This window comes from Desulfovibrio intestinivivus (genome assembly GCF_053570665.1).
Map to the genome: position 1 here is coordinate 3,199,778 of NZ_JBRBQT010000001.1, position 57,671 is coordinate 3,257,448.

At 52.8% G+C, this 57,671-nt stretch carries 47 protein-coding genes, 1 tRNA gene and 1 pseudogene (1 of these 49 cut by a window edge); 22 read left to right on the plus strand and 27 right to left on the minus strand.

Annotation, left to right across the window (positions count from 1 at the left end):
* From lysA to ACUZ9P_RS13630, 6 genes are all read left to right on the plus strand, one after another.
* Window positions 1–451: the end of a diaminopimelate decarboxylase gene (gene lysA, locus ACUZ9P_RS13605; RefSeq protein ID WP_449250105.1), read on the plus strand. Its footprint begins 818 nt before the window's first position; only the last 451 of its 1,269 coding nucleotides appear in the window; the start codon falls outside the window, past its left edge; its stop codon occupies window positions 449–451.
* A gap of 1 nt (window position 452) precedes the next feature.
* Entirely contained in the window at window positions 453–1,865 is a 1,413-nt protein-coding gene (locus ACUZ9P_RS13610; protein ID WP_449250106.1) for an MATE family efflux transporter, read from the plus strand.
* Window positions 1,866–1,954: 89 nt separating this feature from the next.
* Window positions 1,955–2,848 carry a DUF2156 domain-containing protein gene (locus tag ACUZ9P_RS13615; RefSeq protein WP_449250107.1) on the plus strand — a complete coding sequence of 298 codons (894 nt, stop codon included), beginning with the start codon at window positions 1,955–1,957 and terminating at the stop codon, window positions 2,846–2,848.
* 868 nt (window positions 2,849–3,716) lie between these two features.
* The gene (dsrA, locus tag ACUZ9P_RS13620; RefSeq protein ID WP_449250108.1) at window positions 3,717–5,030 is read left to right on the plus strand and encodes a dissimilatory-type sulfite reductase subunit alpha; all 1,314 of its coding nucleotides are present in this window, start codon (window positions 3,717–3,719) and stop codon (window positions 5,028–5,030) included.
* A gap of 18 nt (window positions 5,031–5,048) precedes the next feature.
* Entirely contained in the window at window positions 5,049–6,194 is a 1,146-nt protein-coding gene (gene dsrB / locus ACUZ9P_RS13625) for a dissimilatory-type sulfite reductase subunit beta (RefSeq protein WP_449247707.1), read from the plus strand.
* A gap of 55 nt (window positions 6,195–6,249) precedes the next feature.
* On the plus strand, window positions 6,250–6,480 hold the full coding sequence (locus ACUZ9P_RS13630) for a dissimilatory sulfite reductase D family protein (RefSeq protein WP_298995816.1): 231 nt from the start codon (window positions 6,250–6,252) through the stop codon (window positions 6,478–6,480).
* A 132-nt stretch (window positions 6,481–6,612) separates the two neighbouring features.
* Here ACUZ9P_RS13630 and ACUZ9P_RS13635 read toward each other — a convergent pair whose 3' ends face one another.
* Together ACUZ9P_RS13635 and ACUZ9P_RS13640 are read right to left on the minus strand one after the other, a co-directional pair.
* Complete coding sequence (locus tag ACUZ9P_RS13635; protein WP_449250109.1) at window positions 6,613–8,268, minus strand: sigma 54-interacting transcriptional regulator; 1,656 nt, start codon at window positions 8,266–8,268, stop codon at window positions 6,613–6,615.
* A gap of 213 nt (window positions 8,269–8,481) precedes the next feature.
* Window positions 8,482–10,221, minus strand: a complete 1,740-nt coding sequence (locus ACUZ9P_RS13640) for a methyl-accepting chemotaxis protein (RefSeq protein ID WP_449250110.1) — start codon at window positions 10,219–10,221, stop codon at window positions 8,482–8,484.
* Between the two features lie 701 nt (window positions 10,222–10,922).
* On the opposite strand from ACUZ9P_RS13640, the pseudogene ACUZ9P_RS13645 reads away from it, so the two are divergent.
* A pseudogene (locus tag ACUZ9P_RS13645) lies at window positions 10,923–11,577 on the plus strand (DDE-type integrase/transposase/recombinase); the annotation flags it as partial.
* A 178-nt stretch (window positions 11,578–11,755) separates the two neighbouring features.
* Here ACUZ9P_RS13645 and ACUZ9P_RS13650 read toward each other — a convergent pair.
* The 11 genes from ACUZ9P_RS13650 to ACUZ9P_RS13700 form a co-directional block, all read right to left on the minus strand.
* Window positions 11,756–13,777: a glycosyltransferase family 2 protein gene (locus ACUZ9P_RS13650; protein ID WP_449250111.1), complete on the minus strand. Its 2,022-nt coding sequence runs from the start codon at window positions 13,775–13,777 to the stop codon at window positions 11,756–11,758.
* A gap of 83 nt (window positions 13,778–13,860) precedes the next feature.
* Window positions 13,861–14,580 (minus strand): class I SAM-dependent methyltransferase, encoded by a 720-nt coding sequence (locus tag ACUZ9P_RS13655; protein ID WP_209819145.1) that lies wholly within the window; start codon window positions 14,578–14,580, stop codon window positions 13,861–13,863.
* A 111-nt stretch (window positions 14,581–14,691) separates the two neighbouring features.
* A complete protein-coding gene (locus tag ACUZ9P_RS13660; protein WP_209819144.1) occupies window positions 14,692–15,648 on the minus strand; it encodes a hypothetical protein in 957 nt (318 codons plus the stop codon).
* Window positions 15,635–16,333 carry a WbqC family protein gene (locus ACUZ9P_RS13665; RefSeq protein WP_209819143.1) on the minus strand — a complete coding sequence of 233 codons (699 nt, stop codon included), beginning with the start codon at window positions 16,331–16,333 and terminating at the stop codon, window positions 15,635–15,637. Before ACUZ9P_RS13665 ends, ACUZ9P_RS13660 begins: the two co-directional genes overlap by 14 nt.
* Before the next feature lie 5 nt (window positions 16,334–16,338).
* Window positions 16,339–17,622: an ATP-grasp domain-containing protein gene (locus tag ACUZ9P_RS13670; RefSeq protein ID WP_449250112.1), complete on the minus strand. Its 1,284-nt coding sequence runs from the start codon at window positions 17,620–17,622 to the stop codon at window positions 16,339–16,341.
* Window positions 17,623–17,625: 3 nt separating this feature from the next.
* Window positions 17,626–18,657, minus strand: a complete 1,032-nt coding sequence (locus ACUZ9P_RS13675; RefSeq protein WP_209819141.1) for a radical SAM/SPASM domain-containing protein — start codon at window positions 18,655–18,657, stop codon at window positions 17,626–17,628.
* Complete coding sequence (locus ACUZ9P_RS13680; protein WP_449250113.1) at window positions 18,654–20,762, minus strand: glycosyltransferase; 2,109 nt, start codon at window positions 20,760–20,762, stop codon at window positions 18,654–18,656. The genes ACUZ9P_RS13675 and ACUZ9P_RS13680 overlap by 4 nt, the downstream gene beginning before the upstream one ends.
* A gap of 73 nt (window positions 20,763–20,835) precedes the next feature.
* Entirely contained in the window at window positions 20,836–21,930 is a 1,095-nt protein-coding gene (locus tag ACUZ9P_RS13685) for a DegT/DnrJ/EryC1/StrS family aminotransferase (protein WP_209819138.1), read from the minus strand.
* Window positions 21,931–22,613: 683 nt separating this feature from the next.
* The gene (locus ACUZ9P_RS13690) at window positions 22,614–23,546 is read right to left on the minus strand and encodes an IS3 family transposase (RefSeq protein ID WP_449250260.1); all 933 of its coding nucleotides are present in this window, start codon (window positions 23,544–23,546) and stop codon (window positions 22,614–22,616) included.
* Entirely contained in the window at window positions 23,429–23,776 is a 348-nt protein-coding gene (locus ACUZ9P_RS13695) for a transposase (protein WP_449250114.1), read from the minus strand. The genes ACUZ9P_RS13690 and ACUZ9P_RS13695 overlap by 118 nt, the downstream gene beginning before the upstream one ends.
* Before the next feature lie 180 nt (window positions 23,777–23,956).
* Window positions 23,957–24,032, minus strand: a tRNA-Glu gene (locus tag ACUZ9P_RS13700).
* 150 nt (window positions 24,033–24,182) lie between these two features.
* Here ACUZ9P_RS13700 and ACUZ9P_RS13705 point away from each other — a divergent pair.
* From ACUZ9P_RS13705 to ACUZ9P_RS13725, 5 genes are all read left to right on the plus strand, one after another.
* Window positions 24,183–25,568: an NlpC/P60 family N-terminal domain-containing protein gene (locus ACUZ9P_RS13705; RefSeq protein ID WP_449250115.1), complete on the plus strand. Its 1,386-nt coding sequence runs from the start codon at window positions 24,183–24,185 to the stop codon at window positions 25,566–25,568.
* Window positions 25,565–27,139, plus strand: a complete 1,575-nt coding sequence (locus tag ACUZ9P_RS13710) for a dephospho-CoA kinase (protein ID WP_449250116.1) — start codon at window positions 25,565–25,567, stop codon at window positions 27,137–27,139. The genes ACUZ9P_RS13705 and ACUZ9P_RS13710 overlap by 4 nt, the downstream gene beginning before the upstream one ends.
* A 139-nt stretch (window positions 27,140–27,278) precedes the next feature.
* Window positions 27,279–29,336: an ATP-binding protein gene (locus tag ACUZ9P_RS13715; protein ID WP_449250117.1), complete on the plus strand. Its 2,058-nt coding sequence runs from the start codon at window positions 27,279–27,281 to the stop codon at window positions 29,334–29,336.
* Between the two features lie 15 nt (window positions 29,337–29,351).
* The gene (gene ybaK / locus ACUZ9P_RS13720; protein ID WP_449250118.1) at window positions 29,352–29,840 is read left to right on the plus strand and encodes a Cys-tRNA(Pro) deacylase; all 489 of its coding nucleotides are present in this window, start codon (window positions 29,352–29,354) and stop codon (window positions 29,838–29,840) included.
* A gap of 131 nt (window positions 29,841–29,971) precedes the next feature.
* Complete coding sequence (locus ACUZ9P_RS13725) at window positions 29,972–30,823, plus strand: PhzF family phenazine biosynthesis protein (protein WP_449250119.1); 852 nt, start codon at window positions 29,972–29,974, stop codon at window positions 30,821–30,823.
* A 129-nt stretch (window positions 30,824–30,952) separates the two neighbouring features.
* Here the strand turns inward: ACUZ9P_RS13725 and ACUZ9P_RS13730 are convergent, their stop codons facing one another.
* The 10 genes from ACUZ9P_RS13730 to ACUZ9P_RS13775 all read right to left on the minus strand — a co-directional run bounded on the left by ACUZ9P_RS13730 (window position 30,953) and on the right by ACUZ9P_RS13775 (window position 41,589).
* Complete coding sequence (locus tag ACUZ9P_RS13730) at window positions 30,953–31,141, minus strand: rubredoxin (RefSeq protein ID WP_298993699.1); 189 nt, start codon at window positions 31,139–31,141, stop codon at window positions 30,953–30,955.
* Between the two features lie 15 nt (window positions 31,142–31,156).
* Window positions 31,157–31,696: a bacterioferritin gene (locus tag ACUZ9P_RS13735; protein WP_449250120.1), complete on the minus strand. Its 540-nt coding sequence runs from the start codon at window positions 31,694–31,696 to the stop codon at window positions 31,157–31,159.
* A gap of 104 nt (window positions 31,697–31,800) precedes the next feature.
* Entirely contained in the window at window positions 31,801–32,208 is a 408-nt protein-coding gene (locus ACUZ9P_RS13740; RefSeq protein ID WP_449250121.1) for a Fur family transcriptional regulator, read from the minus strand.
* A gap of 289 nt (window positions 32,209–32,497) precedes the next feature.
* Entirely contained in the window at window positions 32,498–33,499 is a 1,002-nt protein-coding gene (locus ACUZ9P_RS13745; RefSeq protein ID WP_449250122.1) for a glucokinase, read from the minus strand.
* A gap of 25 nt (window positions 33,500–33,524) precedes the next feature.
* Window positions 33,525–34,982, minus strand: coding sequence for a D-glycero-beta-D-manno-heptose 1-phosphate adenylyltransferase (rfaE2, locus tag ACUZ9P_RS13750; RefSeq protein WP_449250123.1), 1,458 nt, complete (start codon window positions 34,980–34,982; stop codon window positions 33,525–33,527).
* A gap of 19 nt (window positions 34,983–35,001) precedes the next feature.
* Entirely contained in the window at window positions 35,002–36,987 is a 1,986-nt protein-coding gene (locus tag ACUZ9P_RS13755) for a glycosyltransferase (RefSeq protein ID WP_449250124.1), read from the minus strand.
* A 61-nt stretch (window positions 36,988–37,048) separates the two neighbouring features.
* Window positions 37,049–38,239, minus strand: a complete 1,191-nt coding sequence (locus ACUZ9P_RS13760) for an ABC transporter permease (RefSeq protein WP_449250125.1) — start codon at window positions 38,237–38,239, stop codon at window positions 37,049–37,051.
* 260 nt (window positions 38,240–38,499) lie between these two features.
* Window positions 38,500–39,687, minus strand: coding sequence for a glycosyltransferase family 2 protein (locus ACUZ9P_RS13765; protein ID WP_449250126.1), 1,188 nt, complete (start codon window positions 39,685–39,687; stop codon window positions 38,500–38,502).
* 139 nt (window positions 39,688–39,826) lie between these two features.
* Window positions 39,827–40,312, minus strand: a complete 486-nt coding sequence (locus tag ACUZ9P_RS13770; protein WP_449250127.1) for a hypothetical protein — start codon at window positions 40,310–40,312, stop codon at window positions 39,827–39,829.
* 185 nt (window positions 40,313–40,497) lie between these two features.
* Entirely contained in the window at window positions 40,498–41,589 is a 1,092-nt protein-coding gene (locus tag ACUZ9P_RS13775; RefSeq protein ID WP_449250128.1) for a glycosyltransferase, read from the minus strand.
* A 219-nt stretch (window positions 41,590–41,808) separates the two neighbouring features.
* Here ACUZ9P_RS13775 and ACUZ9P_RS13780 point away from each other — a divergent pair, with 219 nt between their 5' ends.
* The 3 genes from ACUZ9P_RS13780 to ACUZ9P_RS13790 are packed head-to-tail and all read left to right on the plus strand — an operon-like array spanning window position 41,809 to window position 44,493.
* Complete coding sequence (locus ACUZ9P_RS13780) at window positions 41,809–42,834, plus strand: hypothetical protein (protein ID WP_449250129.1); 1,026 nt, start codon at window positions 41,809–41,811, stop codon at window positions 42,832–42,834.
* Complete coding sequence (locus ACUZ9P_RS13785; RefSeq protein ID WP_449250130.1) at window positions 42,834–43,601, plus strand: alkaline phosphatase family protein; 768 nt, start codon at window positions 42,834–42,836, stop codon at window positions 43,599–43,601. Before ACUZ9P_RS13780 ends, ACUZ9P_RS13785 begins: the two co-directional genes overlap by 1 nt.
* Before the next feature lie 34 nt (window positions 43,602–43,635).
* Window positions 43,636–44,493, plus strand: coding sequence for a DMT family transporter (locus tag ACUZ9P_RS13790; RefSeq protein WP_449250131.1), 858 nt, complete (start codon window positions 43,636–43,638; stop codon window positions 44,491–44,493).
* A gap of 173 nt (window positions 44,494–44,666) precedes the next feature.
* On the opposite strand, the gene ACUZ9P_RS13795 is transcribed toward ACUZ9P_RS13790, so the two are convergent.
* Window positions 44,667–45,095, minus strand: coding sequence for a cupin domain-containing protein (locus ACUZ9P_RS13795; RefSeq protein ID WP_022659158.1), 429 nt, complete (start codon window positions 45,093–45,095; stop codon window positions 44,667–44,669).
* Between the two features lie 361 nt (window positions 45,096–45,456).
* Here ACUZ9P_RS13795 and trpS point away from each other — a divergent pair, with 361 nt between their 5' ends.
* The 7 genes from trpS (at window position 45,457) to ACUZ9P_RS13830 (ending at window position 52,783) form a co-directional block, all read left to right on the plus strand.
* Window positions 45,457–46,524 carry a tryptophan--tRNA ligase gene (gene trpS / locus ACUZ9P_RS13800; RefSeq protein WP_298993669.1) on the plus strand — a complete coding sequence of 356 codons (1,068 nt, stop codon included), beginning with the start codon at window positions 45,457–45,459 and terminating at the stop codon, window positions 46,522–46,524.
* Window positions 46,525–46,687: 163 nt separating this feature from the next.
* Window positions 46,688–47,128, plus strand: a complete 441-nt coding sequence (locus ACUZ9P_RS13805) for a MarR family winged helix-turn-helix transcriptional regulator (RefSeq protein ID WP_449250132.1) — start codon at window positions 46,688–46,690, stop codon at window positions 47,126–47,128.
* 85 nt (window positions 47,129–47,213) lie between these two features.
* Window positions 47,214–47,615 (plus strand): pyridoxamine 5'-phosphate oxidase family protein, encoded by a 402-nt coding sequence (locus ACUZ9P_RS13810; RefSeq protein ID WP_449250133.1) that lies wholly within the window; start codon window positions 47,214–47,216, stop codon window positions 47,613–47,615.
* A gap of 199 nt (window positions 47,616–47,814) precedes the next feature.
* A complete protein-coding gene (locus tag ACUZ9P_RS13815; RefSeq protein ID WP_449250134.1) occupies window positions 47,815–48,453 on the plus strand; it encodes a DUF599 domain-containing protein in 639 nt (212 codons plus the stop codon).
* Between the two features lie 454 nt (window positions 48,454–48,907).
* Window positions 48,908–49,516, plus strand: coding sequence for a hypothetical protein (locus ACUZ9P_RS13820; RefSeq protein WP_449250135.1), 609 nt, complete (start codon window positions 48,908–48,910; stop codon window positions 49,514–49,516).
* A 49-nt stretch (window positions 49,517–49,565) separates the two neighbouring features.
* On the plus strand, window positions 49,566–50,132 hold the full coding sequence (locus ACUZ9P_RS13825; protein WP_449250136.1) for a lipid-binding SYLF domain-containing protein: 567 nt from the start codon (window positions 49,566–49,568) through the stop codon (window positions 50,130–50,132).
* A gap of 479 nt (window positions 50,133–50,611) precedes the next feature.
* Complete coding sequence (locus ACUZ9P_RS13830) at window positions 50,612–52,783, plus strand: EAL domain-containing protein (protein WP_449250137.1); 2,172 nt, start codon at window positions 50,612–50,614, stop codon at window positions 52,781–52,783.
* Window positions 52,784–52,942: 159 nt separating this feature from the next.
* Here the strand turns inward: ACUZ9P_RS13830 and ACUZ9P_RS13835 are convergent, their stop codons facing one another.
* The 3 genes from ACUZ9P_RS13835 to ACUZ9P_RS13845 form a co-directional block, all read right to left on the minus strand.
* The gene (locus ACUZ9P_RS13835; RefSeq protein WP_449250138.1) at window positions 52,943–53,746 is read right to left on the minus strand and encodes an ATP-binding protein; all 804 of its coding nucleotides are present in this window, start codon (window positions 53,744–53,746) and stop codon (window positions 52,943–52,945) included.
* Between the two features lie 87 nt (window positions 53,747–53,833).
* Window positions 53,834–55,729: an anaerobic carbon-monoxide dehydrogenase catalytic subunit gene (cooS, locus tag ACUZ9P_RS13840; RefSeq protein ID WP_449250139.1), complete on the minus strand. Its 1,896-nt coding sequence runs from the start codon at window positions 55,727–55,729 to the stop codon at window positions 53,834–53,836.
* A gap of 243 nt (window positions 55,730–55,972) precedes the next feature.
* Window positions 55,973–56,677: a Crp/Fnr family transcriptional regulator gene (locus ACUZ9P_RS13845; protein WP_449250140.1), complete on the minus strand. Its 705-nt coding sequence runs from the start codon at window positions 56,675–56,677 to the stop codon at window positions 55,973–55,975.
* Between the last annotated feature and the right edge of the window lie 994 nt (window positions 56,678–57,671).

Consider the following 57,671-nt stretch of genomic DNA (forward strand, 5'->3'; position numbering starts at 1 on the left):
GGGCCGTTTTCTTGTGGAACCGGGCCGCTATGTGGCCGCCGAATGCTGCGTTCTGCTGGGCACCGTGTTTGCCGTCAAAAACAATGGCGACAAGCGCTACGTGGGCACCAACCTGGGCTTCAACGTGCTTGTGCGCCCCGCCATGTACGACTCCTTCCACGATGTGGAAATCTACGGGGCCGACACTCAGGCCCGCAAAAACATGGTGCAGACCATTGTGGGCAATATTTGTGAAAGCGGCGATATCCTTGCCAAGGAACGCGAACTGCCCGTTATGTGCGAGGGAGATGTGCTTGGGGTACTTGACGCCGGAGCTTATGGATTTACTATGGGTTCCAACTACAACCAGCGTCGTCGCCCTGCTGAAGTTCTCATTCAAAGCGACGGCACTGCCAAACTTATCCGCCGCCGCGAAACCCTTGAGGATCTAGCGCGCTGCCTGATGGATTAATGTGACACAATTACGCGGCGCATCCGCGCAGCAGGCCCGGCCCGCGCCCGACCTGAGCACTTCCCCCCGCGCGGTCTGGCGGTTGACCTGGCCCCAGATGCTCATGATGTACCTTATGTTCTTCATGGGCTTTGTGGCTGTGTGGGTTGCCGGACAGATCAGCGCGGATGTTCAGGCGGCGCTGGGCATGGTGAACCAGTGCAGCATCCTGCTGATGGTGGTCGCCATGGCTGTTTCAAGCGGCGCTACGGCGGCTGTGAGCCAGTCGTTGGGCGCGCTTAAAGTCATGCGCGCCCAACGCTATATTGGCACAACTGTTATCGGCTGCATGGGGCTTGGTCTTCTTGTGGCCCTGGGTGCCGCCCTTTTCAGCGATGGCATACTGCGCATGCTCATGGTGCCTGACAGCATCATGCCGCAAGCCCGCGAAATGTGGGCCGCCAGCATGCTTGGCCTGCCCGCGCAGTATCTGTACGCCTCAACCGGGGTCATGTTCCGCGCCACGCGCCAGGTTTTGCCGCCCCTGTGGGTTGCTTCCGGCGTGTGCCTGTGCAACCTGCTGGCCTGCCTTGGCCTTGGGCTTGGCTGGTTTGGCATGCCCAACATGGGTTATATGGGCCTGATCTGGGCAAACGTGGGCGCGCAGTATCTTGGCGCTGTATGCAACTGCGTACTTTTGGCCCATTCCGGCTATCTGAACCGCAAATCCCTGCCCTCCCTGCGCTGGCTCCGCGCTGGCCTGCCCTACCTGCTCAAGGTGGCCCTGCCCGCAGGCGCGGCGCAGATCGTATGGCAGTCCGGCTACATGATGCTGTTTGTTCTGGTGGCGTCATTGCCCGCCGACAGCGTCAACGCGCTGGCTGGTCTCAATGCCGGTCTGCGGGTGGAAGCCCTGCTGTTTCTGCCGGGCATGGCCTTCAACATGAGCGTGGCCGTGCTGGTGGGCAACAGCCTTGGTGCGGGCAAATCCGCCGAAGCCCGGCGCGTGGCCCTCAATATGGTGACGCTTGCGGCTGTGGCCATGAGCTTTATGGCCGCCCTGCTCTGGCCCTTCCGGCAGGAGGTGGCCCACCTGCTCTCGCAGGAGCCGGGCACGCAAGCTCAGATTGTAAGCTACCTTACCTACAACCTGCTCTCCACACCCTTTTCCATCGCAAGCACTGTCATGGGCGGCGTGATGACGGGAGCCGGTGCCACCAAGTACAACCTCATGATTTTTGGCGGCAGTTTCTGGCTGGTGCGCCTGCCCTTGGGCTGGCTGCTTGGTCACATGCTCTGGGGCACGGCCTCGGGCGTATTTGTGGCCATGCTCGTATCCCAGATTCTGCAAACCAGCATCATGCTTTATGTGGTGCTCTTCAGCGACTGGACGCGCTTTGCCATGAGCCGCTGCCGTCAGCCGCAAACCCCGTAAATACCGCCCCGGAGGCCGCAATTGCGGCACCTCGGCATGCGCCCGCGCACTGTTTATGCATCTGCGCATTGAGACGCGAGGAGACGATTGTGAACAAGACCTTTACCCCTGTCAGTCTGGACGGACGCCAGCAGTATTACGAACTGTGGGGCCGCACCCCTCAGCGTTCACTGGACTATACCCTGGCAAACCTGTGGGGCTGGCAGGATTACTACGGGCTTGAATGGTGCTTTGAGGACAACCTTTGCTGGATCCGCCAAACCCGGCCCTATGCCGTGTGCTGGGCCCCTGTGGGCGACTGGAACGCGGTTTCGTGGAAGGATCTGCTGCCCTGCGGCTTCAACCCCGAAGCCCACAACATCGCCCGCGTGCCGGAAAAACTGCTGGAAATCTGGCAGCGCGAACTGCCCGGACTTGTGGATGCGGATGAAGACCGCGGCCAGTGGGAATACCTGTACAAACAGGAAGAACTGGCGGAACTGCCGGGCAACCGCTTTCATAAAAAGAAAAATCATCTCAACAGCTATGTGAAGACATACGGCCAGCCGGACTACCACACGCTGGACGACGCCATGGTTGAAGACGTGCTGGCAGTGCAGGACGACTGGTGCCAGTGGCACGAATGCGAGGAATCGCCTTCGCTCAGGGCCGAGAACGAGGCCATCAACCGTGTGCTCAGCCACTGGAACTGTTTTACCGGGCTCGTGGGCGGTTCGCTCTATGTGGACGGCAAGATGGTGGCCTTCAGCGTTGGCGAAAACCTGGACGGCGCAAACCTTGGCGTGCATTACGAAAAAGGCCTGAATGGCTTCAAGGGCGTGTACCAGACCATCAACTGCCTGTTCTCGCGCAACGCTGGCGCAGGATTTACCTACATCAACCGGGCGCAGGATCTGGACGAAGAAGGTCTGCGCCAGGCCAAGATGACCTACCTGCCTGCCGACTTTCTGCGCAAGTACAAGGTGCGCATCCGCAAGAGCTGACATTTAGCTGCTGCGCCGCAGCGTGGGGGCAATCTCTGTTCACCGCGCTTCGGAGCTGAAATGCAGAAAAACCGCGCAACCGTCCTTTATCAGGGCGGTATGCGCGGTTTTCATGTGTGCGGCCTAACTTTTGCTGCTCTCGCCCGGTGCACAACCAGTTGAGGGAACTCCTTTGGCAGGCAACCCAAACAAATGCAAAACCCCGACGGAAGCCGGGGAATTGCACGAAAAAACAGTTGAGGTGGCTGAATCATGCCATAATTGGTATTCCTGTCAACATGAGATACCAGTCAACAAAAAATAACATTTCCTCCACATTCATCTACGTGGGACACCCTGCCTTGAAATTTTTTAATCTGCAATATTAATCTGATACGTGGCATGCGCAGATCTGCCCTTCTGGCCCTGACAGAAAAAATATCGCCGCCCACCCTCCTCTAGAAAAAATATTTTTTAGCCCGCCTGCCTCTTCACCATATCCCAAGGCAGATCAAGCAAATGCCTTAGCCCACATAGAGCGACACCACTCAAGCACAGCATTATTTGCGTAAAAACAACGAAATTTCGTTTTAATTTATGAAATATCATTTCGCTGCAAGTATCGAATGACGCACAAAATTCCACAATACACCGTAATTAAAGGAATAATATATAACGGCTTGGTTCTTGAATACTACGACCCAATGATGCTGCTCCCCCACACAATGGGGAAAGCATATTGGGCTGAAGCTGGCAAAAGGAAACCACGGAGACTGAGCGGGCAACTTGCCGTGCTTTGCACAGCTTCCGGTGGCATATGATTTTGCTCGATCAATGTCTGGCTTTGTGCTCTGGGCTGGACAGAACAATGAACTTTTGAGGTGTGATGATGTCAAAATTCGCAACGCCGCAGTTGGATCAGCTTGAATCCGGTCCATGGCCGAGCTTTGTATCCGATATCAAGCAGGAAGCTGCGCATCGCGCGGCCAATGCCAACAATGTCGAGTATCAGATCCCTGTGGACTGCCCTGAAGACCTTCTGGGTGTGCTTGAGCTTTCCTACAACGAAATGGAAACGCACTGGAAGCACGGCGGCATCGTGGGTGTGTTTGGTTACGGCGGCGGCGTTATCGGCCGTTACTGCGACCAGCCCGAAATGTTCCCCGGCGTGGCGCACTTCCACACCATGCGTGTGGCCCAGCCTTCCGGCAAGTACTATCACAGCAAGTTCCTGCGCGACCTGTGCGATATCTGGGACATGCGCGGCTCTGGCCTGACCAACATGCACGGCTCCACCGGCGACATCGTGCTGCTCGGTACCCAGACTGCCCAGCTGGAAGAAATCTTCCACGAACTGACCCACAAGATGAACGTCGACCTGGGTGGTTCCGGTTCCAACCTGCGTACGCCTGAAGCCTGCCTTGGCCAGTCGCGCTGCGAATATGCCTGCTACAACACGCAGGACATGTGCTACCAGCTGACCATGGACTATCAGGACGAACTGCACCGTCCCGCCTTCCCCTACAAGTTCAAGTTCAAGTTCGACGGTTGCCCCAACGGCTGCGTGTGCGCCATGGCGCGTTCCGACTTTGCCGTTGTCGGTACCTGGAAGGACGACATCAAGATCGACCAGGACGCCGTGAAGGGCTACGTGGGCGGCGAATTCGCCCCCAACGCCGGCGCTCACTCCGGTCGCGACTGGGGCAAGTTCGACATCCAGAAGGAAGTCGTGGACCTGTGCCCCTCCAAGTGCATGAAGTGGGACGGCTCCAAGCTTTCCATCAAGACCGCCGACTGCGTGCGCTGCATGCACTGCATCAACACCATGCCCCGCGCTCTGCACATCGGTGACGAACGCGGTGCGAGCATCCTCGTGGGCGCCAAGGCCCCCGTGGTGGACGGCGCCCAGATGGGTTCGCTGCTCGTGCCTTTCGTTTCCTGTGAAGCCCCTTACGATGACGTGAAAGAAGTCATCGAAAAGATTTGGGACTGGTGGATGGAAGAAGGCAAGAACCGCGAGCGCGTGGGTGAAACCATGAAGCGCCTGTCGTTCCAGAAGCTGCTGGAAGTCACCGACACTCCCGCCGCTGCCTACCATGTGAAGGAACCGCGTTCCAACCCGTACATCTTCTTCAAGGAAGAAGAAGTGCCCGGCGGCTGGAACCGTGACCTCGCTGCATACCGCAAACGCCATCAACGCTAGTCAAAGGGGGAAAAGAACATGGCTTTTATTTCTTCCGGGTACAATCCCGCAAAACCGATGGAAGGCCGTATCAGCGATATTGGCCCCCGCAAATATAATGAATTCTTTCCGCCGGTAATTGCCAGAAACTTTGGCAAATGGCTCTATCACGAGATTCTGGAGCCCGGCGTGCTCGTACACGTGGCCGAAAGCGGCGAAACATGCTACACGGTGCGCATTGGCGGCACCCGTACCATGTCCATCACCCACATCCGCGAGCTGTGCGATATTGCCGACAAGTATTGCGGCGGCCATTTGCGCTGGACAACGCGCAGCAACATCGAATTCATGGTGGAAGACAAAGCCACCATGGAGGCTCTGCGCGACGACCTGAACAGCCGCAAGTTTGACGGTGGCTCGTTCAAGTTCCCCGTGGGCGGCACCGGCGCTGGCATCAGCAACATGGTGCACACCCAGGGCTGGCTGCACTGCCACACCCCCGCCACCGACGCCTCCGGCCCGGTCAAGGCCGTGATGGACGCCCTGTTTGAAGAGTTTAAAGACATGCGCATGCCCGCCCCGGTGCGCATCGCGCTGGCCTGCTGCATCAATATGTGCGGCGCTGTGCACTGCTCGGACATCGGCCTTGTGGGTATTCACCGCAAGCCCCCCATGGTCGACCACGAATGGGCTGATCAGCTCTGCGAAATTCCCTTGGCCGTGTCTGCTTGCCCCACCGCCGCTGTGCGCCCCACCAAGGTGGAACATAACGGCAAAAAGGTGAACTCCATCGCCATCAAGGAAGACCGCTGCATGTACTGCGGCAACTGCTACACCATGTGCCCCGCCCTGCCCATTTCGGATGCCGAGGGCGACGGCGTTGCCATCATGGTTGGCGGCAAGGTTTCCAACCGCATCAGCATGCCCAAGTTCTCCAAGGTCGTTGTGGGCTACATCCCCAACGAGCCGCCCCGCTGGCCCACACTGACCAAGACCATCAAACATATTGTGGATGTGTACGCGGCCAACGCCAACAAGTATGAACGTCTGGGCGACTGGGCTGAACGCATCGGCTGGGAAACCTTCTTCAAGATGACCGGCCTTGAATTCACCCACCACCTTATCGACGACTTCCGCGACCCCGCCTACTACACCTGGCGGCAGAGCACGCAGTTCAAGTTCTAACAGCCTTTGGCCACCCCGCGTCCCTCTGCGGGGTGGCCAGGACAATGAGGTTACCATGACGCCGGATCAACAAAAAATCGTTGATTTCATCAGCGAGAAAAATAAGACCAAATTTTACTTCAAAGATTTTCTGGATATTTTTCCTGAAAAAGGCCCCAGAGAAGTAAAAAAAATACTGACTTCAATGGTGCAATGCGAAGTGATGGAATTTTGGTCCTCAGGCAGTACAACCATGTACGGCCTCAAGGGGGCTGGAAAGCAAAGCCAGGCCGAGGGCGAGGGATAGGAAATGCCGTTCCTCCACAATCCCGCACCTCGCTGAGCTGATCTGCACTGCAGGCAGATGACATGAAAGGCGAAGTTTCGGAGCACGCCATTGCCGCCGGAACTTCGCCTTTTTTATAGGGAACTGCGTAAATTACTCGGCCCCGGAAAAATCCTCTGGCTCGTCAAAAGATATGGATGCCGGGCGGAGTTTATACAGATCAAACCGTTTGAGCCGGGAAATAAGGGTTGTTGGTTTTATCCCTAACAAGGCCGCAGCGCCCCGGTTGCCGTATATGAGCCAGTTTGTGCGCTCCAGCGCGGCTTTCAGATTGGCTTTTTCCATGTGCCGCATCTGCTTTTCCGTCAAAATCTTTTGCGGGCCGCCAGCAGGTTCGCCGCAGGCTTTCTCCGCCTGATCCGCTGGCCCGCAAAGGGCAAGATAGGCCAGGGCCTGCTCAGGCCGCCCGGTGATGACCATTCGTTCAACGAAATTCTGTAATTCCCGGATGTTGCCCGGCCAGCTATAGTGCCGCAACCTGAGCATCTGTTCTTCCGTCAGGTCAAAAGCGCAGCGACCATTTTTTTTACAAAAAACGCCGATGAAATGCCGCACCAGCAGGGGGATGTCTTCTTCCCGCTCATTAAGATTTGGCATGATGATGGGGAAGACTTGCAGGCGGTAATAAAGATCGTCCCTGAACGTTTTGTTCTGGATGGCCTGTTTCAGATTTTTATTGGTGGCGGCGATGATCCGCACATCAGTGTGGCGGCTTTTACCTTCGCCGACTCTCCGAAATTCTCCGTCCTGTATGACCCGCAACAGCTTGCCTTGAAGCTCCAGCGGGATCTCGGCAATTTCATCAAGAAAAAGGGTTCCACCGTCAGCGAGCTGAAAAAATCCCATATGGTCATTGATCGCGCCAGTGAAAGCCCCCTTGGCATGGCCAAAGAATTCGCTTTCAAAAAGATGCTGCGGGATTGCGGCGCAGTTTATCTTGATAAACGGGCTGTTTTTTCTTTTGCTGTGCTTGTGCAGTTCATGGGCGACTAGTTCTTTGCCCGTGCCGGAATCGCCTTGAATGAGTACAGTTGCTTCCGTATCGCCGACAATCTGAATCTGTTCGCGGATTTCCTTGATTGCGGCGCTTTCGCCGATGATGCCTGTAAACTTGCGCGCTTCGCAGAGTTCTTCGCGCAGGTGAGCGTTTTCCAGCTCTTTTTTCTGGTTGCTGGCATCGGCTATTTCAAAAAGACGCGCATTGGCAATGGCGTAGGCGATATGATCGGCAACCATGCGCAAGAGTTCAAGGGTGCCCGCTTCAAGCATGCCGCGCGAAAAAACTGCTATGACACCAAGGGTTTCCCCCCGGCACACAAGGGGCTGCCCGGCAAAACTGACAATGCCCTCCTGCTCGATCCATTGGCGATCGGCAATCCAGGGTTCCGTGCCGTCAATGCGGGCAACCTCAAGCGGTTTGTTGGTCAGGGCTATGGCCCCGACCTTTCTGCTGCCTAGGGGAAAACGATAAAATCCAGACAGCTCCGTTTCTGTCCACAGCCTGCCATTGATGCGGGATTTGCCGTAGCTGGCCTTGAGGTGCAGGCATCGCCCCCGGCCCGCGCAGATTGACTTGTCCGCGCATGCGGGGCAGGCAGTGTCCGGTTCCACAAGCCATATGCGCACCAGCGCCGAATCGCGCGCGGTTCCGAGGCTTTTAACAGCCAGCGAAAGCACGTCTTCCACTGCGCGCTGCTGCGCCAGATCCAGAAGGAGCGTTTTGATGTCTCTGTCGCCAAGAATAATCATAGAGCGGGAGTATATAGCACAGGCCTGTACTCCGCAATTCCGCATGCCTGAGGCAAAGTAAAGGCGGGCAAGGCACCGTCCCCAGGAACGCGCTCAATCGTTGTTTACAAACGATTGGCGTTCTGGAGGCGAATATGCTTTGCCCGCCCAAGCTTATCCATGCAAATAAAAAAACAGTTGCCAACGCGGCCTTTCCGCGCTGTTTGCACACCGCTAATCAAGCTTTGCCGTAATCTGCTTTGCACCATTCCGCAGCTTGGTAATAAGAGACTCAAGAATCTGACTCTGCTGCGAAAGATCAATCAGTGCCGTTGATATCTCCTGAAGCGCCGCCGAAGTCTCAGACGTATTCTGGTCTGCCGCGGAGATGGATTGCGTTATTTCAGCAGAGGCGTGCGTCTGCTCATCCACAGCGCGGGCAATGGCCTGAATCTGATCGGCCATTTCGTTCACATGGAGTGTGATCTGGCTGATGGCTTCCCCTGTTCCCTCGGCCATGTCATTAACCTTGGAAATAGCTTCAACCGCAACATCCACACCGCTGACGTTGTTTCGTGTGCCCTGCTGCACGGCCTTGATGGCATCGCCCACTTCCGTTACGGCCAACATGGTTTTTTCTGCAAGTTTGCGCACCTCGTCCGCAACAACGGCAAAGCCTCTGCCGGCATCTCCGGCCCTGGCGGCTTCAATGGCTGCATTAAGGGCAAGCAGGTTGGTCTGGTCTGCAATATCGTTAATGACATTCATAATTTTGCCGATGTCTTCGGCCTTTTGCCCCAACTCACTCATTCCTGTTTTCAATCCGTCTGCAATGGTTTGCACGGACTTGATGGCTTCAACCATATTACGAACTTCGCCAAGCTCCTTATTCGCATTGGCTTTTACCAGTTCAGAAGAAGATGAAGCTTGCGCCGCATTGGTTGATACCTCCTGCACAGAGGTATTCATCTGCTCCATGGCAGCGGCAACAGAATTCATGCTGTTTGAGAGGCTCAAGGCGAAATTGCTGGATTGCTCAACCTGGGCTGAAATTTCCTGAGATGCCGAGGTAACGGAACCGACAACACCATCAAGCATGTTGGCAGCTTCAACCATGCCCGCAGCACGCGATTTAAGGACATCGTCCCTGGCATCAGACGCTTCCTGGGCATGCTGCTGCGCGCGGGCTTCAGACTCTTCGGCCTCTGCCGTTTTTTGCTCGGAAAAGAGTATCTTTTCTTTCAGGCGGGACACCATGGCAGTCAGAGAGCGCTCCAGAGCCTGCAATTCCGCCTTAAAGGAACCCTTGGGCTGCGTATCCAGTTCCCCTTCAGAAATCTGGTGGGCGAATATCTGAAGCCGCAAAAGAGGATTCACAAGGCTATTGCGCATGATAACCCATACAGCACACACAATTAAAACCAATATGATAATAGTTGCTGCTCCAATAGCAACGGCAGCGCCTTGGGTTCTTTTAACGGCATCATCCAGAGAATAGATTATTTCAAACGCCCCATGGATTTCGCCTTCCTTCCAGCCCTCCTTGATGCCGCCAATGGGGTCTGGCGCACCCTTTGGGTCGCCATGACAGTACATGCACTCTGCCGTCAGAGCTATTGGTTTAAAATAATGGATGGCGTCGGGCTGTCGCACCACAAGTTCAGTAAGACCCTGCGACTTGATTTTGTCCAGGGCGGCTTTTTCAAGCTCGTTGGGCGTATTTTCCGGATTGCGCGGGGAATATTTGGGCACACGAAACCGGTAACCAAGCTTGCTCGCATTTTGCCGCGCCATTTTTATGGCCGTGATGATCGGCACAGCATCAATCAGTTTATCGCGCGAAATTTCATCAAGCGGCTTGATAACACCATTGAACTTAAGGGCCATTTCCTGGCGTGCCGATTCCGCCATGCTGACAATGCCGCGTGCTGATTGAAGGACAGCCTCTTCTTCAGACTTCCATATGCTCTGCATTGCGTATGCAAATACCAGGATGGCAAGAAGCGTTGGCCCGAGTATTGATAGAAGTAAAACTTTCAGCTTGATACTCATAAGTCCCCCACAATTGCGGATCACAAAACATTAGGGCATCAAACCTGCATCACTAAAGATGCGCCTCAAAATAATTGAAAAACAGACACAGGATCAAACATATTGCTAGAACCAGCACTTTTACTATCGATCAAGGTAAAAATTTATATAAATACAAACAACAAACTACTCTTGAAGTCAATATAAACTACATAATATGAAGCATATCGGCATAAGCCATGATAACATTAGAAGTTAAATGAATTTTTTTATTATGCAATAACAATATTTTACAACAACATCTTAACATAATATATCCAGATAACAACCACCATATTAAATACATATGTTACATTATAAAGAATAGCTAGCTATCAATCTTCAGTTCACCACCAAAAGGATCAATTTTGCATAACCAAAAATTCAATACATGCGGCTAATGCACAGAATATACAACTACCCACAAAAAGCCTCTTCCATGCGATAACACGCTTAAATGTCGCATAAAACATTCCAACTAAACCAAACAAAAGGCGCCCCAAGATTGCTCTCAGCGCGCCGCAGGCAAAGATTTCACGGGCGTGCCGCCCGTGAAAAAATTTTAAAAACAATAATCCCGCTCTCCGTTTTCAATGGAGGCAGATAATCGGCAACTGATTGCCAGTGGGCGCACTCCGCTCAACCATAAACGTGTATACAGGATAATGAGGCAGAACAACCTGTTGCTGGCACGGTTTACTGGCAGCCGACCTGACGCCACACGGCAAGGTTTCCACACTACAAAGAAATCAGCGTTGGTGCTCTGACGGGTTTGAAATTGCCTGCGACAACGGTCAGCGGGTGCGCGATATTTTTGCCTTGGATACCTGCGACCGGGAAGTGATGGCCTATTCCGCCACTACTGGCGGGTACAGTGCTGACATGGCACAAAGCGCCATGCTGGCATGCGTTGAAAAACGGTTTGTGGATGTCAAAACATTGCAGCCAGTTGAATGGCTCTCCGACAACGGCTCCTGCTACACAGCAAGAGACACAATAACTTTTGCCGCTGTGCTGGGAATCGTCAGCAACTTTACTCTGGCTCGCAGCCCCCAAAGCTATGGCATGGCTGAAGCTCTCGTCAAAACATTCAAACGAGATTACGTCTTCTGCAATGATCGACCAAATGCCGAAACCGTGATGGCGCAGCTTTCTGGCTGATTTGAAGACTATAATGAAAATACCCCACACAAGGCCCTGCGGATGCTCTCGCCTCATAAGTTTATCCGTTCATTGCAAAATTTGGAGTGTCCGGTTTAGCGGGGCAACTCCAATACGAAACCATGCCTCACCGACTGGCTGCTGCAAAATGTGCGAAAAATTCTGGACACGACCTATACTTTCAAGTGGCACAGGTAGACCCGATTGAAGCGAATTAACAAGCTGTAACGACAACAGGTCAGAGTCATTTTAATTCAGCTAGATTTAAAAAATATAGTTATTTATTTTTACTAACCATCTTCAATGAATTTAAAAAATAGCGAGCAAAATCAGGATATAAATCTACAAGTTTAGGCAATACGGGCTCGACTTTTTCCTCTTCACTCCTCAGTGAATCGTATAAAAGACAATCCGCAAATACCCCATTGCTTAAATCTTTAAGGATGTGTTCGTATCTTCCTTCAAAATGTTTGTTTATAACATCATAGGCTTCGATTTCTTTCATACCGAAAAGAGATCTATGTTTAAGGCGATCTACCTCGGCAACAAAATATATCCCTTGCTTGTGTCGTCGATATACACTCATTACTTTATTTATGAAGCCAATTTTCCCAATCTCCGCATGTAACAGGTGCAAATACCAATCACCAGGACATAAATCGGATCGAAACCAATCCGGCAATCCTCCACGAAAACGCCACCGATACATAACAGAATTGGTTTGAATAAGATTACATTTGAGTAAATCACTCAAATAATAGAATTGACAAACTCCTCGAGGAAGTTCACCTACTGGAGGATATAAGCGTTCACGTTCTGGCTCATCCTCATACAAAACACGAACTACATGAAAACATAGTGATGCAGTTTTATTTTTTTCCAAAAAGTCATACTGCTGTTGCAATTTATAAGGATCAGTAAAATAATCGTCACCATCACACAAGGCTACATACTTACTTTCAGCACTTTCATAAAGTGCTGCATAATTCTCCCCTCCACCAACATGATGTGCATGTAGAATTGGAGTGATAGATTTATACCTGTTGGCGTATTCACGGATAATTTCTTGAGTGCCATCTGTAGAACCATCGTCGGCAATAATATGCTCCACAGGAAAACTAGCTTGCTGTAAAAGCACGCTCTCTATAGCGTCAGCAATAAAAGCTTTATGATTATAAGTTGCCGTAAGCACAGAAACTTTTGGCATATCAACAACACAGATCTTATGATACCCGTGTACATGCTCAACTGCCTGTAAACAGCGCCGCGCCACTTTAGGAAGGTGATGGGCAGACGTGCTCGCGCCTTTCAAAATACGCTGAGCAAAATCTGAAGATAAAGATTTAGCCAATTCCATGGCCATAGCTTCATCTAACAGTTCAAAAGGCTGCCAATTTTTGTAGGCAATATCTCTTTGTTCCAAAGCTTCCTTGAAAAAAGCATTTGGATCTATATGTTCGTACAAACTTTTATCTTTTTTTAAGTACGTTTGCCACAAATCACTTCTTAACTGCGGAGATAATAACGGACTTGTGTTCGCCCCTCTTTCTAAAAAAGCACTTTGATCATGCCAAAATAGTCCTGTCTCAGAAACCTCCTTGCATTGAGTGAGATTAATACTTTCAATAAACTTAAGCACTTCTTTTGAAACAAAAGGTAAGATCGGATTATTATTAGAGATTAAGCCGACACTATCGATAGATAAAATATTAAATATTTGAAGCAAGTCAGAATGCACATCACTATTATAACTCATGCCCTTAGCATTATGAAAATGCAATGAACACCCTTCTATCACACTCAATTTTTTAAAAAATTCATTCAGAGTTATAACTTTTGATACCTGCTCTTTAATATAATTCCTAATTGAAATATTCCACGAACGACTTAAACTTAAATAGCAGGCGCTTTCAATTTCGACATCAGGCAAGGGAGGATATACAAAGATACGATACTCTGAATCAATGAAGTATTCTTTGAAAAGTTCAACCCAAACTGCGATTTTCAGCAGATCATGAGAGCAATATGACAGATTAATCCCAACAGTATGGATTGTTGTATTTGCATTGCAAATCGCCAAAACGTCTTCTATTGCTTGTCGAGCAGGACTCGCAACTCTATGATCTCTTAAGAAATTAATATGATTTTCATATGTCAAACTTAATGGCAGATCAAAATAAGGCGCTGAACAGCCAACAATGCCGTTCTCATTTAACAACCGAACATTCTGAAGAAAAAAATTACTCATGGATTGCGCAACAGCATACCCTCCAACAAATAAATTAATAAATTTGACCATAGAATGTATCCCAAGGCATCAAAGCCGCATCAAAGTTGAGGAGTTGCATGATGTTTTGTTAGGCTCGATATAAAAGGTATTGCCTAAACATCAGAAGCAAATTCATGGCGTTTACCGTAAATGCCCATCCAGCTCGCTTTTGTCCCTAATCTTCCTCCAGTTCCCAAGTACAAACCAACAAAGAATAAATTAATACTAGCCACAAGCAATTGGGCAATAACATTTTGTCGCTTTTGCGGATAGAAATGGCGAGAGCCACGAAGACGCCAACAATCATTAAAAAACCAAATATCTTCTAGGTACATAACCCATTTGGAGCGCTGCTGGGCAGGCGCAAGCAAGTTCCCCATAAGCATCCGTAAACTTTGCGGATAGTATGGACGAACATGAGTTGGATCATAATAAAACCGCTCACCAAGGACAGGGCTTATAATTATCAACTTACCATCAGGATTTAATAATTCAAGGTAGCTATTTATACATGCGGTAAGTGATGCCAAATCCATATGTTCAATAAGATGAGACATAAGGATCACATCATACAATTCTGTCCGGGGGAATTTATCTGGCGTAAAAACATTGTACCCCTGTTCCACGAGTTGTGAAACTTGCCGGGGGTTACTGTCAACACCAGTAACTTTGCAGCCCATACGGCCCAATATCGACAAATATTTTCCCAACCCGCAACCAACGTCCAACACGGATGCAGATGAAAACCGTTCAGCAAATATGTTCACAAGCTGCTTTTCTTCAAAGCGCTGATAATGAGCAAGACTCATGAGCCGTTGCGAATAAGTAGACATAGCCACTCCAATTTATGTAACATACCTAAATATATAGACATTGAGAATATACCCCAGAGTGTCTTTGCACACTCAATGTCTACAGATTTCAGAGTACTTCAAATTTTATGTTTACAAACTTGCAATCACACATTTCGCAACATTCGCAACATCCTCTCGTGAATAGCGGTGGTCTAGGGGAAGCGGCAGAAGATTAGATTCCAGAGATCGCTCAAAAGCTTGCATATTTTCAGTTTCAAGCATACCGGACCAAAACGTCGGAATGAATATTTTCATGTGTAATAGCTTTTCTTTGGCCCTGCTACTATCACATGGTAAGAGTAAAGGGTAGACCAAAGGGACATCGTCAACTTCCAATTTGAGAGAAAGCATATTCAACGACCCTAATAAATCATGTAAAACAGCAAAATTTTCACGCCTTTTCTGTGCGCACTGCATATAATTTATCATGCTTAACAATCGTTTAGTCACAACTGACATCGTCTGTAACGGCAGAGACTCGATAAGAACCTCATTTAGCAGAAAGTTGGAATAACCTTGCTCCAAGTCGCCCTCTGCGCGTTGCAGCAAGTGACAACAGCGCCCATTGGAACAATCTTGCTCAAGAGTGACTGACAAACTTTTATCGTTAACAATTGCATACCCCCCATCCGGAACTCCAAAAAATTTTCGCGGGGAGTACAGCGCATCAATTCCCGCAGAGTTGAAAAAGAAAGATTGGGAATTGTCTAAGATCAGCCGAGAACGAGTAAGTGACAAATGGCGTGCAACTTTGCTCTTTAGGCCAAAGTAATTGACATAAAGAAGTGGTATAGGCTCCTGTGGCACATCTAATGGACAAAGATTTTCATCTATCGAATAATATACTATTCGACAACCTTCATTTTTCAATGCTTGTGGAACGGCTGGGCATATATAGCGGGGTATGGCCAAAGACGAATAGGAGTTAACGCGAATGATATAGCGAAGTGCATTGCGGCCAGAGTTTAACTCAACGGCATCAGGATAAAAAGAATAAGGATTTCCTTCTAATTCAAGAAATCCCCCTATCCCACTATTCAAGTTCATAGCACTTTAGCATGTTTGAAATTTCAAGAGGACTATTAAACATCAAAACGTCCATTATTGATAGATTCGGAACAAAAAAATTGTTAAATTGTTTATAGTATATTGGCATCGTCTTTATAAAAGAAAGTGAAATTCCTTTTTTCAAAAACGCCTCTTTGTCGTAGAGGGATTTACCACCAATGGCATTATAATAAAAATCCCCACCAAGTGATTTGACAAGGCTAATTATTGTCTCTTGTGCCGTTGTTTCTTTTTTCTTGTCAAAAAAAGATGATAAAACAATTTTGGTCGTAATACCAAGATAGGAACAAACTTCATTTATCGAATTAACGACAATGTTTGATAAATTATTCCCTTGTTTACAAACAGTTGACTCGATCATAGGCATTATTTGTTCAAAATATTTAGCTTTTCTATAATTCTGTTTGATCGTTTTTAATAATTTATTTTTTGCAAAAATGTTATCCGTCACATAAATTTCATTAATTTTTTTAAAAGGAGACATATTTTGTAGCGGCAGAGTTACATAGTGTTCACTCCCGTTTACTAATATTTTATTCCTATTAATCCATCCATTTTTTATATAATTAACATCATCATACACTACAAAAATATCAACAGCATCAACAAGCTGCCAGTAACCAATATACGGGAAAAAATATGGCTGCATTATTCCTATTTTCATGACTATCAATAATCCAGTAAGCATTCGAGAGCGTCAACATCAAAAACATAAATACCTTTTTTCTCATAGGCATCTTTGCGCTCGGAAAAAAGATTATCGACAAGAATTGCATTTTTATAAATGATTTTATCAACTTTAGTTTCACGGGGCGTAAGATGGATAATTTCATCAAAAAGCCCACTGCACAAGTTAAGATTTTTAAGGCTTTCATTAAGATCGCCTTCATGCTTTGTGAGCAAAATGATTTTTTTCGAGGAATTTTTGCATTGATATAAAAATTGTATAGCGAGAATATTTATTTTATCATTGCAAACTAAAGTATCATCGTAATCCATATATACGACGTCGTAATGAATCTGAAGTTTATAAATACTTTGAAGACAGCGACTCAAAGTAACGTTCAAAGGTTGAACTAAGACAGAAACATCCATATTCAACGCATCATATGCAGATAATTGTGCAAAATTTACACCTAGTTGCCTGTAGAGCCCCATAGTTCCCGCTATTCGGGTAGAAACTTCAAGCAGCTTCAGCCTTCCATGTGTATCCTGCTTCACCTGAAAAAACCAGAGCCCGCGAAAATCCAACTCAGTATTGAGAGTTTCAGCTATTAACCGGCATTCCTCAGTCATTGGCACAGATCGAGAAACAAATGATATCCCCATCTTCACAACATCTCGACTGCGCATACCAGCAAAAAGCAAGGCTCCATTTTTACTTGTAAAACAATCAACTGTGTATTCATTACCTGGCAGGTATTCACAAAGGAGCATGGCTGGATCTTGCAAAACAGCACTGACTTCTTGATCAGAATTAACTATTGAACAGCCTTGCCCCCCCTGCCCTCTAGCGGGCTTAGCGAAGAGTGGGAAAATTGACTCTTCTTTTTGTTCAAAACAAATAGGACAAAAAGAGAAATTCTTGAACCTATTGTAAAGCAACCTTTTATCTCTGCAGATAAGAGCAGTAGAGACAGAAGAACCAACCACAAGCGCGTCTATCGACTCTTTGTTCTCCAATAAAAATAATGAAACGTCATCATGGGTTGGAAAAACCATATGAATATTATGCTCATGCAGGACTGTGTTGAACGCCTCTAAAAAGTCTGGTGATTGAATGTATGGCAAACCATATATACAGTTTTCAGGCTCATACACAAACGCACTGTGATCTTCAACACTAGATGCACCAAAGACTTTAAACCGCGGCGCGTATCGTAAAGAACGATAGAGCTCAAGCGCATTTTCTGCACCCGCTGGAAAAATTAGAATGTTCACAGAATGCTTCATACCCTATGCTCCAGCATCTGCTGATGGAAATCGAGTAGCAGGATGTAGAGTACCACCTGCAAAATTAAAAACGCGCTTATCCTGCAGCTGAGGATGAGCCATAATTTCAAGATACTCCGCGTGGTAAGGATGACAAGGATTCAAAACATCTTTAAACCAAAACACATCGGCAGGCATTGTCCCCCACTGATAGCAAGGCCTAAGGATCACTTGATCGCATTCCAATTCTTCAAAACTTCGATCAATAAATTCTGGTATCTCTCTGAAATTTCTATCTTGTATCACTAAGGTATTGGTAAAGTGTTTTATATATCCATCTTTGCGCAAGCTGCGCAAAAACATGAGATTATGCATGAGTTTTTTATAGTCACCACCCCTTGATATGTGATTATAAGTCCATTCATGAAAACTGTTTATGGTAACAATAACCCTAAGATCAACACTTTTTAAATGTTCTATCCTTGCCCAGTGGGCCTCATCAAAATAGACACCGTTGGTTTCCAACAGGATGCATAACTCTGGGTCAACGGGATGGATATTGCTCAAGATATCCATCATATAGGCGCTCGCAAAGGGGTCACCGTGCCCACTTGTTGAAATCGACTTTGCAGTATTTAAATATGGGGCAATTCGGTCTCGAATAGCGCGCATAAGGACATGATAATTCTTAGGCGGCCGAAATTTGTCAGGCCGGCATGTTTCACAGTACTGATTGCATACAAAATCATAAGCAAGATTTATGTGCGTCGGATAGGGCTTGAGTTGAGTTTCGATTGTTCTCTCTGAATCGTCAACATCTGGAAGATTATCATTCTGCAAAAAAGGGCAGCCTTCTATGCGACAATGCTCAAAAGAATTGTTCAGAATAGACTCACGCAACATAGTTGCCTGATCATTTGTCCAAAGTTCATCCACACTTTTTTCAAAAATATTGCCAATACATCCTTGTGGATTACGCATCCAAGGACATAACATTGCGCGGCCATCAAAATAATCGAGGTAGAAATATTTAAAGGGAAAATCACAAAATCTCATAACTCACTCCGTTGTGATCGATTAAATTGTGCACCATTCCCAGAAATAATTGCCGACACAAGCCCAGCAATATACTCCATGTCCTGAGCAGAATAGCGATGATCGCAAGGCAATACAATGAGGCTGTCTCTCATTTTTCGCGCATTCGGATCCAGCTCTGAAGGAAACTTTGAAAGCCACATACGGCTAACGCGTACACCATTATTGGCAAGAGTTGTAACAACGGCTGCGGCCAGAAAAGTCGTTGGCAAAATTAAAGGGAATCCATTGGGTGCAAAGTCCGGACTAGGCAACGGCCAAAGAGCAAGTGGGTGCAGTGTGTTATAAAGAGTTTCCCAGTTTGTCCGCCTGGCCGAAACGACATATTTCCACGGTAAACGGCGCAACAAATTTTGTGTCAGGCGACTTGCAGCGCCTTGAGGCAGTACACTCTGAAATTCTTCAGCAAGGGCGCATCGCTGTGTAGACGGGCTTATCGCAACTTTTTCAAACTCCTTACATTTGGCCACAAGTGCCTGAATATGCAGTCCCTCAGAGTTTTCCGCATGAACAGGCTGCATCCTTGCAACGCCTGGCCCCACCATAATACCACCATCAGGAACCCCCACCACCTTACGAGGACTATATATAACTGCACTGGCCTTGCTGGGTGGGCAGGACAGACACTGCGCGCGATCTTCGACCCACAATAGATTTGGGTAGCTAGTTATTTCGGCAGAAGCCACTGCCGACAGCGGCTTTCCAAACCAACATATCGTTAAAATCATGTCACCAGGACTAGCCGAAGACAAAAATTCTAAGGAAGGTTCCAAATCACTTTGCAAGGCGTAGTATCTGCAAGTCAACTGTAATTCTGTAAGTGCAGCTACCACATCAGACGGACAACAGGAGGGCACCCAAACGCAACGAACTCCATGAGCATAACAAAAAGCGGCTAATGCAGCTCGCGCATTACCAAATGTTGCGTATTCTTGCCCCTGTGTCCAATAGTTCCAAATACTGTCTGCAATTTGCGGCACAACTTCAAAATCTAGGCCGTGCCCCCCCCCTAAAATTGGTCTATGCTCTTGTTCTTTGTTCTGGTTATCAAGCGTGCGTTGGTTGCTACTCGTGCATGTCCAAGGCGGGAAAAAATCCCTATTTTCAGGATAAAGAAGCCGAATTGCATCTAATAATGAAGCATTTTCGAGAACTGGTTTTTTTATATAATCCCAGTTTTTGTGGAGCAACTCTCGCAGCTGATCTAGTTGTCCTGTCTTTATGCAATTATCTGTTATAGCACGCAAAGCAAGTAAAATTCTTTCTCTAATTTGTAAATGAAAACGACCATGAAAAAATTTATCCATTAAGCGGTAACACGTTATCCAATCACCACCCTCCTTTTGAAAAAATACCCCTTTATCAAGCATTTGACTGAAGGAATAACCGCCGTCATGCCGCCGCCACTTACTCATTGATTCATCAAAATACTTAATCTTTCCATTTGAGGCGATGAGTAAAAAAAGAAAATGATCAAGCAACATCCGTGGCCTAAACCACGTAGGCAATCCCTTTGAATACTGCCAACGAAAAAGCATAGAACTTGTATGAAGATAATAGTTGTCAACAACTTCATCCGCAAAAAAAATGCCTTGCCTTATACGCTCATCATCGGCGGAGCAGTCTTTGTAAATATACTGCGGTGACGATGGCAAAGGCTTGTCCATATACAACAACTCAACTTTGTGACAACAAACTGTAAAATCTGAATGCTCTTCTAAAAAAGTAACTTGTCGCTGCAATTTATCATCAGAACTCCACAGATCATCACCTTCGCAGATAGCCAAATACTTGCTACGTGCCAATGCGAGCCCATCTAGCATGTTCCGAACGCCTCGGGTATTATGATCTTGTAGAGAAAGGGTTATATTACTGTATTTTTTTGCCCACTTGCTAACAATCTCTCGTGTTCCATCTGTAGAAAAATCATCGCAAATGATTAGTTCAAAAGGAAACGTGGTTTTTTGTGATAAACATCCGCTCATAGCTTCTTCAATAAAAGAAGCATGATTGTAAGTAGGCATAAATATACTAACAAGAGAGGACGATTGTGAACGATTATTCACAGCAACAAATCCTATTTAATTATTGTTTCAGCAACCCCAAAAAATCGTTTCCTGCTTGCACCAAACCAATAATCTAAGCGACTGTTCTGCTACAGCAGAAACGAATATCTTGCGAAATACTATCCACAATTGATTCTTCCAGCCCCTCATAAAGTGGTAGGCTTAGAACTCTTCGAGAGACACTTTCCGCAACAGGGCAACTTTGCCGTGTCTTCAAATACGGCAATGAGGTTAGCACGGGATAAAAGTATCGGCGTGGGAAAATATTTTGAGCATTCAAGCGCTCTTGCACCTTCAGAAGAGTTTTTTCATCATCAAATATTACTGGATAGTAAGCATAATTGTATTCAAGGCCGTCTTGTAGTTTAGGACGCCCAACTAAATGGGATGGCAACAAGGCATCATACATCTGACTAAGTTGCCTACGAGCTGCAATGCTACTTTTAGTTTTCTCCAAAAGACACAAGCCCATGGCTGCGTGCACTTCAGAAAGCTTGGCATTAACTCCTAAATGAATATGAGTATCTCCGCTGTGACCACAGGCTCTCATGAGTTTGAGAGACTCCAAAGCTTTTTCTGAGTGTGCAACTATGCAACCACCTTCCACAGTATGAAAAACTTTAGTAGCGTGAAAACTGCATGTAGAATAATCTCCATAATCCAGCACGCTTTTTCCTCGAAATGCACTACCAAAACACTGTGCGGCATCATAAATTATCGGAATATTCTCTGCAACTTTTGCCATAGCGTCCACATCACAAATTGCCCCATAGACATGAACAGGCACAATACCAGCGACGTCAGTAGACATATGCTCTGCAACGCTAGCAGGTGAAAGACAGAGAGTTTCTTCGTCAATATCAGCAAAAACAACTTCACATCCAACCCAAAGTGGAGCAGAAACCGTTGCAACATAAGAAAAAGGAGTTGTAATTACTTTTTTCCCTGACAATCCAGCAACGTGTAATGCCAATTGCAAAGCCAGAGTACCGTTGGAACAAACAGCGAGGTGCTCAATATTCAGCCATTTTGCAAGATTTTTCTCCAAACACTGGCAAAAGGGACCATTATTCGTTAGAAAACGGGTAGAAAAGAGTTGGCTCATATATTGAACATACTCTGAAAATTCTGGCATCTTTGATCTGGTTACAAAAACTGGATTGTCCATGATTATCTGCTTTCCTAATTGAAAAACAACATCACCCAAAGGGCACCAGAAGCTCTAACGAAAATACACCGCTCACTGATAGTGCTTGTATTTTTTAAGCAATTGTGCCTCTAACTGTCAACAAGCGTTGAAAATTGAGCAAGAAAAGATTTCATTTTTTGAACACAATAAGTTTATAGCAAGAAAAATACGACTTTTACTACAAGAATATTCGATCAAAGCGACCTTTCCCGTGACCCACTTATTTTCGGGATCTGTTTGCAAAATCCACAGATATATGCAGCCAGACTTCTTCTGTGCCAGCTCAGTAATCTTTGCGATAAAGCCAAACAGATCACCCCCGGTAATCTGTACGTTTATTGTGCTGGATAAATTGAGTTTTCGCTATGTAAAAAATTGGCTCTACCTAGGTAGGTCGTCAAATTAGGACGCCATGTTAAGCTGTAATCAGCAGCTTTGGGTTCATCCTCCCATTTCTGACAAACACCGTTGGTGAGAGATAGGCAAGGGCTGCCTAGCGTCTTTGTCGATTATAAAAAACTTCAATATACTTTGTTACATCTGAAATGGCTTCTGCCTGTGAGCTTTAGCCTTTGCGATGGACCAACTCATTTTTCAACAAGCCCCAGAAGGTGGTCTGCCCCCCGTCAAGTAGACAGTTAATAATGCCCCAGTGGCAATGATTAAGCGGCCAGTTTTTCCCGGCATTCTACTGGGGAAAGCTGCCCGAGCCTTTTTTGAAATCGTTCGGTGTTGTAGAAACGTATATATTCTTCAACCTGAGTGCTGGTTTCGTCTTTGCTCTGCACTGACTTCCCGAGAAATACTTCAGCCTTCAAATGTGAGAAAAATGACTCAACGCATGTATTGTCCAAGCAATTGCCTTTGCGCGAATGACTTCCCTGAAGTTGTAATTTTTCAAGCTGGTTATGATACAACTTGTGCGTGTATTGAAATCCTTGATCTGAATTCACAACCGCACCTGGCATTGCCGTAAGTTTGTCTAATGTGGCGAGTACAAGAGCAAGGTCATTTCTGGGTGAGATGGCGTGAGCCACGACTTCGTTGTTGCACAAGTCTTGCACCACAGACAGATAAATAAAGCCGCTAGTTGTGGGCAGATAGGTTATATCTGTCACCAGTTTCTTGTTGGGGAGTTGAACTTTGAAGTTACGCCCAAGCAGATTCGGAAATACTATGCTGCCAGATTTACCAAAGTAACGACGCTTTTTGCGAATGACAGACTGGATACCGAGCTTGTGCATAAGCCTATAAACACGTTTGTGGTTCACAGTAAAGCCTTCAACGGCGTAAGGCCACCGGCTGCGGCGATATCCATAAAATGGCCGCATGGAATGGATAGCTTTAATATGGGTTGTAATTTTGGCTTCACTATCAGCTCTTTGGCTTGCAACCCTCCATTTATAATAACCTGATTTGGGCAGGCCAGAAAAGTGACGTAGCGTTTTCAAAGATGAATAATTGCGCATCTCATCAATTATTTTGAAAATAACTCTTTTGGGTGCGCTCCCCATTCGTGCCAGAATCGGGAACGATACAACTTTTTTAAATAGTCTCGCTCTGCTTTTACATAGGTGAGTTCTTCTTCTACAGATGAGAACTTCATCTTGGGTCGCCCACGATTTTCCGTATGGCTACTTTTACCACGGCCATCTTCCAACGATTCACCAGAGTTAATCTTAGCAACCCATTCTCGAAGACTCTTTTTATCCTTGATCCCCAATTCTTCACAAAGTTGCCGATAGCTACGCCCACCCTTAAGAAAAAGCATTACGGCTTCTACTTTAAATGCAGGTAAATATGTAGTCTTCTTACCGTCGGCCATAAAAGCCCCCCATCATGGTTTCAAAGTTTAAGCCTAGTGGGGCTTTTTTGCTTTGTCTACCTGAAGGGGCTTGCCCCCGTCTTTGGTGTAGAGCCCTCATACCACTCGCAGGTCCGGGGGATTTTCTACATACAACAAAAAAAGGCGCTTACAGCCATAAACTGCAAGCGCCTCTGAATTTGGCGTCACCAACGGGATTTGAACCCGTCTTAACGGCTTGAGAGGCCGCCGTCCTAACCGGATAGACGATGGTGACAACGAGGAGTTAAATAAAGCTCTCAAGCCTTATTTGTCAAGCAGTTCATACACAGGGCATAAAATCAGCCGTTGCCGTACCTGCGTTTAAGGTGCTAGGTATGGAGTTGCCGCTGGCGGCGGCCCAAATTTGATGGAAGGAGCAGCCCTCATGAAATCTCGTCTTCACCTTCCCCTGCTTATCGCCTGTTTTGCCTTGTTGACCGCATGCGGCGGCAAGGTTATTCCCACGCGCGATGGCGACATGCCCACGTGGATGGGAACCCTGGAAGACCTCCGGCGCTATCCGCAGAATCTGGATGTGTACGCCAAGGCTGCCGGAGAAGACAAACTGCTTGTTTCTCCTGCCGAGCAGGCCAATCAGGCGGCCAGGTTTATGCGCATAACTTTTGGCCCGTGGGAAATGACCAAGACCTCAATCCGCAAGCGTGATGTGGCCGTGCTGTTCAACAAGGCGCGCGGCTACAAAATTGGCGATGTGCGCTGGACGCAGCCGGAATGGGATGCCATGAGCGCCAACGCGGCTCTGGGTTCCTACCCTTCGCGCAGCCAGGCAGCCATAACCGTGCGCAACGCGAACCTACGCGAACTGCCCACCAATGAGGCGCGTTTTTCTGAGCCCACGCCAAATCCCAAGGCCAATCCCTTTGATTATTTTCAGTATTCCCTGCTACCCGTGGGCACACCAGTACTTATCGCGCACACAAGCCGCGATGGCCGCTGGCACTATGTGGAATGCCCCGTGGCGGGCGGCTGGGTGGCGGACGAAGATCTGGCCCCTGTCAGCGCAGAATTCAGATACATGTACCGCAACAGCACATTTGCGGCCCTGGTGCGCGATCGGGTGAACCTTGTCACGCCTACAGGTTCCATACTTGCCAACATCGGTGCATTGCTGCCCATGCGCGGCGGATACTCTTCGCCCACAGACGCCGGTTCCGGCGGGCAGGCCGCAATTGAACTGCTTGTGCCCATACGCGGTGCGGACGGCATGGCCCAACTGGCCCCGGTGTCGCTTACCACAGCAGACGCCGTTCCGTGGCCCCTGCGCATGACCCCTGGCAATGTGGCCAAGGTGGGCAATTTCATGATCGGCCAGCCCTACGGCTGGGGCGGCATGTTTGGCGACAGGGATTGCTCTGCCCTCATGCGCGAACTGTTCACGCCCTTTGGCATCTGGCTGCCGCGCAACTCTGTGGCGCAAGCGCGCACAGGCGCGGTCAACATGCTTGAAGGCATGACGACGGCGGAAAAAGAAGAACAGATTCTGCGCAACGGCGTTCCCTTCCTCAGCCTTGTGGGCATGCGCGGGCATATCATGTTGTATGTGGGCAAGTATAATGGCCGCCCCGCCATTTTCCACAATGTATGGGGCGTGCGTACAGTTGAGGGCAGCGACACTGATGGCCGCTTTGTTATCGGCAGGGCCGTTGTCACCTCCATCACCCCCGGCGCTGAGCTGAAAAACCTTTACCGCACAACGACGTTTGCCGACAGGCTCCGCACGTTGAGCACCCCGGCGGATACCCTTCAGTGACAGAACTGCGCCATACAACAACAGCCGAGGATGCGGGCCAGCGACTGGATCGCGTACTGCATCAGGTTGCCCCCGAGATGTCGCGGGCAGCGTTGCAAAAAGCTGTTCAGGCCGGGCACTGTCAGGTGGACGGTCTGCCGGAAACCCGCGTAAATGCTAAAATGCGGGCCGGGCAGACAATCACGTTGCGCCTGCCGGAGACCTCCACGACCTTGCAGGCGGAGGAAGGACACCTCGAGCTGCTCTGGCAGGACGAGCATATGGTTGTGTGCAACAAGCCTGCGGGCCTCACGGTGCACCCCTGCCCTTCCTGCCCGGAGCAAACCCTGGTGCAGCGGCTGCTGGGTCGCTTTCCTCAACTGGGCAGAATCGAAGGCCAGCGTCCCGGCATAGTGCACCGGCTGGACAAGGACACGAGCGGCATCCTGCTGGTGGCCCTGACAGAACAGGATCGCCTTGTACTCAGCGAGGCCTTTGCCCAGAGGGAAGTACACAAGGAATATCTGGCCATTGTGAGCGGCAGGCCGCCCGCAGCGGGTGAATGCCGCGAACCCATTGGCCGCCACCCCACAGCCAAGGTCAAGATGGCCGTTGTGCCGGAATCGCGCGGCGGGCGCACAGCCCATACGGAATGGAAAACCCTGTGGACAGCTCCGGACAAGCGTTTCTCCTTGCTTGCCGTGCGCATCCATACCGGGCGCACGCATCAGATACGCGTACACATGACCCACCTTGGGCATCCCCTGCTTGGCGACAGGCTCTATGCGCCCAAAGCCGTGCAGGCCCTCGCCCCGCGCCAGATGCTGCACGCATGGCGCATCAGCTTTATCCACCCGGCCACGGGTAATCTTATGAATTTTGCCTGCCCGCCTCCGGACGACATGCTCATGGCAGCGCTTCAGGGCTGCCGCCGCATGCGCCGCGTGGTGGTAACGGGCAATCCCGGCAGCGGCAAATCTGCCTTTTCCCAATGCCTGGCCGATATGGCCGTGCCTGTGTTCAGCGCCGATGCAACGGTTGCCGCCCTGTACGCCCCCCGAGGGGAGGCTGCGCAATGGATCGGGCAGATCGGCGGCAGCGCCCTGCTTACTCCAGCAGGTGCCGTGGATAAAACCGCACTGCTTGAGGCCATGCGCGCCAACCCCGTGCTGCGCCGCGAGGTGGAAAACATGGTGCACAGCCTGACGCACAAGGCGCTGGAAGCATTCTGGATACAGCAGGAATCTCTGGGCGTGCCGCTGGCCGTGGCCGAGGTGCCCCTGTATTTTGAAACAGGCTGGCAAAACAGCTTTTCACCTGAACCGCACGTTGTCGGGGTGCGTTGCGCCATGCCCCTGCGCGCACAGCGCATAGAAGCGAACCGTGGCTGGACGCAAGACAAACTGGAAGCTATTGAAGGCTGGCAATGGACACAAGACCGCAAAATGGCCGCCTGCAACACCGTTGTGGATAACGAAGGTTCGCTGGAATCTTTATGCGCCCAAGCCCAGGATTTTTTGACAAGCATGCGCACTCAGGATCAGAAGGATGAACAGGCCCTTGCGCTGCACCTCGCGAGGTTGTGGCAGTAACTACTACAGTCAGATACTGTCTATCCACTCAAGTTCCCTGAGTTTTTCACCTAATTTGCCATTTCTTGACACAATTCGCAGTATTCGCGTATAGGCTATCTTTAAATTTTCAGACCAAAAGCATCAGTTGAAGCAAAACATGTCAGACGCACAACAGCCGCATCAGGGTAATCTAGCCAATCCCCTGGTGCTGGCCCTGGAAATATCAAGTTCAGCCCTTCTGCACGTCAGCAAAGAGCCTTTTCTCAGAGCAGCCATGGCCAGCATTGGCGAATCCTTGCACTGTGAGCAGGTGTCTCTTGTGGAATTTGACGATGATCAGTGGTCTGCCCCTGTAGTCTGGCGGTCGGGCATTCGCAGTGCAACGGCAGATATGCCGGCGGCAACGCTCAACGACATGTCGCCGGTGCTGAGCCTGTTTGAAGAGGGCAAAAGCCTGTGCGTTGCCGATACCTCGGCCATGCCCGAAGGCCCGCAAAAAGCCCTGTTTCTCTCCCGTGGAATCAAATCGGCAATCTGCGTGCCCATCGCCCACGATGGCCAGCTTTTTGGCGGCATCTGCCTTTTGCGGCACCGTTATCGCGGGCAATGGTCTATCGAGGACTCCAGCCTTTGCCATCTTTTGGGCAGCATCCTTGCCATCACGCTAACGCATTTTCGTCTTTACGGGCAGTTGCAGCGCAAGCACAAGCAACTGCACGACATTCTTGATGCCTTCACTGATCCTGTCTGCATTGTGGATATGGAGACGTACAAGATTCTTTTCGTCAACAACAGTGTTGAAGAAACATATCCGCGCAAAGACGGCACGTTGTCCAATATCTGCTATAAAAGACTCATGGGGCGGGATACGCCCTGCCCCTTTTGCACCAATGCCATTATTGCCGCCTCCAGCGAGCCATATCAGTGGACGTATGAAAACAAGACCACCAGGCGCACCTATACGGTGGTGGATAAGGCCATCAAGTGGGACAACGACAAAACGGTTCGCCTCAGCATTTCACGCGATGTGACTGACCTGCTGCAAACCCAGCACGAAAAACAGAATGCCGTGGTGGCCTCGCAGGCCAAAAGCGAATTTCTGGCGCACATGAGCCATGAAATCCGCACGCCCATGAACGGCATCATCGGCCTCACCCATCTGGCCCTGCAATCCGATCCCAGCGACGAGCAGAAAAACTATCTGCAAAAAATCCGCACTTCCGCCACAAACCTGCTGGCTATCATCAATGATATTCTGGATCTTTCCAAAATCGAAGCCAACAAGATGGTGCTGGAAGACGCCAACTATCCGCTGGAAGACGTGCTTGAATTCGTACACACCTCGCTGCGCTTTCCCATTGAACAGAAGGGGCTTGAGTATGAATGCAAACTTGGCGACGATGTGCCGCTGAAGCTCTGGGGCGACAGCCTGCGCCTCAAGCAGGTTTTGCTCAACCTCATGAACAATGCCGTCAAATTCACCGCCGAAGGGCGCATAACACTGCGAATTGACCGCGAGCTTTCTGGCGACAAAGACAGCCTGCACTTCAGGATTGCCGATACGGGCATGGGCATCAGCCGCGAATACCAGCAGCACCTTTTTGATCCCTATACCCAGGCCAATGCGAGCATCAGCCGCCGCTTTGGCGGCACCGGCCTTGGGCTGAGCATCTGCAAGCGCATTGCGGAGCTCATGCACGGCGCACTGTGGTGCGAGAGCGAACTGGGCAAGGGTTCCACCTTCCACCTGAGCATTCCCTGCACAGCTGCCCGCAATATCTATTGCCCCCAGGAGCAGGCCGCCGCCACGGCAGAGCCGCTGGACGGAGCGGCAGAATGCAGCATTCTGGTGGCGGAAGACAACGAAATCAACGTGGAAGTATTGCGCGCCATGCTGCGCCAGCTGGGCTTTGAATGCGATGTTGCGCCCAACGGCAAGGAAGCCCTGCGCATGGCCATGGAAACCCCATATGATATTGTGCTGATGGACGTTAACATGCCCGTCATGGACGGCCTGACCGCCACGCGCGAACTGCGGAACATGCTGCCGGAAAATGACGAGCAAAAAGCCCTGCCCATCATTGCCCTCACCGCCGCGACCCTGCCTGACAATATCGCTGAAATCATCAACGCGGGTATGAACGATCACATAGGCAAACCCTTCAGCATGGCTACCCTGCGCAATAAACTCGCCAAGTGGCTCAAGCTCCACTGAGCATCCTGACAAATCATGTCTGCCGCAAAAGTTTCCAAAACCAATGCCGCCAGAATTCTTGAAGGCCTGGGCATTCCCTACGAACTGCACACTGCTGACGTGGACGAAAATGACCTGTCAGCCGTGACCATGGCGCACAATCTGGGCGTTGACCCTGCCTGCGTTTTTAAAACTCTGGTAGCCAGAGGCGACAAAACAGGCGTGCTCATGGCCTGCATCCCTGCTGCGGCGGAGCTGGACCTCAAGGCGCTGGCCGCCGCATCTGGCAACAAGCATGTGGAAATGGTTCCGCTCAAGGATGTTCGTCCCCTCACCGGATATATGCGCGGCGGATGCTCCCCCCTTGGAGCCAAGAAGGCCTATCCGGTTTTTGTGGACGAAAACGCCATCCTGCTTGAAACCATCTTTGTGAGCGCAGGCCAGCGCGGCGTTCAGCTGCGCCTCAAGCCGGATGACCTGCTGCGCGCCGTTGAAGGGCAATACGCCCCAGTGGCGCGCATTTAGTAGCCCCGCCCGTTATTTCCCGCATAAAACCCGCCCGCCGGGGCAGACACTCACAAGCTGCCGCGCAGGTATCATCAATACTTTACGGAGCGCATGCTCAGCCATCTGCCCATCCGACAAGGAGATCATCCATGCAGTATTACCACGCAGATGTGTTTTGCAATGAGCCCATGACCGGCAACAGTCTGACTGTTTTTATTGCCAAGGCCTTTCCGGAACGAACCGTCATGCAGCAGATTGCCCGGGAGTTCAGACAGTTTGAAACAATATTCCTTGTCCAACGCAGTGATGCCGTTTTTGACGCGCGCATCTTTACGGTTGAGGAAGAACTGGATTTCGCCGGGCATCCCGTTCTGGGCGCTGCTGCGGTTGTGCAGCACGAATTTTTTCAGGAGGCCTCCAACACGGTTCTGTTCAACCTGAACAGCAAGCAGGTTTCTGTTTTCTGCGCAGCGCAGGGAGATTTATATGACTGCTGTATGGATCAGGGGCCAGCGGAATTCATCTGCACCCCGGAGCCTGAAGAGTACACAACGTATTTGCAGCCGCTGAATCTGGCGCCCCACCATATTGCCGCCGGGTTTCCCCTGGAAGTAGTTTCCACTGGGCTGCCCTATCTGTTGGTGCCCCTTGCCTCAGGCCTGGAGCAGGCCCGCATTGTCGTGGCAGATTACGAATCGCGGCTTGCGCGGATCGGCGCAAAATTCGCGTATGTTTTTGACGTCAACGCGGTGGAAGGCAGAACCTGGGACAATGCGGGCATGGTGGAGGACATTGCCACTGGCAGTGCCGCTGGGCCGGTAGGGGCCTACCTGTACAAGCACAGCAGATTTTCTCCCTCGCAGGAAATACTTCTCCGGCAGGGGCGCTTTGCGGGGCGTGACTCAGAAATCAGCATCCGCAGGGACAAAGCCAGCGGCAACATGCTGGTGAACGGTCAGGTTCGGCTGCTCGTGCGCGGGGAATGTCTTCAGGGCATGTAAAATCCCATCCCGCTCAAAAATTCTCAAAAAACAGCGCAAAAAAACAAAGACCCGTCTCCTTGTCTGCCATTGGCAGGACGAGGGAACGGGTCTTTTCAAAACTCACCGCGAGGGTGTTGGATTCTTGTCTTAACCTTCGTCACTCAAAGGGCGAAAGCTCTTTTTTGTTGCCCCGCATACAGGGCATTTCCAATCTTCAGGCAGGTCTTCAAAACGGGTTCCAGCCGGTATTTTGTGGCGTTTGTCGCCCCGGTCGGGGTCGTAAACGTAGCCGCAATTGACCATCTGGCACCGCCACATATCCTTGGATTCAGCCATAATCTGCCCCGCCTGTTAGCCCGCTGCGGGCGTTGCGGTCACAAAGCCCTTGCTGGCAGGGCCAGTTGTGGAAGGCGTACCGGCAATCTTGGCAAGGTAGGTGTCGCCAAGTTTTTTGATATGCCCGTCAATATTATCGTAATAGGTCAGGTGGGCCTGTTCCTCGTCAATGATCCGTTCAAAAAGACGTGCAGAAACAATGTCGCCCGCATCCTTACAGATGGCAAGAAAACTGCTGTAAGCTTCGATGGTGGCTTCTTCCTGATTGGTGTCAGCCTCATAGATAGCGGTCACTTCCTGCCCGCTTACAATTTTGCCTTCTTTCTGGGTAGTGGGCTCGCCGCCCAGTTCCTTGATGCGTTCGGCAAAATTTTCGGCATGTCTCATTTCGTCAATGGCGATAAGCTTCATGTTGGCAGCAAGCTCGCCATAATCCATATCATCCAGATTGTAGTGCTGGTTCATATACTGATGGATGGCGAACAGCTCCATGGCGCGCGCCTTGTTCAGTACTTCTATGACTTTAGCCTTCCGGCTTTCCCTGTTTTCAGCCATGACGCAAGCTCCTTGGTTATAACAGGTTCAAGATGCTATTTGTATAATACGAATAGCAAAATCTCACAAGCAGCCGCGTACAGGGAAAAACATTCGGGCAATAGTTACTGGGTTATTTCAAGCGATCTCGCGCAGGTTTCGCACACGCCGTCGTATTCCACCCGCGAACTCAAGATACTCGCAAACCCCATTGCCCGCATGCCTTCAACTGTGGGGGCCTGCTTGACGTCTTCAACATCGCCAACCCGGCCGCAATAAATGCAGCGAACATGCTGATGGTTTGATATGTCACCGTCAAAACGTTTGGTTGATCCAGCAGCTTCAAGACGGCGGATCTCGCCGCTGTCTGCCAGAAAATCCAGATTCCGGTACACAGTACCCAGGCTTATTCGGGGCAAACGCTCGCGCACAATGCTGTACAGCTCATCCGCAGTAGGATGGCTCTTGAGCTTGCGCAGTTCTTCCAAAATAACTGCCCGCTGCCGGGTCATTCGTGTTTGTGTTTGAGCCATGCCAGCCTCCAGTGTTGCTAAAAATTACTGTTATCGCGGAATACTGTCAAGCCCAAACTCAACCAAAAGACTAAGACTTCTGCCTGGCGAAAAACAGTGCGCAATGGCTGTTTATCGGAAATATGGTTCCCATGCTGAAAAAAAAGGCCTTGCGGCGGCTCCAGTTCAGCTAGAGCGCGTGCGCCCACAAGGCGCATAAAAAACATACCATCGCAGTGCGGGTAAATAAATAACTTTCAGAAAAGCGTCAAGGCGTAACCCCAAATTGCATCAGTCCGCAGGGGTGTGATTACCTAGCCGTTTTTTCAGCACAGGGAACACGGCTGGACAAATGCTCCGCAGCCGCGCAGGCCGCACCCCACAGGCCACTGTTGCCATCGGTGATGAGATAAATGGGAACAGAGGCCGCAATGCCGCCGATATCGGGCACCAGACCAAGCTCTTGCAGAAAGGCCGGATGCGTCACGCACAGGGAATTTTTGGCGGCAATGCCGCCAGCAATCCACAATCCGCCACGGCAGAGGGTGGTCAATATCCACTGGCGGCAAAAACGGCCCCAAAATCTGGCATACCACAATAACGTGGGCGTTTCGTGCGACAGGGCCTCGGCGCCCACGGCAGGGGGATAAAAAAACTGGCCGGAAAGATAGTAGTGCAGCACGGAGATGCCCTCGCCGGAAAGCACATTTTCCGCCGTGGGATAATCGCGTCCCAGCTCGCGCGCCAAAAAGGCCTGATAGGCCTGCTCTTCCGGCCCCACAAATGCAAAGGCCGCATGACCGGCCTCCGAGGGCACGGCCAGCCAGCTTCCGGCAGAGTCAGGCTGGCCCGAGCGCACCAGCATGGCAGCGCCAAGGCCAGTGCCAGCGCCAAGCACAGCCCTAGTATCTCTGGATTCGTCAATGGATCGTGTGCTGTTGCGCACAACTGCGGCCGTTGTGCCGCAGGGCGTCAACGTGGCAAAGGCTTGCGCGCTGAAATCGTTGAGCAGCAGGCAGCAAGCCAGATTGTACCGCTGCGCTACCCCATCAAGGTCTACACGCAACTGCCCGTTGGTGAGTTTGCCGCGCAGGCCCTTCACAGGCCCGGCAAGGGCAATAACGAGAGAATCACCCGCAGAAAATGGAGATTGTAAAAGCTGCTGCATGACTTGCAGCACATCCTGGGTATTGCCCAGATCAGCCGATTTTGCCCACACCGCAGACGTGAGCGTGAGGTTACCCTCATGCGCAGTAAACAGGGCGAATCTTGCGTTGGTTCCACCTATATCTGCTGCGAAAATGCGTTGCATGTAGGCCCTAGCTCCGGCTGCGAGGCTAGCTGACATCCCTCTGATTATCAATTTTGCGCACGATGCCCGTGGTGCTGCAACCGTCTACCAGGCGGGCAAGATAGACCCTGCCGCCCCCCTGCTGCACGACATCGGCCCCGACCACATTGTCAATGGTATAGTCGCTGCCTTTTACGAGCACATCGGGCCGCAAGGCCGAGATGAGTTCAAATGGGGTATCTTCGTCAAAAAGCACAATGGCGTCCACATCTGACAGAGCAGCCAACAGCAAGGCGCGGCTGTTTTCGTTCTGAATAGGACGGGTCGGCCCCTTAAGACGGCGCACAGAGGCATCGCTGTTGAGTCCCACAATCAGGTGGTCGCCCTGAGCGGCGCTCTGCCGGATAAGGGAAATGTGACCAGGGTGCAACAGGTCAAAGCAACCGTTGGTAAAAACCACAGTTTCGTTTTTTCTGCGCCATTCTTCAATTTTTTCAACAAGATTCTGAACGCTAAAAAGCTTGGGATTGTCGGCCTGCTCACGCAGCGCCTCGTTAAGCTCTGCAATAGACACGGGCGCAGTGCCCATTTTGCCCACGGCGACCCCTGCCGCCGCATTGGCAAGGTGCATGCTTTCGGCCCAGGGCAGGCCTTTGCCCACGCATGCTGCCAGAGTGGCAATGGCGGTATCGCCTGCGCCGGAAACATCGGCCACTTCGCGCACGGCGGCGCGGCAGTAAACAGGTGCTTCGTCAGGAGTGAACAGGGCCATACCCTTTGGCCCCCGCGTAATGAGCAGGCGTTCAATGCCGTAGCGGGAGCACAGCTCCCCGGCAAGGGTTTCGCGCCGGGGTCTGCTGAGTGTTACGCCAGCGTCCAGCCCGCAGGCTGCGTCAAATTCTCCGGCATTAGGGGTAACGCAGTGCGCTCCGGCATAGCGCCGCCAGTCGCTGCCCTTGGGATCAACCAGCACGGCGATGCCAAGGCGGCGGGCTTCTTCAATGATTATCTGGCACAAATTGCAGCCGCTGGCCGATTCAAGCAACACGCCCTTGGCGTAGTCGGACAGAATAACCGCATGCCGCCCCGGCAACAGGGAAAGAACCTGATTCTTCAGAGCCTCGGCTTCCTCGGCGCCAAGAGGGGCGCTTACTTCCTCGTCAAGGCGCAGCAATTGCTGCCCCTGCGCAAGAACGCGCGTCTTGCAGGTCGTGCGGCGGCTGGGCGAAACGGACAGCCCGTCTGCAATTCCCTCAGCCGCGAGCGCCGCGCGCAGGTCGCTGGCTGCGGCATCCTGCCCCACTACGCCAGCCACTGCCACATCAACGCCAAGGCGCACAAGGTTGCGCGCCACGTTGGCAGCACCGCCCGGCACAGACCAGCGTTTTGCCGCAGACACCACGGGCACCGGGGCCTCGGGAGAAATCCTCTTGACCTGCCCTGCAATGTAATGGTCAAGCATCACATCGCCCACAACCAGTATGCGTACTCCGTCAAAATTCATGACGCTCTCCCGGCGTGGTTCAGGCCTTGCCGCAGGCTTTTTTGATCAGCTCGGTCAGGCGGGCTTCGGTGCGGTCTGTATCCACAAGGGTAACTACCGACTTGCGGGCGGCATCGCCAAGGCGTTTGCGCTCCTCGGGTCGGGAGGCAAGTGCTTCCAGAACGTCCGCCAGCGCGCCCACGTTGTCTTGCGGCACAAGGCGTCCATTGCCGCCGTCCGTAATGGCTTCCGCCTGGCCCGGCAGATCGCTGGCAACCACCGCAAGGCCAAAGGCCAGGGCTTCCACCAACGCCGAAGGCACACCATCGGCCTCCCCGCCGGCGGTCTTGCGGCCAGGAGCCACAAAAACATCCGCGTGGGTATACATATCCGCCATGTTTTCATGGGGAATCTGCCCGGCAAACTGCACCGAACCACGAAGCCCAAGCCGCCAGACAAGCCAGCGCAAACGCAGCTTTTCCGGCCCCTGGCCCACAATGGTCAGCGAAAAATTCACATTTCTGTCGGCCAGCAGGCGGCATGCCCGAAGCAGCAGATCGTATCCCTTGCGGCGCGCAATGGTGCCCACAGCCAGCAGGTTGAAATCCGCAGCTTTATCCGCATCATCGGCGGCATCGGCTCCGGCGGGTGCGGGCATCTGCTCTTCCTGATCCTCCGGCGGCGTGAGCGTAAGGGGATCGCGCAACACGAGCAGTTTATCTTTCAGCTCGGGCAGCAATTGCAGCATGGCATCGCGCGTGGCTTCTGTATCGCAGCGCACAAAATCGGCATCCGCACCCTTGGCGGCCCAGTTGAGGCCGGGCTCAGTCATATCCTGAGCGCGCACGGCAAAGGCATACGGCACATGCAGAAGACGCGAGGCAACCCAGCTGGCCGTAGCCGGGCCGTGGGCTCCTACTGCGTAGAAAAATTCGATTTTTTCTTCCTGGCCCCAACGCGCCAGCATGGCCCCGGCGCAAAATGCGCGCAGGTGATCCCACCAGCGGCTGCCCCAGCGGCCACGCCCCGGCAGTTTGCGCCAAAGCGTCCACAACTGAGAGGAAGAACCGCGCATGAGCCTGAGCATACCCAGGCAGGCCGCAAGCACACGCAGCGCGCCAATGCGCCGCACAGCCAGCGGCAGGGCATAGCCCTCGGGATTTCCCAGAAATCCATTATCGCGGATGGCGTAAATACGGGTAAGCAGGCCCGCCGCGTGCATACGGTGGGCCTCATCCATCAGGCACTGACCGGAAGCCTCGGGAAAGCTCTCGGCAACCATGGCGCCGCGCACCACAGGGGCAACCCCCTGGAGCAGATTGTGCGAAATGGTGTCGGGCATCTGCGGCAGGTTGCGCTGGCGGCAGTGCAGAATGCCGTCTTCAAGGGTGTAGATGCTGTCGCAAAATTCGGCCATCTTGGGGTCATGCGTAACCATAACCATGGAAACGCCGCCCGTATGGCAGAGCGAACGGAAATTATCCATGATAAGGCGGCTGGTTTTGGCGTCCAGCGCGCCCGTGGGTTCGTCAGCCAGCAGGATGCGCGGATTGTTGACCATGGCGCGGGCAATGGCCACACGCTGCTGCTCGCCCCCCGAAAGGCGATTGCTGCGGTAGTGCACACGCGCAGAAAGGCGCACAAGTTCAAGGGCGCGGATAACCCGCTCCCAGCGTTCTTCTGGCGGAATTTTCTCAAATATCAGGGGGAATTCAACATTTTCAAACACAGTCGAGTGGTCAAAAAGGTTGCTCGACTGCATGACAAAACCCATGGTGCCACGGCGGAAACTGGCAGTCTGCTCACGGTCAAGCGTCAGCACATCCTTGCCAAGAATTTGCAAAGAGCCGGAATCGGGCGCGTGCAGCATGCCCAGCACGTGCAACATGGTGGATTTGCCGCAGCCCGAAGGCCCCATGATGGCCACCATCTCGCCAGGAACAACCTCAAAATTCACGCCGCGCAGCACCGGTGTAAAACCAGCGTAGCATTTATATAAATCTTTGGCGACTATAACGGGTGCCATGATCCACCTTGTGCATGTGCGGCAGAGCCGCAACAACGCGGGCCAACCCGCGCATTGTGTGCTATTCGAATCGCAGAGCGGTTACCACGTCCATACGGCTTGCCTGCATGGCAGGGAACAAACCGCCAGCTATGCCAATAACGGCAGAAAAAACGATGCTTCCCACACTGCTGAAAAACAACAGTGAATACGAAACGCCCGTTCCAAGCGATAAGGAACCGATCTCGACCAGCGCGCAGCCAATAAAAATGCCAAGCATGCCGCCAGCAACAGATTTACAAAGAGCCTCGGCCAGGAATTGCGCCAGGATGTCTATATCCGAGCCGCCCATGGCCTTTTTAAGGCCCACTTCGCGGGTTCTGGCCCGAACTGCGGCAAATGTGCCGTACCAGATGCCGAAACCACCCAGCATGAGCGATGCGGCAATACCAAGCCACAGCAGAGCCTCAACCCACATGAAGGTGGTTTTGATGCGTTTGAGCTGATCTTCCTGCGTCTGTACCACAATATAGGGAGCGGACTGATGCTCGCGCACCATCTGAGGAATAATCTTGACAAGCGGCGGCACGTCTTCCCACCCGATGGCGCGGATAAAGAGCCTGCGCACCTTGCCCCGGCCCCAGTTGCGGTCGGCCATGGTGGTATAGGGCAAAAAGCCGCCCTGGCTCCAGCTGCCGAGCATAACGCCGCTGACAACGCCCACCACTTCAAAAACATCCTGCTCCAGAAAGAGCAGCTTGCCTATGGCTTCTTCCGAACCGCCAAACAAATTTCTGGCCGCATCCCTGCCAAGCAGGCATACGCGCCTGTGAGAGTCCACATCTTCCTGATTGAGCAGCCGCCCGGCCACCAGATCAATGGAGTAGACCTCGGCAAAATACTGGTCGATGCCGATAAAATCCACATTCAGCGTGCGTTCGCCGGTGCCGCGTATTGGGAAAGCTTTATTATCGCGCAGGTTTCTGCTCACCAGGCTGACGCCGGGCAACTGGGAAAGGGCTTCCACAGTTTCAGGATAAAACTCGCGGTCGGGCTGACCGGGATACTGGGCATCATCCATGTATACCTGGATGACGTTGACGCCACCCATGAGCACCATGTCCTGCCCCACCTTGTACCGGATTTCGCGGCCAAGTACCGCCAGGACGATAAACGCCGTGATGCCAAGGGCGATGGAAAGCATCACCCCGAAGCCGCGCTGGCGCACAACCTGCCTGAGGCTGACGCGAATAAGGTCTGACATTGCAATCATGGCGCAATCACTACTCTGACAAAAAACGATAAAAAAAGCCGTGGCTTATGCCGCGCACATGCGCAACGCCATTGCCGCATCCTGCTGTCGGGCTGCATACAGATATATTGCATTCAGCCCGTGACAAAAGGGCAAAAGACAGTACACGCCACCATGGGTGTATGTCAAAGCCTCTATTTTCATACCCTGTCACGGGCCGCATGCGCAAAAGAAAAAGACACTGTCAAACCACGCCTCCATCAGGAGTGGTTTCAACATTGCTATTTTGTTCCCTGACTGTGTTCAGAGCGCAACACTACCCCGCCCTTGCCGACTTCATACCGCATGCCGTGCCAGACAATATCCCACGACTTTATGCTCTGCCAGTAAACAGAGGTGAACATGCGAACGGCGTCCGCAAAGGCCATGCACCAGCGCCACAGCGGCACGGGCTTGGCAAGCAGGCCACGCCACAGATGCAGCGCGCTCACCATCGCCGCCAGCCAGAACAAGCCAAGCAACACGCCAGCGCCGCTGCCCACGTTCACAATCCAGCCCAGAAAGGCCAGGGCCGCGCAGACCATGGGCAGGGCCATCATAACACACATCAGGCCCAGCAGCTTCCACTGGCCGGGCATGCAAAACTTGAGAAAGAGCACCTGCCTGTCCATCCAGGCCCGCCAGACAGGCGTGGAGTGGTTAACGGCATCGGTGTGCAGCAAAGCGCCAGGACAAAGCCGCACCTTGGCGCCGCGCACCTGAAGCAGGGCCGTGAGCGAGCAGTCGTCCACCACGTTTTCAAGCCACAACTGCGCAACGCCGTATTTTACGTAGGCCGCGCGGGTCATGGCCATAGCGCCGCCCCACAACTGGGTAAAGGCAGACATGGCTTGCAGATAGCGCATAAGCATAACACACAGTGTATAGGCAAGGGTTACGGGCTGGTCATCGCGCGGTTCCACCACATGGTAGCCGGTGCTGAACGAAGCCTCGCCCCTGGCCATGGGCGCTGCCAGATGCCGCAGAAAATCTGGTTCCGCCATGTGGGTGCTGTCGCAGAACACATAGACGTCCACTTCATCGCCCAGAGCGGCAATACCCTGCAGGCTGTTATGGTTTTTTTGCCCGCAACCCGTGGCGGTGCCTGCCACCACATGGCGCAGAGCGGGAAACTCCTGCTTGAGTCTGCCCACAAGCTCGGCGGCGGGTTCATTTTCTTCCGCTGTTACAAGCACAGGGACAAAACGGGGATAATCCTGGGTCAAAAGGCTGCGCAACGCACCTTCCATACGCGGATCGCGCCCGGCCACGGGCACTATCATGCCCACCGAGGGCCATTTGTCTTCAGGTATGGCGCGGTTGGCCTCGGCTTCTTCCTCAATACGGCGGGGCATGCTTTCGCCCCTGCGGGCCAGAATATACAACAGAGCGCATTGGGAGGTGGCCAGCAAAAACCATATCCAGAACATAGGCACTCCTTCATGTTATTGTTGGATGGATCAGCAATCGGCAGCAAGGACATGGATCCTTTGCAGCGCTTGCTATAAACGCATGTCAGGCAAGCCATGCCCGAGCAGGGCGCAATAACGCCCTGCCCGCAGCGCAATTTTATTGGGGCAAGGGGGCGCAGTCTTCTGGCGCAAGCGGCGCATCGTGAGTACGCTTGCCCTCCAGCCGCACGTTCATGCCGTTCTTCAGGCTGATGACGCCCTCGACTTTATCGGCAGAAACAAGACGCCCCTTGAATGAATGCCCGGATGAATGGTGCGCCTCAATATCATTGTTACGCACCGTTCCATCTATGTGGTACACGTCAACCTTGCCGTTGTACAGACGCAGGTGCACCACGCCGCGCACCGAGCCCTGAGCGGAAACGCACACGCCCACACGGTATGTTGATGAATAGAGCGAGCCTGTCCAGAGTTCGCGCACTTCCACAGGGGTGTTGGCAGCGGACGGCGTTGCCGTTGCTGTATCCCCGGCGGGAAGGGGCGTATTTTTCTGTTCGCCGCGCTGTTCCGCCGTAGTGCCGGAGGATTGTTCCTGCTGGACTTGAACTTCGGCAGCGCGGGCCGCAAAAACACCCACGGTCATCAGACAAAAGCAGACGCAAAGCGCCGCAAGACACAAAACTGCATATTTCAGCCGCGCGCGCCTGAGCCGTATTGCCCGCGTTGCCTGTGCAGCCCTGGAGCATGCACGCAGTGAATTTTGATCTAATTCCATATATCCCTGCGCCTTCCGCACTTGGGCAGAAGACTGATTGACAAGTTCAGCCGTCAGTTGCGGCGCAAGCTGGCAAAAACGGCCTGATGCGCCTCCACCATGGCAGTGAAGGAAAAATCCCGCTCCACGCGCAAACGCCCGGCCTGCCCCATGACATCGCACAACGCGCCGTCCTCAAGCAGACGGCAGCAGTTTTCCGCAAGGGCCGCCACATCCCCAGCATGCGAAAGCAGACCGTTCTGCCCGTTCTCCACCAGCCGTGGAATGCCGCCAACCGATGTGGCGCACACGGGCAGGCCGCAGGCCATGGCTTCAAGAATCACATTGGGCTGCCCCTCGCGCACGGATGAAAGTGCGAAGATGCGCCCAGCGGCATAATGCCCGCGCATATCAAGCCCACCGGGGATAAAGTCCACATTGCTTCCGGCGGCGTGCTGCGCGGCCCACTGATGCAGATTGGCTTCTTCCGGGCCGTCACCCACAATGCGCAAACGCGCCGAGGGGTGGCGTTGCAGCACAATCTCAAAGGCGCGCAGGAGGGTCAGGTGATCCTTGTCACCCGCAAGGCGCGCCACGCAGACAATTTCGGGTGCACGGGCCGAGGGCGCTGCCCCGGACGGCGCAAAAAATTCCGTGTCCACCCCGTTGGGGATGTAGCTCAAGCGGGATTGCGGCAGACCAAAATACAGCAAAATTTCATGCAGTGCTTCGGAATTGCAGATCATGTGATCCGTAAGCCGCCAAAGCCAGCGTTCATGTTGCCGCTTGGGGCCGCCGCCGCCACGGCAGGTTCCCACAATACGCGGGGCTGTTTTTTCGCCAAGCCAGCCCAGCCGCCCCCAGATGCGCCCCCAGATATTGGGCAGGGCCGTGCAAGGCACGATGACATCTGGCTGCAACCTGCGCAGCTTTGAATACAGTGCAGCAAAAAACAGGGGCGGCACCTTGCGGTCATGCCCCATGTGGTGCAGCTCTATGCCCGCATCCCGTGCGGCTTCATCCAGATCAGTGGGGCCAGTGAGCGTAAGCATGACCGGCGTAAAACGAGTTCGATCCAGGCGGCGGGCCAGTTCAAGGGTCTGGCGTTGCGTACCGCCATAACAAAGATCCTCCATAAAAAAGAGGATGCGCTGTGGGATGGTCATGCTTCTCCTTCAGATAACCGGACGGCTGAAAGTTGCGGCGCAAAAGCCGAACAGCCGTATGCATTATTGTATGCATTCCGCCCGGTTTTGCAAGGCCGCCCAAGCCACCACATCATAATACACTTAAAGTACACGCAATTATTTTATGCCGCCCTAGGCAACCCCCTCCAGGTGAGCGGCCGCATTGCCATGCGCCCTGCTTGGGCTTACAGTTGAGGAATGACTGATTGCACCAACGATACATCCTTCAATAATCAGGCAGACAAACCCGCCCTGCGCGTGATTGTGAGCCTTGATGTGGAAGAAGAGGGGCTGTTTTCCGGCAATTATGCGGCGCGAGGCTGCGGCGTGCGCAATGTGGCCCTGCTGCGCAGGCTTGCCCCCCTCACCAGCGAACTGGGCTTTCCGCTCACGCTGTTTTGCGCGCACACGGTTTTTGCCAATGCCGAAGCCTGTTCCCATCTGGCCTGGATGCGCGACCACTGCAATGCGGAAATCGCCGCGCACCTGCACCACTGGAGCACACCGCCTCTTGGGGACGACACGGCGCAGCCCGCCACGCAAAAACAGGGGCCGCCCACCCGCACAGACCGCCTGCCGCGCGAACTGCTGCGCCAGCGCCTGCGCACCCTGCTGGATGCCGGACGCGAATTTCAGGGCGCGGATCTGACCAGCTTCCGCATGGGACGCTGGGATCTTAAATCCGTTGTGCGCCCCCTGCTGGCGGAGGAAGGCATCACTTTTGACAGTTCGGTATGCCCCTTGCGCGTCTTCCATGACGGGCCGGATCACTTTCTTGCGCCTTCCGACCCCTACTGGCTTGAGGACGCCCCCGGCCTGCTTGAGTCGCCGGTTACGCAGATTCCGCTTTCGCGCACGCTGGCGCGGCTGTGGCATGGGTGCGCCAGAGGCGCGGCCTGGGCCGATTCCTTTCATTTTTGGGGCGCGTTGAGCCCTAACCCGGTATGGCACAGCGCCGCCGTGATGCGGGCGGCTACGCGCCAGCACATGGCGCGCGGCGGGCGGATTTTGAGCCTGTTTTGGCATTCGTCAGAAATGCTGCCCGGCGGCTCGCCCAATATCCCCGATCAAAAAGCAGCCGATGCCCTGTACAAAAAAATTTATGATTTTCTGGCGTGGCTGGCGCGCAATTACGCAGTGCGCGGACTCACCGCCGCCCAACTGCGAGAGCAGGCCCCCGGCCTTGATTTCGGCCCCCGCCCGGCAGGCAAGGGAGACTGGTGATGCAGCGCGTGGTCTTTGTGCTGCTGGATGGCCTTGCCGCCGCCACGGCCCGCCGCTGCATGAGCTACATGCAGTCGCTCACCGATGCGGGGCTGGCGCGCCATACGGAGTTGCAAGGCGAACTGCCGCCGCTCTCCCGCCCCATTTACGCCACCCTGCTCACAGGCTTACGCCCGGCGCAAAGCGGCATTATGCATAATGATGATGCCCGGCTCTGCCCCGCGCCCACCATTTTCAGCCGCGCGCAGGCCGCAGGCCTGACCACCGCCGCCGCTGCCTACCACTGGATGAGTGAACTGTGCAACATAGCCCCCTTTGAGCCGGGGCGTGACCGTATTACAGACGATGTGGCCCTGCCCATTGCCCACGGCCTGTTTTACTGCACGGATGCCTACCCGGACGATGAGCTTTTTCACGATGCGGCCTGCCTCCGGCGACGCCATGAGCCGCATCTGCTGCTGGCGCACAGCATGGGCATCGACAACGCGGGCCATCTGCACGGCGCAAACAGCAAGGAATACAGGGATGCCGCCCGCAGGGCCGATGGCCTGCTGGCCCGCTGGCTGCCGGAATGGACGTCGGCAGGCTATGCGGTGCTGGTCACCAGCGATCACGGCATGGACGACGACGGCAGCCATAACGACAACACCGAAGCCACCCGCCGGGTTCCCATGTGGCTGGTGGGCGAAGGGTTTAAAAACACCCCGCTGCCCACAGATCAGACGCAGATTGCAGGGCTTGTATGCCGTGCGCTCTGCATTGAATAACCCCCTGCACCTCCCCAATATCATGCGGCAGAACATGTTTAACGGCTATGTATGGATTTTGCTGGCGGCCCTGCTGTGGTCGCTGCTGGGCGTTGTTTCCAAGTTTTGCCAGCATGCGGGCGTATTGCCGCTTGAAACGGCCTTTTGGCGAGCGGCCATTGGCTGCGCCTTTTTCCTGGCGCATGCAGCTCTGACCGGGGGCCTGCGCATTCCCTTGCGCCATGCCCTGACATTTATGCTCTTTGGCGCATGGGGCGTTGGGGTATTTTTCGGGGCCATGCAAATGGCCATCAAGCTCAGCGGCGGCGCGACCGCCGTGGTGCTGCTGTATACGGCCCCAGTGTGGGTTGCTGTTTTTTCGCGCTTTCTATTTGGCGAGCACATAACACGGCGTAAGGCGCTGGCCGTGCTTATTGCCCTTTCCGGCACGGCGCTGGTCTGCTTTTCCGGCGGCAGCCTGCCGGGCGAAACATCCCTTGAGGGCATTGGTTTTGGCCTGCTCTCCGGCCTGTGCTACGCCACGCACTATCCCTTTTACCGCTGGTGGCAACGCCGCTATTCCACAGCCAGTATTTATGGCTTCATGCTGCTGGGCGGCGTGGTGGCTCTTGGCATCAGCGGCCCGATACATGTGGATCACGCCCCCGACACATGGGGCTGGCTGTTTGCCCTGGGGCTGCTCACCTGCTACATGGCCTACATCTGCTACGGGCAGGGGCTGAAACGCATCAGCCTTGTAAGGGCCGCCGTTACCTGCCATCTGGAGCCAGTACTCGGCACTCTTTGGGTCTGGTTGTTCTGGAACGAAAGTTTCAGCGCTTCCGGCTGGTTGGGCGGCGCGCTGGTTCTCAGTGCAGTATTTCTGCTGACCACGGATAAAACCAGCGAATAGTGCAGATAGCTGGATGATATTGCCCTAAAGCCCAAAGTGCATCCCGAATAAAACCTGCTCCACCAAAGACAAACCCCATCAGACTTTCAAAGATGCAGCGTACGGACTGCCGTGCTTTGTTTGCCTGATGGGGTATATTTATCGGGCTGATATTGCCCTGACCGTCCGAAGCGTTAGCGCTGGCCGATCACATCCAGAAATACCAGCGGTACGTTGCCGCTGCATTTGAGCGCATGGGTATCGCCAGGACGGGCGATGGTGATGTCGCCGCCTTTCACAGGGGTTTCCTTGCCCGCGCTGTCGGTGAACACGCCCTCGCCGGAAACGATGATGTAGGCGTCTTCATTGTTTTCATGTTTGTGCATGCCAATGGAAGCGCCCGGTTGCAGGGTCATCCAGCCGATTTCCTTGATGACCATGTCCTTGGAGGCATCATTGCGGGTAAAGCCGAACTGACCGAACAGGGTCCCCTGGCCGCCCGCCACCTTATCGCGGTTCCAGGTTTTCAAAGAATCCTTTGGGTAGAGCTGCGGTTCGCCCGCAAGAGCCGTTCCGGCAAACACCAGAGAACACAGCGCTGCGGCAAAAAGCATCTTTTTCATGATCACACTCCCGTTACATGAACACTCGCCATAATACAATATAATACCCTGAAATCACATTGGAACAATGAACGCCGACACACAGGTGGCAATCTGTGGCTGACGGCCTGAACATACGCCCATGCCCCACCCCTCGCAAGTGAATTATTTCCCAATCAAAACGCCAAAGTCTCGTCTCAACCGGCCTTGCCCCTTGTGGCCTGCGCATGCTTGGTGTATAGGCAAAAGCCTACGCCTGCCGAATGTGCAAACATTGCGGCACGGTTGCATATTTATGGAGCAAGCCCGCTCCTTACTACAAAAAATTCACGCATGGAGGCTGCGTTCCTGATGCCCTTGCCCTGGGCATACGCAGAACATTATGAGCAATATCATTCTGACCGGGGATCGCCCCACGGGTAAGTTGCACATCGGACACTTCGCCGGATCGCTCAAGCAGCGCGTTTTGCTGCAAAATTCTGGCAAATTTGATGAAATCTACATCATGCTGGCCGATGCCCAGGCTCTGACCGACAATGCCGACAATCCTGAAAAAGTGCGCAACAACATACTTGAAGTGGCGCTGGACTACCTTGCCTGCGGCATTGACCCGGAAAAATCCTCCATCTTCATTCAGTCCCAGTTGCCGCAGCTCTATGAGCTGAGCTTCCACTACATGAACCTTGTCACCGTGTCGCGCTTGCAGCGCAACCCAACGGTCAAGGCAGAGATTGCCCAGAAAAATTTTGAGCAGAGCATTCCCGTGGGATTCTTCACCTACCCCATCAGCCAGGCGGCAGACATCACGGCTTTTGAAGCCACCGCCGTGCCGGTAGGTGAAGACCAGAAGCCCATGCTTGAACAGACTGTGGAAATCGTGCGCAAGTTCAACAGCACCTACGGCGAAACCCTGGTGGAACCGCAGATACTGTTGGAACAGAACGCCGCCTGCTTGCGCCTGCCCGGCATTGACGGCAAGGCCAAGATGAGCAAATCCATCGGCAACTGCATCTATCTGAGCGACTCCGAAAAGGAAGTTCACGACAAGATTTTCAGCATGTTCACCGACCCAGGCCACCTCAAGGCTTCCGACCCCGGCAAGATTGAGGGCAATACCGTGTTCACCTATCTGGACGCATTTGCCGTGCCGGAAGACTTTGCCAAGTTCAATTCGCCCTACCCCAACCTGGACGAAATGAAGGCCCACTACCAACGCGGCGGTCTTGGCGACGTGGCGGTAAAAAAGTTCCTCAACGAGGTAATGCAGCAGATCCTCAGCCCCATCCGCACCCGCAGGCAGCAATACGAACAGGACATTCCTTTCGTCATTGACGTGCTCAAAAAAGGTACGGAAAAGGCTTATGGCAAGGCCGCCAAAACCCTTGAAAAGGTTCGCCGGGCCATGAAGCTGAACCATTTTGAAGCGGGACTCAAGCTGCAATCCAAGTAAGCAGCCCACTCAGGCGGGTTGCCCGAAGCGCAGATAATTGCGCCGTACCATACCAGCCATCCCCGGCAGTGCCATCAGGCGGTGCCGGGGATTTTTGTTTTTTCTGCGCTGCGCTGCTCATGATAGGCTTGACATTAGTTCTATATCGAAATAAATTTCCCCCATGAAGACCGATCATATTGTTGCCCTCATAGGCCGGGTGCGCGAGCAAGCCAACAACCTTATAGTTGCCGAACTTGAAAAACGCGGGCACGGCGGCATGGCCCCCTCTCACGGCGCCATTTTGCAGGCCCTGTTTACGCGCGGCCCCATGCATATGAGCGCGCTTGCCGAAGCCATAGGCAAGCAAAAAAACACCGTGACCACGCTGGTCGGCAAACTGGAGCAGGCGGGCTACGTAACCAAAGCTCCCTCGCAGGAGGATTCGCGGGTTACGCTGGTTTCACTTTCCGCCAAAGCGCTTGCTGCCAAAGCTGATTTTGACGCCATTTCCCAGACGCTGCTTGATGCCGTGTGGGGCGACATGCCTCAAACCGACAGGGAAACCCTTGTTGCCGGGCTGGAAAGAGTGCTGCGCAACATCAGCCTGAAAACCATATTCTGATACCCGCAAAAGCATCCAACGCACAGTGCTATGGATGTTTTTTTTGTGAAACAATAGTTCGATATAGAATAAAAAGGAGTTCATCATGCAAAAAGTAATCGATTTTCTTGCAGCCAACACCACGGTTTTTCTTGCCACTTCTGATTCCGGCGCGGCCCGCGTGCGGCCCTTTCAGTTTCAGTTTGCGGAAAATGGCCGCCTGTGGTTCTGCACCGCGCGCTCAAAAGAAACCTTTGCCCAGTTGCAGAGCGACCCCCGGCTGGAGTTTGCCTGCATGTCGCCCAAGATGGAAACCCTGCGCGTAAAAGGTCAGGCCAATCTGGACGATGACATGGCAATCAAGCGGCGCATCATTGAAAACAACGCCCTTGTGCGCTCCATCTACGGCTCGGCAGAAAACCCCGATTTTACGGTTTTCAGCGTTGATCACGGCACGGCCTTCATGTTTGATTTCAGCGGCAACCCGCCTCAGTCTTTCAGCTTCTAGAACGATAAACCGCACCTTCAGCCCAGCATGCCAGCCACTGGAGAGTAGCTTTGCGTGACATGCGAGGCTGAAGGTGCGGCCTCCCGGCAATAGTCATGCCCTGCCCTATCAGTACATCGGTTGCTTCGGATCGGCATGCGGGGGTATACAGAGCTTGCGGGCAAAGGCGCAGTGACTTTTACGCCTTCGGGGGGTTCAGATGTATACTTTTGACCTGCTGTGTTTCTGTATTTCTGTGGCTCTGTACGCCGCATACAATCTCTATATCCGTTTCAGGGAATCATCCAATCCCGGCTACACAATCCACGGCATATCGCGGACGGCAAGGGTTCAGTGGGTGGAGTCCATTCTTGAAAAAAAGAATGGCATTCTTGCCGTGCAAACCCTGCGCAACGCCACCATGGCCTCAACCTTCATGGCCTCAACAAGCGTTTTGCTGGCTGTGGGCGTGCTCTCCCTTACAGGCAATGGGGAAAATGTCCGGCATACTTGGCACTCGCTGAACTTTTTTGGTTCGGTGGAGCCGGGCATGTTTGCCTTCAAGATTCTCGCCCTTTTGCTGAATTTTTTTCTGGCTTTTTTTTGCTTTGCCTCATCTCTCAGGCTCTACACGCATGTGGCCTTTATGCTGGGCGCGGAAGCCGGGCAACAGAATTCCGACCAGCCTGGCAGCATGGCAGAAAAATACCTGAATATGGGTGCAAACCATTTTTATTTGGGAATGCGCGCCTTCTATTTCACCGTGCCGCTGGTTTTCTGGATTTTTGGCGCGCAGTTCATGATTTTTGGCACTGTCTTTTTGATCAGCATTATTTTTGTTCTTGATAAAACGCCATAATACAAATCAAATCAGATATAATCTTGAAATATTTTCCACTGATACCCTTAGTAATCTTGTAAAAAAATCTGCATTTAAGCACTAGTTAACGCATATACATACATATTACGTTTAATTTTTTATAAATACCACCATATAAATAAAATATACTGATAGAAATAACAGTCCATACGATGATGTTATCCATTTTTTATAACACACTTCTATCTTCATTGTTGCAGCATCGCGTATTTGTCTATCTGATATGAACGACTTTTGTAAGCATAATTAACGGCGTACTCACCATTTTCATCACTAGCATGCAGTTTTTATATGCAGTTTATTTAGGTATACGCATTGTTTTAACATTGACGCAAATCAGATATAATTGACGGCTTAGTAGGCAAGAGGTACTTTATTCTTGTCAAAGAATGTTTGTAATCAAATGAAAAAGTCAACCATGGGAGGGAAAGGCATGAAGATTGTATTTTCTGGATTGGTGCTAGGACTTATGACTATATGTTTGGTGGCTTGCAGCAAAAACGCCCCTCAACCTTCTGCCCAGCCAAATGAAACGCTGGTGATGAGCTCTGAGATTGAGAGCACGGTGGCAAAGGTTGAAGCTGTTGATCTGAAAGCGCGCAAGGTAACCTTGAGCAGCCTTCAAGGTGATTTGTTTATTATTCATGTGAGCAAGGAAGCCGTTAATCTGCGGCGCGTAAAGAAAGGAGATATGGTCGATATTTCCTACGGGCGTGAACTGACAGTGTGGTTGGCGGAGCCTGGTTCTGTGGCTGACGAACAGGCTACTGCTGTTGTCAGGGCCAAACCCGGATCCCAACCGCAAGGCATGGGAGTAAGAGAATCGAACTTTACCGCCAAGATACTTGCCATGGATAAAGTCAACGAGCTGGCCAAGCTTGAACTCGCCAACGGTTCTGTGGTGGTGGTCAAGGTGCAAAATCCAGAGAACCTCAAAAAACTTAAGGCCGGGGATACGCTGGGCATAAGTTATCTTGAGGTTGTTGATATCGCCGTACGGAAGAGCTCTAAGCAGAGCTCCAAGCAAGGTTCCAAGCGTTGATTCTATAAGCCTGGTGTATTCAAGGGGCATATTAATGAGGGAATGGTCAATGAACGGGAAAATTCTTCGGCGTTTGATGATCTTCTTATCCCTGCTTGCACTCATGGTCGTTGCTCTTCCAGCGCCCTCCGTGGCCGACAGCGCGGCATCCATCAATTATGATGTTACTGCTGCGTTAAACCAGTTATACGCTTCAAGCCCGGCGGCAAAAAAAATGGGAAGCGCAGCCAAGGGAATCCTTGTCTTTCCCAACATAGTCAAGGGCGGCCTTATCATTGGCGGTCAATTCGGCGAAGGCGCCCTGCGGGTTGGAGGCAAAACCAAGGGCTTCTATCGTAGCGTTGCAGCATCCTACGGGCTGCAGGCCGGTATACAGAAGTTTGGCTATGCTCTGTTTTTTCTTTCGGATGATGACCTGAAGTATCTGAAAAGCAGTGAAGGATGGGAGATAGGTGTCGGCCCCAGCGTGGTTGTTGTGGATGAGGGTATGGCCAGATCGTTTACCACTACCACGGCTCGCTCTGGAGTGTACGCATTTTTCTTCAACCAGAAGGGGCTGATGGCTGGCTTGGGTATTCAGGGTAGCAAAATAACTGAAATACATCCGGGCAAGTAGCCTCTGTTTTTCACATACTCAAAATTCAGCCTTTTGAAATGCATAAACGGCGGCTTACGGTTCAAGGTAGGCCGCCGTTTTTCTTGCGCATGCGGTTGAAGATAGTGAACCCGTGATGTGGTCATACTCGTTCTTGGGCTCAAGCTTACAAGTGCAATCACCGTCTGAACCGCATGCCGGTCTGCCCCTCCTCCCTTTCTTCTGAAAATTGTACGATCTTTGCCGCTAACATCCCTGACCTCTTGATTGTTTTTTAGCCTGATATTACACAGGTTGATAATAAGTCATCCAACGTGCATGGCTGGATCGCTCAAATGGTCCTTCCTGCCGGGTGCAATTGCAGACAGCTTGCAGGCTGGCGCGGCAAACTCTGATGCCGGTGCCTTTATGGGTCTTTGACACGAATTTGAATAAACGGCTCACAGCCTGACCGAACACGCTGAGCCGTAGAAGGTGGACTTGCAAGCGACACTCTGCATATGAACAGCAAACCGCTAGCCCAATCCCTCTTGTGCCTGCTTGATAATTTGAGCGGAAGGCCATTTTTTCTTGCCATACGGCGAGGGCTGTTCATTGTTTTGCCGCTCATAATGATCGGCTCATTCACCCTGCTGCTGCGCAATCTGCCGTTTGAAAGTGCGCAAAACGCCGTTGACGCCCTGCTTGGCCCCGTGGGAATGCGCGCATGCGACACCCTTGTGGCAGGCACATTCGGCATATCCGCCCTGGCGCTGGCCTGCGCACTGGGCGGTGCCAGCGCCATGCGGGCCAACCTCACCAATCCCTCTGCGCCAGCAGTCAGCCCCATGCTGAGTTCGCTGGTGGTTCTCTCCTGCTTTTTTGTCATTGTTGCGCCGGAAGAAACAAGTTCCTGGACCATCAGCTTTTCCATGGACAGAGGCCTTCTGCTTGCCATGTGCGTGGCCATGGCGGGCAGCGCCGTATTTGTGCGCCTGGCGCGGTACCGGATTTTTCATCTGTCGGAAGAAATGGCCGGGCATGATCCGGTTGTACGCGATGTGGTCACGGTTATGCCAGCGGCCATGGCGACAATCTTGCTTTTCGGGTTTATCCGCTTTCTGCTGACGCTATGGGGAGCAACAGACCTGCATGCCGCAACAAGCAAGCTGCTTACCCTGCCCTTTCAGCATAGCGGCAATGGCCTCGGCTTTGGCCTGCTCTACAGCTTCACCTCGCAGGTGCTCTGGTTTTTCGGCGCTCATGGCCCCAACGTGCTCAATTCTGTGGATGTGAACATCCTCAGCCCTGCGGGCCTCGTTAATGCCAAAGCCATAATGTATGGCAACCAGCCGCCTTTTGTGTTCACAAAAATATTCTTTGATACTTTTACGCGCATGGGCGGCTCTGGCTCCACCCTGGCCCTGTGCTTTGCAGTTCTGATGCGCTGCCGCGACTGGGGCATGAAAAAACTCTGCCTGTTTGCGCTGGTTCCGGCCCTGTGCAACGTCAATGAGCCGCTTATTTTCGGCATCCCCCTGATGCTCAACCCCGCCTTTGCCATTCCCTTTCTTCTGGTGCCAGCGGTACAAACCGTAGTGGCCTACCTTGCAACAATTATTGGCTTTGTGCCGCATACCACGGTGGGAGTTGCCTGGACCACCCCCCCGCTGATCAGCGGCTATGTCGCGACCGGCAGCATCAACGGTTCCATTTTGCAGATGATAAACCTTGGGCTGGGCTTCCTCATCTACCTGCCCTTTGTGGCTCTCTCTGACGCAGTGCGCGAAAAGCACGGCAAGCAGGTTATGCACAGCCTGCTGCAAGTTGCCAATCGCTGCGATTCTGGGTCTCCCGACAATCGCAAGTGCCTGAACATTCCCGGCGAAGTGGGCCGCCTTGCCCACACGCTTGCCTCAGACCTTGAACGGTCGCTAAACGCCAATGACGGTCAGCTTTATCTTGTATTCCAGCCACAGTGCGACCATGCAGCAAAACGCGTGGCAGGCGTGGAAGCCCTGCTGCGGTGGAATCACCCCATATATGGTCCTGTGGCACCGCCCATTATTGTTGCGCTTGCCGAAGACACAAACCTCATTGACCGGCTGGGCAAATTTGTTCTGCTTGAGGCCTGCAAACTGCGCGCTGCATGGCAGCCCACGGTTCCGCATGACCTTGTGATCGCCGTCAATATCACTCCCAGCCAGTTGCGCAATGCCAACTTTGCCCAGATGGTGCTTGGTACGCTGCACGGTCTGGGCCTTACCCCCACCCAGCTTGAACTGGAGATCACGGAATCTTCCATTCTGGAGCCGGACGCCCGAACTCTCGACCTGCTTACCCGCCTTCGTGTGCTTGGAGTACGCCTTGCCATTGATGATTTCGGCATGGGTCACACATCGTTGCGCTACATCCGCGCCTTCCCCGTGACAACGGTCAAGGTTGACCGATCCCTCACAGAAAGCCTCAACAGCAACGTGCAGGAACAGATCGTGCGCAGCATTCTGGATTTGAGCCGCAGCCTGCGCATAACCACCGTGGTGGAGGGCGTGGAGGACGAGCAGCAGCTGCGCGTTTTTACGGGCATAGGCTACCATACGTTTCAGGGCTATTATTTCAGCCGCCCGCTTTCTGGTGCGGACTGCCTGGACTTTGTGCTGCGCTACAACGGGCAGAAGGATCAGGAAGCCTAATGCAGCAGCAGACGTTTTTTCCGCATGCCCCATCACGCAAAAAGCCCCGGCATAACCGGGGCCTGAACTTTATAGCTTGAACGCTCACCAATCTGCCTCAATCAGACCCTGTCAGACAGGGCCAAGGCAGCGTGACGGGCAAAGCCTGCGCTACCTTCTTTAGACGGATTCGCCTTCGATTTTTTGCAACAGGCTGGCGCAAAAGCTATCCAACATCTGTTCTGTTTCGTCGCCCAGCCCCAGAACAGAACCAGAGCGCAACTGACGCGCCCGTAGCGCCTCAAGATCAGGCATGCTGACGCGTTGTTGCGGCAGATCGGCAACAGGCGGCAGGTCTGCTGCCTGATCAGGAGTAGCCTTGTTCAGCACCAGCACCTGACGGTGCAGTCCCAGGTCGCCAGCCATGCGGGCAACCTCCGCCGCTGTTTCCAGCGAGCGCATGCTCGGCTCGGATACCACCAGCAAGGCGTCCACATGTGCCACGGTTCCCCGGCCCAGGTGCTCCACCCCGGCCTCCATATCCACCAGCACCCACTCACGCCTGTCGAGCACCAGATGCGCCAGCAGGGCCTTGAGCAGGGCGTTGCTTTCACAAGCGCAGCCGCCCCCGGCGCTGGTCAAGGGACCCATGACCAGGAGGCGTTTGTCTCCAGCGGTTTTCCCCCCATCTCCTGCAACAGGCAGGGGCGCTGACAGAGCCTCGGGCAGATCGCTGACATGCGGATCAAGATCCATCATGCCGCCCTTGCCAGCGGGGCGAATACGCTCTTCAATCAATGCGGCGCGCTGGGTGAGGGCCTCTGGCAGATCAGCCCGCGCCAGACCAGAGGCCTGCCCAAGCGAAAGCGCCGTGTCGGCATCCACAAGCCAGACCTTTTCTCCGCGCCGCGCCAGATAATCGCCAAGCCAGGCGGTGATGGAGGTTTTGCCCACGCCGCCCTTGCCAGAAACGGCAATCTTCATGCAATCCCCCTGTGGTTTATGTATTAGTCCTTGAGCTTTGCACAGAGCGGGCAGGCCCTGCCCACCCACTCTGCAAAACACACTGTCCTAAGGCTGCAGGCCAAGGCCCTGCCGCTTCTGCCGGATGCGCGCATCCAGCAGATCAGCCGCCTTTTCGGGATCGTCATTTACCACAAAGGATGCGCCCACAATCTGTTCCAGACCGTTCAGAGCTATATCTGTCACCTTTTCCGAGCCAAGAATGTTGGGCGGCAGACCAAGATGCGTGTAAATGCCGCTGGCAACGGCATACAGGCCGATGGCCGCCGCTTTTTCAGAATACCATTCAGGCGAGGACGCGCCCACGGGCAGATCGGAGATATCCACGCCCAGAGCATTGGCGATCAGCGCGCACAACTGCAAAATACGGGCGTTATCCACGCAGCTGCCGAGGTGCAGTACCGGCGGAATACCCAGCGCGCCGCACAGGCTTTGCAGCCCCGGCCCGGCCATGGAGGCGCCCTCGGGCACCAGCAGCCCGGCCTTGCCCGCCGCAGTGGTGACGCAGCCTGTGGCCAGAACCATAATATCTTTTTTGATAAGCGCCTTCATGAGGCCCACGTTGGCCGAGTCGTGCTTGATCTTGGGGTTGTTGCACCCAACTACGCCCACAAACCCGCGCACAGTGCCAGCCTTGACGGCATCCAGCAAGGGATCAAGCGAGCCGCCCAGAGCCTCAAGAATGGCCTCGTTGGAAAAACCGGTCATGATGCTGACAGGTTCGCCGGGGATTTCCACACGCTTGGGGTCACGCTCCAAGAATGCATCCACCGCCATGCGTACGATCTTGCGGGCTTCTTCCCGCGCATTTTCGGGATGGAAATTAAAATGGATGGCACCAGTAAAGCGCGCCTTGGCGGCAGTGTCGATAAAGCGGGTGTGGTAGCAGCCAGCCACCTGCACCAGGCTCGGCATGATGCACTGATAGTCCACCACCACAACTTCCACAGCGCCAGTCACGATTGCCAGCTCCGTCATCAGGTGGTTGCCCGCCATGGGGATGCCCTGGCGCATGAGCAGTTCGTTACCGGTGCAGCACAAACCTGCCACAGTGATGCCGGTAGCTCCGTTCTTTTTAGCAAGCTCGATCATTTCAGGGTCACGGGCTGCGTCCAGAATCATCTCGGACACCACCGGATTGTGACCGTGCACCAGGATATTGACTGTATCTTTTTTGATAACGCCAAGATTTGCGGTGGACATCTTGGGTTTGGGAGTACCGAAAAGCACGTCGCACAATTCCGTGGCGATCATGGAACCTGCCCAGCCATCGGCCAGGGCGCATCGCGCAGCATGCAGCATGGTATTGGGCGCATCGTTATCGCAGCCCATGTGGGTGCGGTGCATCATTTCGGCAATTTCGCGGTCAACGCCGCGCGGAGTGATATCGAGCTTTTCCCACAGCTCACGGCGCTTGGCCGGAACGCGGGAGACAAAATTGACCGCCTTGCGCCTGCTGCCAAAATCGCTGTAGCAGGCATCCACCACATCAGCGGCCACATCAAGCGCCTCGCGCCCTTCTGTCGCAACGCCCAATTCGGCGGCAATGCGCCGCAGTTTGGCCTCGTCCCGAATCTGATAGCCTGGGGCGCGGCCTTCCACCACTGCCTCCAAGGCTTCGATCACATCACGCCCGTGATCCGAATGCCCGGCTGAACCGCCTGCTATAAAGCGCCCAAAGTTGCGGGCCACAATCACATCGGCGTCTGCGCCACACACGCCGCGAGAAAGTTTTCCGCCGGGTTCGGCCTTGGCACTGATACGGCACGGCCCCATAACGCAGTTGCGACAGGTGGTGCCAAGCTCGCAAAAACGGCAATGCGGCGTTTGCTGATCCAGCCTGTCCCAGGCAGTTTCTACGCCATCTGCTCTGGCCTTTGCCAGCATACTTTTGGCATCATCCCATATGGACATGTCATTGATGTCGCGCTTCTTGCTTTCCATAGCTGCCCCACAAAACTTGAGGTTACACGGCGCGCCAAGTCTGCGCCGCTATCTTTGTCATACTGGTATCACAGTCAGGAAAAGGCGTCTGTCAGATGTGCGACAAAGGAACGGTGATGATTTTTATAACAAGTTAACAATATGAAATAATTATATTATTTTCAAATACCTTGTAAGAAATAATAGTAAAGAAGTCTGAAATTGAGAATTTAAAAGGCCAGAGCGGAAGAAAATTTTGGCGGGTTAATCCAGAAGTTCGCGAAGACGACCCTCGTCAAGAATGCAATACACGCCGCGCTGCTCCTTGAGCAGAATGCCCGAGCGGGTCAGGTCGGTCAGCAGGGTGGAAATGGTCTGGCGGGACGCCCCGAGGGTCTGGGCCAACATCTCGCCCGAAAGCTGCAAGCGGGCGCGGCGGCGGCCATCCGGGCCGGGGGCGCTTTCTTGCGCGGCAGAAACAAGATGACGAGCCAGGCGGGCAGAAACATCACGTAGCGCAAGGCCATCAACAATACTGAACGTATTTTTGAGAATACCGCCAAGCACTCGCACAACAGTTACTGTAAACTGCGGCACAGACATCATGCGCTGATTAAACGTGGGAGTGTCCACCAGTAGAATGGTGGTATCTTCCACAGCCTGCACCTGCGCGCTGGAATGGCTGACGTACACATCGCCCGGTTTGAGAAAGGCGATGGTAAATTCTTTTTCGCCATAGGCCAGATATACACGCACAAGCCCCTTGCTCACAATGAACACGTAGTTACCGGCTATCAGCCGCTCCCCTGCTGGAGAAACCGCTGTGGGAGAGTTTTCCGGCTCTTCATCATAGCTGGGCGTAAAAATCATGCTGTTTTTGGGGAAGCAACGCTCATTAAAAGCAGAAAGCAGCGAAGAGAACTCTGGCTTTGCAAGCTCGTCCAGCAAATTGACTGAGGTAAACTTCATGAGGGTTCTCCTGCTTCCGGGATGCTCAAGGATTCTCGAGGGGTACACAGTATGCCGAAATTTTCTCGGCCATTCCACTGCAACCCGGCGCTGCTGATTTAAACATATAGTCCATGCGCAAATTCGTCAAAGATTTCGGCATACGGCAAGGTTGGGTCGCCTGAGTGGGGCGCAATTTCTGCTCATCGTAGAGCCTAAGTCTTTTGCTGCCCTTCGGGCACGAGATTCCGCCGTCCGGTGGAGTCTGGGACGCCAGTGCGGCGCGCAGCAAGGCGGGGCCGGTTATGGGCTACGCCCGGCAATCTGCTGCCAAACACCGCGTTGCGGGTTTGGGCCGCCATCGGCGGTATAACCGCCGGGCGGAAAGTCACGGATATCCGTCGCTGACGGCGCGGCAAAGCCGCGACCTGCTCCTGATTTCCGGTCGTGTTGACTTCGTCAGCACTCCGGCCCCCCTTGCATCCCCCCCGAAGCCCCCCCCAAAGAGGGATATTCAATAACCCCTATCTGGCGAGGGCAACGCGGCTGTTGCTCCGGGAGCTTCCTTCCCTCGCTGCACGCGGTCAGGCGATCTCCCTCCGCGCCGCGTAAATGCCAGATGGCGCATTTGCGTTGGATAAAGTCCGTTTCAGCCAACGATCCAGAAAACTATTCTGCTTTGAAAGCTGGTCGTTGGCTCAAGCTGCCTCGCCATAAAAATTGTTGCATCGCAAAAAATCTGGTTTCGCTGTGGGCATCATCACGGGCAAGACGTGTTGATTACTCCCCCTAGTCACCTCGAAGCGAAAGCCAACAGCTAGAAGCCAATGGCGAATCGTTAACCTCATATGCCTTTTGCAGGCAGTAATTAAAGAAAGGTTACTACAGAGTCACGTCCAACACATTCGGGCGAACTTTTGCGATAAACTAGTGTAACCTTATGCAGCCTGAGTCCCTAGATTGTTTGCGGACAAGCCCTGAAGCAAGCCGAGAGTAGCTTTCCTCTAGTTCTAAC

What these genes read in the sequence shown, in the direction of transcription:
- dsrA (WP_449250108.1), top strand. Translation starts at nt 3,717, where the DNA reads ATGTCAAAATTCGCAACGCCGCAGTTGGATCAGCTTGAATCCGGTCCA.
- dsrB (WP_449247707.1), top strand. Translation starts at nt 5,049, where the DNA reads ATGGCTTTTATTTCTTCCGGGTACAATCCCGCAAAACCGATGGAAGGC.
- ACUZ9P_RS13630 (WP_298995816.1), top strand. Translation starts at nt 6,250, where the DNA reads ATGACGCCGGATCAACAAAAAATCGTTGATTTCATCAGCGAGAAAAAT.
- ACUZ9P_RS13635 (WP_449250109.1), bottom strand. Translation starts at nt 8,268, where the DNA reads ATGATTATTCTTGGCGACAGAGACATCAAAACGCTCCTTCTGGATCTG.
- ACUZ9P_RS13640 (WP_449250110.1), bottom strand. Translation starts at nt 10,221, where the DNA reads ATGCAGAGCATATGGAAGTCTGAAGAAGAGGCTGTCCTTCAATCAGCA.
- ACUZ9P_RS13650 (WP_449250111.1), bottom strand. Translation starts at nt 13,777, where the DNA reads ATGGTCAAATTTATTAATTTATTTGTTGGAGGGTATGCTGTTGCGCAA.
- ACUZ9P_RS13655 (WP_209819145.1), bottom strand. Translation starts at nt 14,580, where the DNA reads ATGTCTACTTATTCGCAACGGCTCATGAGTCTTGCTCATTATCAGCGC.
- ACUZ9P_RS13660 (WP_209819144.1), bottom strand. Translation starts at nt 15,648, where the DNA reads ATGAACTTGAATAGTGGGATAGGGGGATTTCTTGAATTAGAAGGAAAT.
- ACUZ9P_RS13665 (WP_209819143.1), bottom strand. Translation starts at nt 16,333, where the DNA reads ATGAAAATAGGAATAATGCAGCCATATTTTTTCCCGTATATTGGTTAC.
- ACUZ9P_RS13670 (WP_449250112.1), bottom strand. Translation starts at nt 17,622, where the DNA reads ATGAAGCATTCTGTGAACATTCTAATTTTTCCAGCGGGTGCAGAAAAT.
- ACUZ9P_RS13675 (WP_209819141.1), bottom strand. Translation starts at nt 18,657, where the DNA reads ATGAGATTTTGTGATTTTCCCTTTAAATATTTCTACCTCGATTATTTT.
- ACUZ9P_RS13685 (WP_209819138.1), bottom strand. Translation starts at nt 21,930, where the DNA reads ATGGACAATCCAGTTTTTGTAACCAGATCAAAGATGCCAGAATTTTCA.
- ACUZ9P_RS13695 (WP_449250114.1), bottom strand. Translation starts at nt 23,776, where the DNA reads ATGGCCGACGGTAAGAAGACTACATATTTACCTGCATTTAAAGTAGAA.
- ACUZ9P_RS13705 (WP_449250115.1), top strand. Translation starts at nt 24,183, where the DNA reads ATGAAATCTCGTCTTCACCTTCCCCTGCTTATCGCCTGTTTTGCCTTG.
- ACUZ9P_RS13715 (WP_449250117.1), top strand. Translation starts at nt 27,279, where the DNA reads ATGTCAGACGCACAACAGCCGCATCAGGGTAATCTAGCCAATCCCCTG.
- ybaK (WP_449250118.1), top strand. Translation starts at nt 29,352, where the DNA reads ATGTCTGCCGCAAAAGTTTCCAAAACCAATGCCGCCAGAATTCTTGAA.
- ACUZ9P_RS13725 (WP_449250119.1), top strand. Translation starts at nt 29,972, where the DNA reads ATGCAGTATTACCACGCAGATGTGTTTTGCAATGAGCCCATGACCGGC.
- ACUZ9P_RS13730 (WP_298993699.1), bottom strand. Translation starts at nt 31,141, where the DNA reads ATGGCTGAATCCAAGGATATGTGGCGGTGCCAGATGGTCAATTGCGGC.
- ACUZ9P_RS13735 (WP_449250120.1), bottom strand. Translation starts at nt 31,696, where the DNA reads ATGGCTGAAAACAGGGAAAGCCGGAAGGCTAAAGTCATAGAAGTACTG.
- ACUZ9P_RS13740 (WP_449250121.1), bottom strand. Translation starts at nt 32,208, where the DNA reads ATGGCTCAAACACAAACACGAATGACCCGGCAGCGGGCAGTTATTTTG.
- ACUZ9P_RS13745 (WP_449250122.1), bottom strand. Translation starts at nt 33,499, where the DNA reads ATGCAACGCATTTTCGCAGCAGATATAGGTGGAACCAACGCAAGATTC.
- rfaE2 (WP_449250123.1), bottom strand. Translation starts at nt 34,982, where the DNA reads ATGAATTTTGACGGAGTACGCATACTGGTTGTGGGCGATGTGATGCTT.
- ACUZ9P_RS13755 (WP_449250124.1), bottom strand. Translation starts at nt 36,987, where the DNA reads ATGGCACCCGTTATAGTCGCCAAAGATTTATATAAATGCTACGCTGGT.
- ACUZ9P_RS13760 (WP_449250125.1), bottom strand. Translation starts at nt 38,239, where the DNA reads ATGATTGCAATGTCAGACCTTATTCGCGTCAGCCTCAGGCAGGTTGTG.
- ACUZ9P_RS13765 (WP_449250126.1), bottom strand. Translation starts at nt 39,687, where the DNA reads ATGTTCTGGATATGGTTTTTGCTGGCCACCTCCCAATGCGCTCTGTTG.
- ACUZ9P_RS13770 (WP_449250127.1), bottom strand. Translation starts at nt 40,312, where the DNA reads ATGACCGTGGGTGTTTTTGCGGCCCGCGCTGCCGAAGTTCAAGTCCAG.
- ACUZ9P_RS13775 (WP_449250128.1), bottom strand. Translation starts at nt 41,589, where the DNA reads ATGACCATCCCACAGCGCATCCTCTTTTTTATGGAGGATCTTTGTTAT.
- ACUZ9P_RS13780 (WP_449250129.1), top strand. Translation starts at nt 41,809, where the DNA reads ATGACTGATTGCACCAACGATACATCCTTCAATAATCAGGCAGACAAA.
- ACUZ9P_RS13785 (WP_449250130.1), top strand. Translation starts at nt 42,834, where the DNA reads ATGCAGCGCGTGGTCTTTGTGCTGCTGGATGGCCTTGCCGCCGCCACG.
- ACUZ9P_RS13790 (WP_449250131.1), top strand. Translation starts at nt 43,636, where the DNA reads ATGTTTAACGGCTATGTATGGATTTTGCTGGCGGCCCTGCTGTGGTCG.
- ACUZ9P_RS13795 (WP_022659158.1), bottom strand. Translation starts at nt 45,095, where the DNA reads ATGAAAAAGATGCTTTTTGCCGCAGCGCTGTGTTCTCTGGTGTTTGCC.
- trpS (WP_298993669.1), top strand. Translation starts at nt 45,457, where the DNA reads ATGAGCAATATCATTCTGACCGGGGATCGCCCCACGGGTAAGTTGCAC.
- ACUZ9P_RS13805 (WP_449250132.1), top strand. Translation starts at nt 46,688, where the DNA reads ATGAAGACCGATCATATTGTTGCCCTCATAGGCCGGGTGCGCGAGCAA.
- ACUZ9P_RS13810 (WP_449250133.1), top strand. Translation starts at nt 47,214, where the DNA reads ATGCAAAAAGTAATCGATTTTCTTGCAGCCAACACCACGGTTTTTCTT.
- ACUZ9P_RS13815 (WP_449250134.1), top strand. Translation starts at nt 47,815, where the DNA reads ATGTATACTTTTGACCTGCTGTGTTTCTGTATTTCTGTGGCTCTGTAC.
- ACUZ9P_RS13820 (WP_449250135.1), top strand. Translation starts at nt 48,908, where the DNA reads ATGAAGATTGTATTTTCTGGATTGGTGCTAGGACTTATGACTATATGT.
- ACUZ9P_RS13825 (WP_449250136.1), top strand. Translation starts at nt 49,566, where the DNA reads ATGAACGGGAAAATTCTTCGGCGTTTGATGATCTTCTTATCCCTGCTT.
- ACUZ9P_RS13830 (WP_449250137.1), top strand. Translation starts at nt 50,612, where the DNA reads ATGAACAGCAAACCGCTAGCCCAATCCCTCTTGTGCCTGCTTGATAAT.
- ACUZ9P_RS13835 (WP_449250138.1), bottom strand. Translation starts at nt 53,746, where the DNA reads ATGAAGATTGCCGTTTCTGGCAAGGGCGGCGTGGGCAAAACCTCCATC.
- cooS (WP_449250139.1), bottom strand. Translation starts at nt 55,729, where the DNA reads ATGGAAAGCAAGAAGCGCGACATCAATGACATGTCCATATGGGATGAT.
- ACUZ9P_RS13845 (WP_449250140.1), bottom strand. Translation starts at nt 56,677, where the DNA reads ATGAAGTTTACCTCAGTCAATTTGCTGGACGAGCTTGCAAAGCCAGAG.